The following is a 57,671-nucleotide window of genomic DNA, read 5'->3' as shown; positions in this document are numbered from 1 at the left end:
TCGTTTCTTGTCGCCCCTTTAGGCAGTGTTGCTTATACCTTTGGTGAGAAGCTAAATCACCAGGTTTACACAGGTACAGCACGTGATGACGTAGCTACGGGTACTGTTGTGCTGGAGGTTGGCTATAAATATCAACTAGAGTCTGGAATGGTGATCGACGCTTCACTGCTTCCAACCATTATGTCGGGTGAAACTTGGGCCGATCCATACAACACCACATCAGCTCGCACCAAGACCGATGAAACTGGCAATGCGTTTCGTTTGAAGCTAAGCAACATTGCGGGGTCAGCTTTCTCGCTAGACATGGCCTACGCTACCAAAGATGTGGAAGATGATCGCGTTGAAGAAGCACTAAAACGCGACGCCGATACCTTCTACCTGAAAGGTCAATACCGCGTTCCACTCAACCGTACCATGATGTTAGTACCATCATTGATTTACCAATCAAGCTCTGCAGATGGCAAGGCTGCCTCTTATGAACAGTTTGGCGGTGAGGTAAGTCTATTTGGCGGCATGGGTCGTCACCAATACGCGTTGACTGCGGGTTACAACCAACGCTCTTATGATGCAAGCAGCATGACTTTCCAAAAGAAACGCAGCGACGACAACATCAATCTATTCGCCGCGTATGAATATGATCAGTTCATGGAATGGGAAAACTGGTCGTTTGTTGCTCTTGCCGGTTACGGTACTAGCGAATCAAACATTACCTTCTACGATGAGTCACAGTACATCGCTTCAGTTGGCTTGAACTACAAGTTCTAACCTTAGCGAATATGAACTGCAATCCAACGAAAGCCTGCATGATTGCAGGCTTTTTTCCGCTTGCTCACTACACTGCCTGAGCCGTGAGTTGTTTCAACAACCGATCCATTGCTCGATAGCCAAGCGCTTCCGATAGATGTTTCTTTTCGATCTGCTCGTTACCGTCAAGGTCGGCAATGGTTCGTGCCACCTTAATAATTCGATGATAAGCACGAATCGATAAACCCAAACGATGTAGTGCTGTCTCGAGAAACTCTGCATCTTCGCGTCGCAGTGGGCAATACTTTTCAATTTCTCGACTGCCGAGTAAAGCATTCGATTTATGGTTGCGAGATAACATGGTTTGACGAGCCTGTTTGACCCTTTGCCTTACCACCTGGGTGGTTTCACCACGCTCACCGCCTTCTGCGAGCATGCCTTTGGGAAGCAATGGGATCTCTAACGACATATCGAATCTATCCAATAACGGTCCTGATAGTCGATTGAGGTAACGCAGTATGATCTGCGGGTTGGCGCGCGCCTGATTACCTTCATAGTAACCTGTAGGGCTTGGGTTAAGTGCACCGACTAATTGAAAGCGAGCAGGAAAACGAGTCTTTCCCGCAGCACGGGAGATAATAATCTCGCCCGACTCTAGTGGCTCACGTAATGAATCGAGCACCTTACGCTCAAACTCAGGCATCTCATCAAGAAACAGTAATCCGTTATGAGCCAAAGAAATCTCTCCGGGACGAGGGACTGAACCCCCACCCACTAAGGCCGCCATCGAACTCGAATGGTGAGGCGATCGAAATGGCCTCTGCTTCCAGTTGTATTGATTAACCTCTTGCTGTGTTAACGAAGCGACCGATGCAGTTTCCATCGCCTCGTCATCACTCATTTCAGGTAACAAATCACGCAGACGAGACGCCAACATAGTCTTGCCTGTTCCGGGAGGGCCAAGAAACAGTAAGTTATGGTTGCCAGCTGCGGCTATTTCCAGCGCTCTCTTACCTTGCTGCTGGCCAATAATATCTTGCAAGTCGCGATGCTCCGACACATCAACTTGATGTTGCTCTGTTCGATACAAACCAAGCGGAGCCTGACCACACATGTCTGCGCAAACTTCTAACAGGGTTTGTGCTGACTTATGCGCCCCTTTTCCGACTAACGCTGCCTGATCACCGTTGTAATGCGGCACCACCAAGCAACGTTCGACGTTATCAGCGGCGAGTGTTGCTGGCAGTACCCCTTTCACAGAGCGCAGCTCTCCAGACAGTGCCAATTCACCGATGAATTCATGTTGAGCAATTTTAGATGTGGGTAGCTGATCGGATGCCACCAAGATCCCTAGTGCGATTGGCAGGTCAAAACGGCCTCCCTCTTTGGGTAAATCAGCAGGTGCGAGATTGACGGTGATCCTTTTCGAGGGAAATTCAAAGCGAGAGTTGATGATGGCACTTCTTACTCTGTCTTTGGATTCCTTGACCGTCGTTTCAGGCAAACCCACCAGCGTAAAACCGGGCATTCCGTTGCTTATATGGACCTCTACGGTCACTTCTGGCGCCTCTACACCCACACTTGCTCGGCTATGAATTATTGCGAGTCCCATAACTTTCCTTTGTCTTTGATTTAAAAGTATTCGCTCTGGATATTCATTGCTCACCAAAGCGATAAGGTTGTTATATAGCTTGGTGGAATGGTGTTTTAATGTGAAAAAAGAATGACATTTTCCTTGTCAGGCAACAGATTTGTGTGATAACACTAGAGATGTAGACATTTACTGAACAGAATAAACGAGAAAACTCGAATTATATGAACTTTAACGCTCGCATTTACGCACTGATTAACCTGATTATCGTGGTCATTATTAAGACTGCGCGGGGGCGAGTGGGAAAAAAGTAACCACGAATTAGAAAAAACCCCCGCACTGACAAGTCCGGGGGTTTTTTCTAATTTGAATAATCGATTTTTATATTTTTGAGCATTTTCGGCTTTGCCGATTTACAGGAAGAATGGGAGCACACGATGTGCAGAGACAAAGGAAACAGTTACCAAAACACAGGTAATACGGGAGAATTCCGATGAAAGGCGCAGAACTAGTCGTATCCGCACTCAAGCAACAAGGAATTGAGACCGTATTTGGTTACCCAGGTGGTGCCATCATGCCAATCTACGATGCACTTTATGACGGAGGGGTTGAGCATATCCTATGCCGTCATGAGCAAGGCGCTGCAATGGCCGCGATCGGTATGGCTCGTGCAACGCAAGATGTCGCTGTTTGTATGGCAACCTCAGGGCCAGGTGCAACTAACCTAGTCACTGGCCTTGCCGATGCCTTTATGGATTCAATCCCATTAGTTGCTATCACTGGTCAGGTTGCAAGTTCCCACATTGGCACCGATGCATTCCAAGAGATGGATGTGATTGGTATGTCTCTGTCATGTACCAAGCACAGTTACCTAGTGACCGACATTGAAGAATTGGCTCCAACCTTAGCTGAAGCCTTTGTAGTCGCGAAGTCAGGCCGCCCAGGTCCTGTTATCGTCGATATCGCTAAAGATGTTCAACTAGCAGAAGCTCCTGTTAAAACTCTCCCAGAATTTACTCCACCAGCGATTCCTGTTTCGACAGCCGATGCCATTGAGCAGGCACAGTACTTTTTGTCTCAAGCGACCCGCCCTGTTTTATACGTAGGTGGTGGTGTTCAACTCGCTAAAGCGACCGATGCTGTTCGTGAGTTCTTGCGCTTAAATCCAATGCCTGCGGTAAGCACACTGAAAGGCTTAGGTACTATAGAACGTGACGACCCACACTACCTTGGCATGCTAGGTATGCACGGCACCAAAGCCGCTAACCTAGTGGTTCAAGAGAGCGACCTGCTGATTGTTGTTGGCGCGCGTTTCGATGACCGAGTCACCGGCAAGCTTGATACCTTTGCACCACACGCAAAGGTTATCCATATCGATATCGATGCCGCTGAGTTCAGCAAATTGCGTCTTGCTAATGCGCCAATTCGTGGTGACATCAACAAGATCATGCCTCAATTAGAGCTAAGCCAAGACATCTCATCTTGGGTTCACCACTCTGAAGGTCTTCGTAGCTCATTCAAATGGCGCTACGACCACCCAGGTGAACTGATCTTTGCTCCGCTGCTGTTGAAGCAACTGTCAGACATGATGCCAGCAAGCTCTATTGTTTCGACTGATGTTGGCCAGCACCAAATGTGGGCAGCTCAACACATTCAGCCTCGCGATCCACAGAACTTCATCACCTCTGCCGGTTTGGGCACCATGGGCTTTGGTTTACCAGCTGCTATGGGTGCTTCGGTTGGACGTCCTGATGACCAATCTATTCTAATCTCTGGTGATGGCTCGTTCATGATGAACGTGCAAGAGCTTGGCACACTGAAACGCCGCCAAATCCCAGTGAAGATGGTGCTTCTAAACAACTCTCGTTTAGGCATGGTTCGCCAATGGCAATCACTGTTCTTTGATGGTCGCCACAGTGAAACCATCCTAGATGACAACCCAGACTTCGTGATGCTAGCGAAAGCCTTCGATATCCCGGGTAAAACCATCACGCGCAAAGAAGAAGTAGAGCCAGCACTGAAAGAGATGCTAGAGAGCAAAACCGCTTACCTACTTCATGTTCTTATCGATGAAGAAGAGAACGTATGGCCACTAGTACCGCCAGGTGCTTCAAACAGTGAGATGTTGGAGAACACATAACATGAAAAGATACCTATTAGACATCAAAGCCGATGATAAGCCTGTACTACTAGAGCGTGTTCTTCGTGTTATCCGCCACCGTGGCTTTATTGTTAAGCAAGTCGCAGGCACTCAAAACCACGAAAGCAAAGTGGCGAGTGTTGAGATCATTGTAGACAGTGACCGTCCGATCTCTTTCTTGGTCAATCAAATCGAAAAGCTCTGGGATGTGCGTACCGTTGACGTTATCTCTATCAGCCGTAATGAATTGCCAAACAATAACTTACAACAAAAGATAAACGCATAAGGAACCGCAAACATGACAGCTAAAACGGCAGGCTATATTTGGTTTAACGGTGAGATGGTTCCTTGGGCTGAGGCGAACGTTCACGTCCTGACTCACGCAATGCACTACGGTACTTCTGTGTTTGAAGGTGTTCGTTGCTACAACACACCAAAGGGGCCGGTTATTTTCCGTCATCCTGAGCACGCTAAGCGCCTAAAAGATTCAGCAAAAATCTACCGCTTCCCGATTCCTTACACTGAGGAAGAAATTATGGAAGCGACTCGCGAAACGCTACGTCAAAATAAGCTAGAGTCAGCGTACATCCGCCCTCTCGGCTTTGTTGGTAACGTAGGTTTGGGCGTATGCCCTCCAGAAAACACTGAGATGGAGCTGATCATCGCAGCTTTCCCTTGGGGCTCTTACCTAGGTGAAGAAGCGCTAGAGAATGGCGTGGACGCGATGATCTCAAGCTGGAACCGTGCAGCACCAAACACCATCCCAACCGCTGCTAAAGCCGGTGGTAACTACCTATCCTCACTATTGGTTGGTGGTGAAGCTCGTCGTCATGGTTACGATGAAGGTATCGCGCTAAGTGTCGATGGTTATCTTTCTGAGGGCGCCGGTGAAAACATCTTTGTGGTACGTAACGGCGTGCTATCGACACCACCAGCGACCAGTGCAATTCTACCGGGTATCACTCGTGATTCGATCATGACACTAGCAAAAGACATGGGTTATGAAATCCGTGAAGAGAACATTGCTCGTGAAGCGCTATACCTTGCCGACGAAGTCTTCATGACAGGTACAGCAGCGGAAATTGTTCCGGTTCGCAGCGTAGACAAAATTACAGTAGGTGAAGGCAAACGCGGTCCTATCACTGAAAAAGTTCAAGCGGCTTACTTTGGTCTCTTCAATGGTACCACTGAAGATAAGTGGGGCTGGCTAGACTATGTTTACCCAGAAAACCAAACTTCAGACAATCAGTAAGCAACAGCCAAATATTTTATAAGGATTTAAGCAATGCCAATCTATCGTTCAGCAACGACTACCCACGGACGCAACATGGCTGGTGCGCGCGCTTTATGGCGTGCAACTGGCGTTAAAGATGATGACTTCGGTAAGCCAATCATCGCAGTTGTAAACTCTTTCACTCAATTCGTACCAGGCCACGTTCACCTTAAAGATATGGGCCAATTGGTTGCAGGTGAAATCGAGAAAGCGGGCGGTATCGCTAAAGAATTCAACACCATCGCGGTTGATGATGGTATCGCTATGGGTCACGGCGGCATGCTGTACTCACTGCCATCACGTGAGCTTATCGCAGACTCAGTAGAGTACATGGTGAATGCGCACTGTGCAGATGCGATGGTGTGTATCTCTAACTGTGACAAAATCACTCCGGGAATGATGATGGCAGCAATGCGCCTTAACATCCCAGTGATCTTTGTTTCTGGCGGCCCAATGGAAGCAGGTAAAACCAAGCTTTCCGATCAAATCATCAAGCTAGACCTTGTTGATGCAATGATCCAAGGTGCCGATCCAACAATCTCAGATGAGCAAAGTGAGCAAGTAGAGCGCTCTGCGTGTCCAACATGTGGTTCATGTTCAGGCATGTTCACGGCTAACTCTATGAACTGTCTAACTGAAGCGCTTGGTCTATCTCAGCCTGGTAACGGCTCTATGCTAGCAACTCACGCTGACCGTGAAGAGCTGTTCATCAATGCCGGTAAGCGTATCGTTGACCTAACTAAGCGTTACTACGAGCAAGACGACGAATCAGCACTGCCTCGCAACATCGCAAACCGCGCAGCATTTGAAAACGCGATGGCACTGGATATCGCAATGGGCGGCTCTAGTAACACCGTTCTTCACCTATTGGCTTCTGCTCAAGAAGGTGAGATTGATTTTGATATGGGTGATATCGACGAGATGTCTCGCCGCGTTCCACACCTATGTAAGGTTGCACCTTCAACGCCTAAGTACCACATGGAAGACGTTCACCGCGCTGGTGGTGTAATGGCTATCCTAGGTGAACTAGATCGTGCAGGCCTACTGAACAACCAAACTCGCACCGTACTTGGTCTAAGCATGCAAGAGCAGCTAGCACAATACGACATCATGCAGACAGAAGACGAAGCAGTACTCAAGTTCTTCCGTGCTGGCCCTGCGGGCATTCGTACCACCAAAGCATTCTCGCAAGACTGCCGTTGGGATCGTCTTGATGACGACCGCAAAGAAGGTTGTATCCGCACCAAAGAGAACGCATTCAGCCAAGAAGGCGGTCTAGCGGTTCTTTCGGGCAACATCGCGGTTGATGGCTGTATCGTTAAGACGGCAGGCGTTGATGAAGAGAACCTGAAATTCCAAGGCCCTGCTATCGTATTTGAAAGCCAAGACAGTGCTGTTGATGGCATCTTAGGCGGCAAAGTGAAAGCGGGCGAAGTGGTTGTGATTCGTTACGAGGGCCCTAAAGGTGGTCCGGGCATGCAAGAAATGCTTTATCCAACCACTTACCTAAAATCGATGGGCCTAGGCAAGTCATGTGCACTCCTGACTGATGGTCGTTTCTCTGGTGGTACATCGGGTCTGTCTATCGGTCACGCTTCTCCAGAAGCAGCAAGTGGCGGTGTGATTGGTCTAGTGAATACTGGCGACATCATCACTATCGACATCCCTAGCCGTTCGATCACACTTGACGTGCCTGAAACTGAACTAGAAGCGCGTCGTGTTAAGCAAGACGCACTAGGCTGGAAACCAGAAAACCGTCAGCGTGAAGTTTCATTCGCACTGAAAGCTTACGCAAGCATGGCAACCAGTGCCGACAAAGGCGCCGTGCGTGATAAGTCTAAGCTAGAGGGCTAGTCTATGAGTGATGACACGGTCAGTCCCGTAAAACAAACTGGCGCAGATTACCTGCGCCAGATCCTGAGAGCACCAGTTTACGAAGCAGCAATAGTAACACCTCTGCAAGAGATGCCTCGCTTAAGTGCTCGTATTGGTAATCAGGTTCAGCTAAAGCGTGAAGACCGCCAGCCGGTCCACTCGTTCAAGCTACGTGGTGCCTACAACATGGTATCAAGCCTTTCAGAGCAACAGAAAGCTGCCGGTGTGATTGCTGCATCGGCGGGTAACCACGCTCAAGGTATGGCACTGTCCGGTTCTAAACTTGGTATTCAAACCACGATTGTGATGCCAAAAACCACTCCTGACATCAAGGTCGATGCAGTGCGTGGCTTTGGCGGTAACGTGGTTCTGCACGGCAGCAACTTTGATGAAGCTAAAGCAGAGGCTGAACGTCTTTCTGTTGAACACGGCTATACCTTTGTGCCTCCATTCGATCACCCATTGGTGATCGCTGGGCAAGGCACCATGGGTATGGAGATGCTTCAGCAGAATGGTCACATGGATTACATCTTTGTGCCTGTTGGTGGTGGTGGCTTAGCTGCTGGTGTTGCTGTGCTGGTTAAACAGCTGATGCCAGAAATTAAAGTCATCGCGGTTGAGCCAGAAGACTCGTCTTGCTTGAAAGCAGCACTGGATGCTGGTGAGCCTGTGGTTCTTGACCAAGTCAGTATGTTTGCTGATGGCGTTGCGGTTAAACGCATTGGTGAAGAGACATTCCGCCTATGTCAGCAGTACATCGATGGTCACGTTGCCGTGTCTAGTGATGAGATCTGCTCGGCGGTGAAAGACATCTTTGAAGACACTCGTGCGATTGCTGAACCTTCAGGAGCGCTTGCTCTGGCTGGCTTGAAAAAGTTTGCTGAGCAGAACCAACTGCAAGGCAAGCAACTGGCGACGGTACTGTCTGGTGCTAACACCAACTTCCACGGTCTGCGCTATGTGTCTGAACGTTGTGAGTTGGGTGAGAAGCGCGAAGGTTTGCTTGCGGTGACTATCCCTGAGCGACAAGGAGCGTTCCTAGAGTTCTGCAATATTATTGGCGGCCGAGCGGTGACGGAGTTTAACTACCGCCACAACGACGAAAGCCTAGCGAATATCTTCGTTGGTGTACGTCTACAAGGTGGTCAAGAAGAGCTCGAGCACATCATCAATGACCTACGTGAGGGCGGCTATCCAGTGGTCGACCTTTCTGATGATGAGATGGCAAAACTGCACATTCGCTACATGATTGGCGGCAAACCATCAAAACCATTGAAAGAACGCCTATACAGCTTTGAGTTTCCGGAATACCCAGGTGCCTTGATTAAGTTCCTTGATACCCTAGGTACCCACTGGAACATCAGCCTGTTCAACTATCGCAACCACGGTGCCGATTATGGTCGAGTATTGTGTGGCTTCGAACTTGGCGATGATGATCTAGCTCAGTTCTCAACACATTTACGAGAGCTTGGTTACCAGTGTAAAGATGAAACCGATAACCCTTCCTACAAGTTCTTCTTGTCTTAAGCGTTAAATTATCGAACCAAAAAGAGCGAGTTTTTACTCGCTCTTTTTATTGGTGCCTATTCAGACCAAGCATCCCAAAGATCCCTTTCAAATGGATCATTAGATCGCTTTGCGATGATCCAACCAATCTTGATGAAGTTGTTCACTTGATCCTAGGTACTTCACCATCCATTCGATCAATTTATGGTTGTCATCTTTTCGCCAAACTAAACAGCAATGACTCTGCGGGCTTGGCTCTGGCAAGATTTTCTCCACCAGCAAACCTTGTTCAATAATAGGAGCAGCAATATGCCTTGGCATGTAACCCACTCCAACACCATTCTTGAGGCACTCAATCGCACTGTACCAGTTAGGCAACAATAGACGCCTTTGGTTGYCATAGTGGCCAGTATGGCGTTTAGGTAGCACGCTAGAGGTATCATCCAAACAGATGGCAGGAAACTGACTCACGAACTCTTCATTGAGGTTTTGCTCTCGCACACACGGATGGCTTGGTGACATCACAAACGCCCAATCTAAGCGCCCCATGTCTTTCACCTCAAAGTCTCCACCGACTGGAATCGCAGAAGTTGCGCCAATCACGATGTCCGCCCTACCCTGAGCGATGGCTTCCCAAGAACCGTTAAACACCTCCATGTTGATCTGAAGCTCAGCAAACTCAAAAGTTTGATAGAACTCTTCAATCATCGGCTTCATCTTATCAAGCTTAACCACGTTATCGAGCGTTAGACGCAAGGTTTTCTTCCAACCACGCGCAGCTCGGCGAGTTTGCGCACTGAGTTCTTCCATCTGTCTCAGCAGTTGACGAGCCTCTTCAATAAACAACTCCCCAGCAGGCGTCAGCTCTACTTTTCTTGGTAAGCGTCTGAAAAGTAATACATCCAGCTCCTGTTCGACCTGCCTAACACCATAGCTGATTGCCGAGGGCACTTTGTGCAATTGTTCCGCAGCAGCAGTAAAGCTACCTAGGCGAGCAACCGTATCGAGCATTTCTAGAGAGGATTTAGAGAACATAAGCCTTCAAATTTTTTGATTGATAACCACATATTTTAGCGTTTTATTTTATCAGGTCTGAAAAATAGAATGTCAGCATAAATAAACAGGGGCTTTAACTTCTGTCTATCAAACAATTTTTTTGATGATAAATACATCACTACTTTTAGCTTAATGGCATCTTATGAATATTTCTAAATTTCAATTGGTCTACCTTGCTGTACTTTCAATGCTTGGTTTTATTGCGACCGATATGTACCTTCCTGCATTTAAGGCGATGGAGATCGATTTCGCAACCGGTCCAGAGCAAATCGCGCTGTCTCTAACAGTGTTCCTTGGTGGTATGGCTATGGGTCAGCTTCTTTGGGGCCTGGCGAGTGACAAATTCGGTCACCGCAATACGCTAGCGGTTGGTCTTGTTATCTTTACGGCAGCTTCATTCGGCTTGGCATTCAGCACCGAGGTATGGCACCTATTGACACTACGCTTCATTCAAGCGATCGGTGTATGTGCTCCTGCGGTAATTTGGCAAGCAATGGTGATTAAGCGTTACTCTCAGAGCAGCAGCCAACAAATTTTTGCAACCATCATGCCTTTGGTTGCCCTATCTCCAGCATTAGCACCTCAACTTGGTGTACTACTGGCAGACAACTTCGGCTGGCACAGTATCTTCATCACGTTAACGCTGATGGGTGCACTGCTGGTAGCAACAACGATGGCTCAACCGAAGGAAGCGCCAGAAGTAAAACAAACATCTATCAAAACAGATATTAAGGCACTTCTTAAATCAAAGCCTTACATGGGCAATGTATTGATGTTTGCATCGGCTTCAGCAGCGTTCTTTGCTTACCTAACGGGTATGCCTGAGATCATGGCTCAGCTAGGTTATGAAGCAAAAGACATCGGCTTAAGCTTTATCCCACAAACGATCGCCTTCATGGCGGGTGGTTACTTCGGTAAGCAAGCAGTGAAAAAGTATGGTGATGGCGTTGTACTAAGAAACCTTATCGGTTTGTTCAGCGTAGCTGCGATGCTTATCTTCATCGCATCACAATGGAAACTGACGTCAATCTGGCCTCTACTTGCACCTTTCTGTTTGATTGCAGTAGCGAATGGCGCACTTTACCCAATCGTAGTAAACCGTGCCCTATCAAGTGCGAAACAAAGTCCAGCAACAGCGGCAGGTCTACAGAACAGCCTGCAAATCAGCATCAGTGGCCTATCAAGTGCCTTGGTAGCTGCAATGGCGAGCCAAGCACTAAGTGCAACAGGCATCGCGGTTGTGATTTGTTTAGGCGCATTGTGGGTTGGCTACATTATTTCGAACAAAGAGCTGTCTGAACACTTCGTGACACCAGATAACTCTCGAGTAGTGGCAGACGAAAAACAAGACTAGTTTCTCGTTTAATGAAAACAAAAAAGAGCGAGATTACTCGCTCTTTTTATTTCAACATCGCTAAGAAAAAGCCAGTAACAATGCTACTGGCTCTCTTTAATTCAAACAATAATTGTGAGGCTACTTTTTCTTAACTGGGCGCTGCCAGTTAGCAATCTTGCGCTCTTTCGCACGGCTGATAACCAGTTCATTGTCAGAAACATCGCGTGTTACCGTAGAGCCAGCACCAACAGTCGCGCCGTTGCCAATGGTAACAGGAGCGATTAATTGGCTATCTGAACCAACAAATACGTCATCGCCAATGATAGTCTTAAATTTGTTTGCACCGTCGTAGTTACAAGTAATCGCACCCGCACCTACGTTTACGCGCTGACCAATTTCAGCATCACCGAGGTATGTTAGGTGGTTCGCTTTAGAACCCTCACCAAGACGAGTATTCTTCACTTCTACGAAGTTGCCGACGTGTGAATTGTTACGCATATCCGCACCCGGACGTAGACGAGTGAAAGGACCAACAGTACAGTCTTCACCAACCGTAGCACCTTCAATGACGCTGTATGGACGAACAATGGTGTTGTCATCAATCTCACAGTCTTTCAATACACAGCCTGTGCCAATAACCACGTTATCGCCAATACTTACGCTACCTTCGATGATAACGTTGGTATCAATCTCAACATCCATACCACACTGAAGTTCACCGCGTAAGTCAAAGCGACTTGGATCGCGTAGCATAACGCCCTGCTTCAATAACTTGTCTGCTTGCTCAGCTTGGTAAGCACGCTCTAAACGAGCCAGTTGAGAACGGTCGTTAACGCCTTCAACCTCAATTGGACTTACAGGGTGTACAGCCTCTACCGCACGACCTTCGTCGTGAGCGGCTGCAATAACGTCAGTCAGGTAGTATTCACCTTGCGCGTTGTCATTGCTTAGACCTGATAACCAACGCTTAAGATCGCCACCCGTCGCTACCATAACACCAGTGTTGATCTCTTTGATAAGCTTCTGCTCATCCGTTGCATCTTTTTGTTCAACGATCGCCACTACTGGACCATTACGACGAATAATACGGCCGTAGCCCATTGGGTTGTCCAGTACAACGGTAAGTAGTGCAATACCACCGTTTGGTTGAGCGTCTAATAGGTTTTCAATAGTTTCAGGCGAAATAAGAGGAACATCACCGTAAAGCACCAGTACTTTCTCATCATCAGCAAAGTGCGCTGATGCCTGATCAACCGCGTGACCGGTGCCTAGCTGCTCAGCTTGCAGAGCCCAATTTACCGATTCCTCAGCCAAAGTAGCCTTCATCTGATCACCACCATGGCCGTAAACCAAGTGGATATTTTGAGCGCCTAGACCATTACAGGTATCGATCACATGCTTCACCATTGGTTTACCTGCAAGAGTATGCAGAACTTTTGGTGTGTTTGAGTACATGCGAGTACCTTTGCCCGCTGCAAGAATTACCGCGCTAAACTTCATTGTAAACCTATCCGACGTAATTTTTATTAAGCTGATATTGTAACCGTTTTGAGGCAAAAACTTAAATCGTAATAACCATTTAATCGGTAGCGATACGTAAACGAACAATTATGAGAATGCAAAAAAACAAAAAGGCGACCCAAGGGTCGCCTTTAGATCAGAACCAATAATCTTATAAAAGATTAGCGGCGCTGTTTTGTCAGTTCGATAACTCGTAACTGAGCAATGGCTTTAGCCAGTTCACCGGCCGCTTGTGCGAAGTCTATGTCGCCATGCTGATTTTGGATATTCTCCACAGCCTTGCGCTTAGCTTCTTCCGCCTTTGCTGCGTCTAGTTCTTCACCACGGATAGCTGTATCAGCCAGTACAGTCGCTGTACCAGGCTGAACTTCTACCATACCACCAGAAACATAAATGATTTCTTCGTGGCCGTGCTGCTTAACAATACGCACCATACCAGGCTTGATAGCGGTCAGCAGTGGAGTATGACCATGGAAAATACCAAGCTCACCCTCACTACCGGTCACCTGAAACGTCTCAACAAGACCAGAGAAAAGCTTTTTCTCTGCACTTACTACGTCTAGGTGAAAGGTTATTGCTGCCATATCGCCTCCTAGTTAGCCTTATAGCTTCTTAGCATTCTCAATAGCTTCGTCGATAGTACCGCAGTACATGAACGCTTGCTCTGGAATGTCATCGTATTCACCAGATAGTAGACCTTGGAAGCCACGTAGAGTCTCTTTTAGAGGTACGTAAACACCTGGGTCACCAGTAAATACTTCCGCTACGTGGTAAGGCTGAGTAAGGAACTTCTCAATCTTACGAGCACGAGATACTACTTGCTTATCTTCTTCAGATAGCTCGTCCATACCTAGGATAGCAATGATATCTTTCAGCTCTTTATAGCGCTGAAGTGTAGACTGAACGCCACGAGCGATGTCGTAGTGCTCTTGTCCAACTACCAATGGATCCAGTTGGCGAGATGTAGAATCTAGCGGGTCGATCGCTGGGTATAGACCCATAGCTGCGATGTTACGGTTAAGTACAACCGTTGCATCCAAGTGCGCGAACGTTGTTGCTGGAGACGGGTCAGTCAAGTCATCCGCAGGTACGTATACCGCCTGTACAGACGTGATAGAACCTTGCTTAGTTGACGTGATACGCTCTTGTAGAACACCCATTTCTTCTGCAAGAGTAGGTTGGTAACCTACCGCAGAAGGCATACGGCCTAGAAGTGCTGATACCTCAGTACCTGCAAGCGTGTAACGGTAGATGTTATCTACGAATAGTAGAACGTCACGACCTTCGTCACGGAAACGCTCAGCCATTGTTAGACCAGTCAGTGCAACACGTAGACGGTTACCTGGTGGCTCGTTCATCTGACCGTAAACCATCGCTACTTTAGATTCTTCAGGGTTTTCAACGTTTACAACGCCTGCTTCCTGCATTTCAAAGTAGAAATCGTTACCTTCACGAGTACGCTCACCTACACCTGCAAATACAGATAGGCCAGAGTGTTGAAGTGCGATGTTGTTGATAAGTTCCATCATGTTAACGGTCTTACCTACACCTGCACCACCGAATAGACCGATTTTACCACCCTTAGCGAATGGACAAACCAAGTCGATTACCTTAACACCCGTCTCTAGAAGAGCTGTCTCGTTAGACTGTTCTTCGTAGCTTGGAGCTTCACGGTGAATTGCGTAGTGCTCTTCTGCACCGATTTCACCACACTCATCAATCGCGTCACCTAGAACGTTCATGATACGACCTAAGGTCTTAGTACCTACTGGTACTGAGATTGGAGCGCCAGTATTTTCAACTGTCAAACCACGACGTAAACCATCAGAGCTACCCATTACGATTGCGCGAACTACGCCACCGCCAAGTTGTTGCTGAACTTCAAGAACTAGACGCTCTTTCACTTCATTAACATTCAGAGCATCGTATACACGAGGTACTTCGCCCTGTGGGAACTCTACGTCGACTACCGCACCGATGATCTGTACGATCTTACCTGTAGCCATCGTTAATCCTCTAACTATTTAGTTTTACCTAAGCTTAAAACGAATAAGCGATTAAACCGCTGCTGCGCCTGAAACGATTTCAGAAAGTTCTTGTGTAATAGCCGCTTGACGCGCCTTGTTGTACACAAGCTCTAAATCATCGATTAGGTCGCTAGCGTTGTCGGTTGCAGCTTTCATTGCAATCATTCGAGCCGCTTGCTCACAAGCAAGGTTCTCTACCACACCTTGGTACACTTGAGATTCGACGTAACGAACCAATAGTGCATCTAGTAGTGGTTTTGGCTCAGGCTCATAAATGTAGTCCCAAGCATGATCGCGTTTCATGTCTTCGCTATCTGATTTAGGCAAAGGAAGTAATTGATCGATCGTTGGTTCTTGTACCATAGTGTTTTCAAACTTGTTGAACACTACGAACAGGCGATCCAATTCACCTTCATCATATTTCTTTAGCATTACGCTTACAGAGCCGATTAAGTCTTCAAGACTAGGGCTATCGCCTAGGCCAGAAACTTGAGCTGCTACTTTCGCGCCGCTGTTGTTGAAAAATGCTGTTGCTTTTGAACCGATAATTGCCAGTTCAACGTCAGCACCTTTCTCAGACCAATCTTTCATGTCGTTCATGGCTTTCTTGAACAAGTTAATGTTCAAACCACCACAAAGACCACGGTCTGTAGAAACGATGATGTAACCAACACGTTTGGCTTCACGTTCCTCAAGATAAGGATGCTTATACTCAAGGCTACCGTTAGCCAAATGACCGATCACTTTACGCATTGTTTCTGCATATGGACGAGTAGCTTCCATTGCGTCTTGAGAACGACGCATTTTTGAAGCTGCTACCATTTCCATTGCTTTCGTAATCTTCTGTGTGCTTTTAACACTACCGATTTTATTACGTATCTCTTTTGCGCCGGCCATCGTTACTCTCCGTTAATGGTATGAGGTGACCCGAAGGCCACCCACCAATTACCAGGTCTGGGTTGCTTTGAAATCGTCAACAAGCTTCTTCAGCTCAGCTTCGATATCATTGTTGTAAGCACCCGTTGTGTCGATCTGTGTAGCTAGATCGCCATATTGACCGCGAGCAAACGACAGTAAAGCAGCTTCAAAGTCTAGAAGCTTAGCAAGCTCTACGTCTTGAAGGTAACCACGCTCTGCAGCGAAGATTACAAGTGCTTGGTCAAATACAGACATAGGAGCGTATTGCTTCTGCTTCATTAGCTCTGTAACTTTTTGACCATGGTCTAGCTGCTTCTTAGTCGCTTCATCAAGGTCAGACGAGAACTGTGCGAATGCCGCAAGTTCACGGTACTGTGCTAGAGCTGTACGGATACCGCCAGATAGCTTCTTGATGATTTTAGTCTGCGCTGAACCACCTACACGAGATACTGAGATACCTGGGTCAACAGCTGGACGTACGCCCGCGTTGAATAGCTCAGTTTGTAGGAAGATCTGACCATCGGTAATCGAGATTACGTTCGTCGGTACGAATGCAGATACGTCACCAGCTTGCGTTTCGATGATAGGAAGAGCAGTTAAAGAACCAGTCTTGCCTTTCACTTCACCGTTAGTGAATGTTTCTACGTAGTGTTCGCTTACACGAGCAGCACGCTCTAGTAGACGAGAGTGAAGGTAGAAAACATCACCAGGGAACGCTTCACGACCAGGTGGACGCTTAAGTAGTAGCGAGATCTGACGGTAAGCTACAGCTTGCTTAGATAGATCATCATAAACAATCAGTGCATCTTCACCGCGATCACGGAAGTATTCACCCATCGCACAACCTGCGTATGGCGCTAGGTATTGTAGCGCTGCAGATTCAGAAGCTGATGCAACAACAACGATAGTGTTAGCTAGCGCGCCGTGCTCTTCTAGTTTGCGAACTACGTTAGCGATAGTCGATGCTTTCTGACCGATTGCTACGTAGATAGAGAAAATACCTGAATCTTTTTGGTTAATAATCGCATCGATCGCCATCGCTGTTTTACCAGTTTGACGGTCACCGATTACTAGTTCACGTTGACCACGACCGATTGGGATCATTGAGTCAACAGACTTGTAACCAGTTTGTACAGGTTGGTCTACCGATTTACGGTCGATTACACCTGGTGCAATTACTTCTACAGGCGAAGTCAGTTTCGCTTCGATAGGACCTTTGCCATCAATTGGCTCACCTAGTGTGTTTACAACACGACCAAGTAGTTCTGGACCTACTGGCACTTCAAGAATGCGGCCAGTACCTGTAACTTTCATGCCTTCCTGTAGGTCAGCATATGGGCCCATTACAACAGCACCAACCGAATCACGGTTCAAGTTAAGTGCTAGCGCGTAACGGCCACCCGGTAGTTCAATCATTTCACCTTGCATCACGTCCGCTAGGCCGTGAATGCTAAGGATGCCATCGCTTACCGAAACGATAGTACCTTCATTGCGAGCTTCACTAACAACGTCGAATGATTCAATACGTTGTTTAATTAGATCGCTAATTTCAGTGGAATTAAGTTGCATGCTCCAATCCCCATTAAGACTGCAATGCATCGCTCAGGCGGTCTAAACGACTGCGCGCTGAGTTATCGATGACTAGGTCTCCGGCTCGAATAATAACTCCACTAAGTAGAGTCTCATCTATACTGCAATTCAGCTGAACTTTGCGCGCTAAGCGCTGTTCCAATTTGCTGCTGATATCTGCGCGTTGTTCTTCAGAAAGTTCAACTGCTGAAGTCACTTCAACGTCGATCTCTTTCTCATACTCTTTTTTGAGTATAAAGAACTCTTTGCAAACATCAGGAAAAGCCATTAAGCGGCCGTTCTCTGCCATCACTTTAATTAAGTTTTGGCCGAATTCATCAAATTGTTCGCCACAAATTACAATGAATACTTCAGCTAATTTTTCAGCAGTCATAGAACCGCTTAATAAATTATGAACATCATCATTTTGTGCCACTTCGGCAGCAAAAGTAAGCATCTGACCCCATTGGTCTAGCTCACCTTTATCTACCGCAAAGTCAAACGCTGCTTTAGCATAGGGGCGTGCGATTGTAGTCAAATCAGACATATACAGCCCCTTGCTTTAAAGTTTTGCAGTAATGTTGTTAAGAAGATCATCGTGTACATCTTTATCGATAGTACGTTCAAGGATTTTCTCAGCACCAGCTATAGCCAGAGTTGCGACTTGTTTGCGCAGGTCATCACGGGCACGTGTGCGCTCAGCTTCAATTTCTGCTTCAGCTTGCGCTAAGATCTTCTGGCGTTCTGCCTGAGCCTCTTCGCGAGCTTCATCAATAATTTGAGCTTTGCGTTTGTTTGCCTGTTCAATAACCTCAGTTGCAGTGCGCTTTGCTTCTTTCATTTGCTCAGAAGCGTTGGCTTGTGCCAGGTTCAAGTCTTTAGCAGCGCGTTCAGCGGCTACTAGACCGTCAGCAATTTTCTTCTGACGCTCTTCAATTGCTTGCATGATTGGTGGCCATACATATTTCATGCAGAACCAAACAAAAAGTGAAAAAGCAATTGCTTGACCTAACAGAGTTGCGTTCATATTCACAACAGCTACCCCTCGTTAAGAATCAACTACAAAAATTTAATTAACTATTGAGAGTTAATTAGCCTGCTAGTTGACCAACAAATGGGTTAGCAAACGTGAATAGTAGTGCGATTACGATACCGATCATTGGAACAGCATCCAGTAGACCAGCGATGATGAACATCTTAACTTGTAGCATAGGAGCCATTTCAGGTTGACGCGCAGCGCCCTCTAGGAATTTACCACCAAGAATAGCAAAACCAATTGCAGTACCTACGGCACAAAGACCAACAATAATAGCAACAGCGATTGCTGAAAAACTCAGTACAGTTTCCATTTACGTTCTCCGATTAACATTAATAGTAAGAATAAAGCTTAAAAAAATTTTAGTGATCGCCATCTTCATGGGCCATTGATAAGTAAACAATTGTTAACATCATGAAAACAAATGCTTGAATCAAAATAACCAAGATATGGAAGATAGCCCAAGGTAGTGAACCTACCCATTGTAAGTACCACGGTAACATTGCCGCACAAAGAATGAATACAACCTCACCTGCAAACATATTACCGAATAAACGCATACCAAGTGACAAAGGCTTCGCTAATAGCGAGACCACTTCAATCAGTAGATTAAACGGAATCATGATCGGGTGATTAAATGGATGTAAAGCAAGTTCTTTGGCAAACCCACCTAGACCTTTAACTTTGATGCTGTAGTAGATCATCAGAGCAAAAACGCCTAAGGCCATTGACATGGTTATATTTACATCAGCTGAAGGAACCACTTTCAAGTAAGGGATACCTAGCCAATGCTCTGCAGGATATGGTAAGAAATCGATTGGCACTAAGTCCATCAAGTTCATTAAAATAATCCAGCAAAATATAGTCAGTGCTAATGGAGCAATCAGAGGGTTACGTCCATGGAAAGTATCTTTAACGTTGCTGTCAACGAATTCAACGACCATTTCAACAAAACACTGAAGCTTACCAGGTACACCTACTGTTGCTTTCTTAGCGACGGAGCGAAAAACCCAAAGGAATAACACCCCGGTCAACACCGAAAAAAACAGACTGTCTATATGTACGTTCCAGAAACTTGTTTCCTCTACAAGACCAAACTTAGCTAAAGAAAGGTTTTGTAAATGGTGGTCAATGTATCCGGATGCTGTTGGCGCAGCCATAACTCATCCTATTTTTTATTGTTAATGAAAAGCACTGGCGCAAAGATATTAATACCTAGAACCAGTAAATAGGTCAGTTTGAGGGGAACTAATTCCACCTGCATATACATGTAGACAATAGAGAATAGTAGAACTGTGATAAGGATTTTTAGCGCTTCGCCTGCATAGAACGACGCCGCAACTAACTTAGTTGCGCGAGCTCCACAAAATAGGAAAGCACACACACAAAAAACTACATTCGCGATGACAAAAATACCGCCACCGATTAATGCAGCAAAACCCCAATCAGGATTAACAGCTAAACCTAACCCTATCGCCACTAATATAACCGCGCTAAGCTCGATCAATAACATTTGCTTTGCAAGCACTCGTCCTGGTCTTGCTAACGCCGCTACCATGTATTCGTTCCTCTTTTAAGCCTTCTTTACTACTCGCTTAAAAGCGTGCTGAGAAATTGGCGAAAATTATACGTTCAGCCAAATTGATTGCAATAACAATGCAGCAATCATTTACATTTTTGTATACAAACCTACAACTTTTGTACGAAATTACTTATTTATTACATAATTGACCTAAATCAATTATCTCATTTAGTACTCTAGTTTAGCAATAAGTTGCTCTAATTTGTGAGGCTCATCAAGAGTAATTGTCACTTTTGACTTACCGCTAACAGAACGAGTAACTGAAACGTTTGCTTGCAATTTTTCCGTGAGTCTTCGTGAAAGTTCGATAGCTTCTGTATCTTCAGGCTTCGATTCAGGTTCAACGTCTGGTTTTAAGCACTTTTTGACAAGTTGCTCAGTTTGACGCACGGTCATTTTTTTGGTTGCCGCTGTATTCGCAGCTTCAACCTGGATATCACCCTCTAGCGCAAGCAGTGCTCGAGCATGCCCCATTTCCAGTTGTTTATTAGAAACTAAACCTTTTACTTCATTTTCGAGCTGATTTAGACGTAATAAGTTACTAACCGTTGCTCTTGATTTACCGATCACATCAGCGACTTGTTGATGCGTCAGTTCAAATTCGTTCTGTAGACGCTCTAGCGCTTGTGATTCTTCGATAACATTCAGGTCTTCACGCTGAATATTCTCGATCAATGCCATCGCAATCGCGGCTTTGTCTTCCACTCGCTTGATCAGACATGGCACTTGTTTTAGGCCAGCTTGACGAGCCGCTCTCCAACGACGTTCACCAGCGATAATCTCAAACTGGTCGTGCGCTAAAGGGCGTACTACGATTGGCTGAATAATGCCTTGAGACTGGATTGAAGCGGCTAGTTCTTCTAGTGCTTCAGGCGCAATATCCTTACGCGGTTGATAAACACCTGGCTTTAAGCAACCAACAGCCAGTTCTGTTAGCTCTCCATCAGCAGACAACGCCTGACTATGAGAAGCAACTTGCTGTTTTTCACGAGCCAACGAGCTAGTTGCAAGCAATGCATCTAGCCCCTTTCCTAAACCACGCTTAGACATTGAGCGAATTCCTTTGGTTAGACCTATACTGGGACTTCTTCACGACGCAACATTTCGCCTGCCAGAGCAAGATATGCTTTAGCACCAGCGGAATATTTGTCGTAGTACATTGCTGGCTTGCCATGACTTGGCGCTTCTGCCAGACGCACATTTCTAGGGATCACAGTTCGGTAGACTTTGCTACCGAAGTGTTTTTTGAGTTGATCAGATACTTCGTTCGATAAGCGGTTTCGAGGATCATACATAGTACGCAGAAGACCTTCGATCTTCAGGTTCTCGTTAACAACCGCAGCGAGCTTACTGATGGTATCCATCAACGCAGTCAAACCTTCCAGAGCAAAGTATTCACATTGCATTGGAACTAACACGGAGTCGGCCGCAGCCATCGCGTTAATTGTAAGAAGATTTAGAGAAGGTGGGCAATCAATAAAGATGAAATCATAATTATCGCGAATGGATGCCAGTGCATTCTTAAGGCGAACTTCGCGAGCAAAGACCTCCATCAGCTTGATTTCTGCCGCAGTAACATCACCGTTAGCGGCGATGAGGTCGTAGTTGCCAGATGTACTTCGGCAAACTACCTCATCAAATGGGGTATCTTCAACCAACAAATCGTAAGCAGTTGCTTCAACTTGATATTTGTCGACACCGCTCGCCATAGTGGCATTACCTTGAGGATCGAGGTCAACAACCAATATCTTGCGTTTTGTTGCCGCCATTGATGCTGCTAAATTAATGCAAGTTGTTGTTTTTCCTACGCCGCCCTTCTGGTTGGCAATTGCTACAATTCTACCCACTATGGCCTCGCTGATTATCCCTGACGCGATAAAGTTACTAGATGACGCTCTCCATCAAGCTCTGGTACTTGCAAAGCTTTAATGTCTGTCACTGAACACCATTCAGGTAACAGGTCGATTTCGTCTCTAGGATGTTGTCCCTTAAGAGCCAAAAATACACCGGATTGCTCTTTAGGTAAATGGTGACACCACTCTACCATGTCTGTCATTGATGCAAATGCACGACTGAGCACTGCATCAAACTTTTCTTCAGGTTGAAACTCTTCAACACGACTTTGAACCGGCACAACGTTGTCAATACCCAGTTCATGAATCACCTGTTTGATAAAACGAATACGCTTACCCAAGCTATCTAGCAAGTAAAACTCGCAGTCAGGATTCATGATTGAGAGCGGAATCCCAGGAAGACCAGGGCCCGTGCCAACGTCAATAAAGCGCTTACCTTGTAAGTGAATGCTAACAATGATGCTATCTAAGATATGTTTCACCATCATTTCTAGCGGATCACGAACTGACGTTAGGTTATACGCCTTGTTCCACTTATTCAGTAACTCAACGTAGCCAACCAATTGGCCACGTTGTTTTTCAGATACTTCTAATTCAGTCTGGCCAATCAGGTGATCCAGTTTCTCGCGTAATGCGCTCATTATGCTTCCTCACCTTTTTTTAATAGGCCGTGCTTTTTCAGGTAAACCAACAAAATTGAGATTGCTGCAGGTGTGATACCTGAAATACGAGAAGCAATACCAATAGAGTCTGGTTTAGTGGTTGTCAGTTTTAGAACCACTTCGTTAGAAAGCCCTTTCACCTTGCTGTAATCGATATCAGCAGGCAGTTTGGTGTTTTCATGACGCAGTGATTTTTCGATTTCGTCTTGTTGGCGCTGAATGTAGCCTTCGTACTTCACTTGGATCTCAACTTGCTCAGACGCTTGTTGATCTTCCAATGCAGGGCTAAAACGATCCAATGCTGTGAGCTGTGAATAAGTCATTTCCGGACGACGAAGAAGATCTTCACCACTAGCTTCGCGAGACATTGGTGTTTTTAGGATCTGGTTTAATGCACCGATGTCTTCAGACTTTGGATTAATCCAAGTTTCTTTCAGACGTTGACGTTCCTTCTCCATGTTGTCCATTTTTTCGTTGAAACGAGCCCAGCGTGCATCGTCAACAAGGCCAAGTTCACGAGACTTCTCAGTCAATCGGATATCGGCGTTATCTTCGCGAAGCAACAAACGGTATTCCGCACGAGACGTAAACATACGGTAAGGTTCTTTAGTGCCCATCGTTGATAGGTCATCAATAAGAACGCCCATATAAGCTTGGTCACGACGTGGGCTCCAGCCTTCTTTGCCTTGCGTAAACAGACTCGCATTCAGGCCGGCCATTAAGCCTTGTGCTGCAGCTTCTTCGTAACCTGTTGTACCATTGATTTGGCCAGCAAAGAACAGACCCTTGATAAACTTGGTTTCGTAAGTCAGCTTTAGGTCACGAGGATCAAAGAAATCATACTCAATTGCGTAGCCAGGACGCACGATGTGAGCATTTTCGAACCCCTTCATTGAGCGAACAATTTGAACCTGTACATCAAACGGCAGACTGGTTGAGATACCGTTCGGGTATAGCTCATGTGTCGTTAGACCTTCAGGCTCAATAAAGATTTGGTGACTGTTCTTATCAGCAAAACGCATCACTTTATCTTCAATCGAAGGACAGTAACGAGGGCCAATGCCTTCAATCACACCCGCGTACATTGGGCTGCGATCTAGGTTGGCACGAATAACGTCGTGCGTATTTTCGTTGGTATGCGTGATGTAACACGGGATTTGACGAGGCTGTTGCGCTCGGCTACCCATGAACGAGAAAACAGGGGTTGGGTTATCACCGTGCTGAACTTCAAGCTCAGAAAAATCAACGCTACGAGCATCGATACGTGGCGGTGTACCTGTTTTCAGGCGATCAACTCGGAATGGAAGATCACGAAGACGGTCAGCCAGTGCGATCGATGGTGGATCACCCGCACGACCACCAGAAGAACTCTCCATACCAATATGGATCTTTCCGCCTAGGAATGTGCCTACAGTCAATACCACAGCATCTGCGCGGAACTTAAGGCCCATCTGTGTCACCACACCCACCACTTGATCCTGTTCAACGATCAAATCATCAACCGACTGTTGGAACAAAGTCAGGTTTGGTGTGTTTTCAAGAACGTTACGAACAAACGCTTTGTAAAGCGCGCGGTCAGCTTGTGCACGAGTAGCACGAACCGCAGGGCCTTTTGATGCGTTCAATGTTCTGAACTGAATACCTGCATGATCAATAGCTTGCGCCATTAATCCACCCATTGCATCGACCTCTTTTACCAAGTGGCCCTTACCGATCCCGCCAATGGCTGGGTTACAAGACATTTGTCCTAATGTATCGATATTATGAGTAAGTAATAACGTACTTTGACCAGTACGTGCAGATGCGAGTGCGGCTTCCGTTCCTGCATGGCCACCACCAACAACGATGACGTCAAATTTTTCGTGATAAAGCATGAACCGACCTCAGGTATTCAAACGTTTTCTAGACTGATAAAAAGGAGCGATATTCTACCTGTTTTCATAGCCTGAGAAAACGTTTTTGGAATTTTTCGAGAAAGCTGTTTTTAATTAATATAGATAAGATCTTTAAGGAGATCTTTTATTAGATCTATTATTAGGATCGATGTGGTCTGTGGATAAATCGAAAATGATCAACGAGATCATGGATCTTTTTTGGATCAAATGATGTGATCTAACTTTGATCAGGATGAGGATTAGCTGGGATCAAAATGGCTACTTATTCACAGGGGTAAATTGGCTTAAAACTTGTTATTTGGATAACTATAGGTTAATCACCGTATATGTATGATCTTATCCACAGAGAAAATCGAAAATAAATCGCTTATTTTCGATATTTTTGAAAAAAAGTTATTCACAATCACGATATTCGGAGTCAAAAAAAGCGGCATAAGCCGCTTCTGGGAAGAAAGGAGAGGTTAAAATTGGTCGCTATGATCGTTAAACCAGGCTTCTACAGCATCTTCAGGTACCGGAGTTTCCAATACATCGATGGTAAAACAAGCTGAAATCGGTTTTGCACCGAGGTTTTCCAGTTGGCTGTGGACGGATTTCCCGGCCAAACAGAAGGTATCGTAGCTTGAATCGCCAAGCGCCACGACAGCAAAGCGAACTTGGTTTAAGTCTGGAGAGTGTTGGGTTAATGCGTCAATAAAAGGCTTAATATTGTCTGGAAACTCACCCGCACCATGAGTTGAAGTCACCAATAACCAAAAGCCTTGTTGTGGAATATCATCGTACTCAGGCTGATTATGTAGGGTGATCTCATGACCTTGTTCTTCAAGAAGATCATTAAGGTGATCGCCAACGTATTCGGCGCCGCCTAAGGTGCTGCCTGTAATAATGTGGATCATTAAACTGTCCTTACTAAAGAAAAAGGCCAGCTAATGCTGGCCTTTAAAGGTTATTTACCGATACAGAAAGAAGAGAAGATGCGACCTAAAAGATCGTCAGAGCTGAACTCACCCGTGATCTCATTGAGGTGCTGTTGAGTAATACGAAGCTCTTCCGCTAAGATCTCACCAGCCATGTAGCCTTCAAGTTGTTGTTGGCCAATATCCAGGTGCTCAGAGGCGCGTTCTAGGGCGTCTAAGTGGCGACGACGTGCCATAAACCCACCTTCATGACCACCAGCAAAGCCCATGCAATCCTTAAGATGGCTGCGCAGTGCATCAACACCTTGGCCTGTTTTTGCCGATAGGCGGATTAGGGTTGGGTCGTTCACATGGCAAATGCCCAGCTCTTCACTGGTTTGATCCGCTTTATTACGAATCACCGTCATACCTATGTTATTTGGTAAACGATCAACGAAATCTGGCCAGATATCTTTCGGGTCGGTGGCGTCTGTGGTGGTGCCATCCACCATAAATAAAACTCGGTCTGCCTGAGCAATTTCTTCCCAAGCGCGTTCAATACCGATTTTTTCGACTTCGTCAGATGCATCACGTAGGCCTGCGGTATCGATAATGTGCAGTGGCATACCGTCAATATGGATGTGCTCACGCAGAACATCACGTGTAGTACCGGCAATATCGGTCACAATCGCTGACTCTTTGCCAGACAGTGCATTCAATAGGCTCGATTTACCCGCATTTGGACGACCAGCAATTACCACCTTCATACCTTCGCGCATGATGGCACCTTGGTTGGCTTCTTGGCGCACGGCTTCCAGGTTGTCGATGATAGCCTGTAAGTCAGCACTTACTTTACCGTCAGCTAGGAAATCAATTTCTTCTTCTGGGAAGTCGATAGCCGCTTCAACATAGATTCGTAGGTGAATCAGTGAATCGACCAACGTGTTAATGCGCTTAGAGAACTCACCCTGCAGTGACTGAAGCGCTGATTTTGCCGCTTCTTCTGAACTTGCATCAATCAAGTCAGCAATCGCTTCAGCTTGGGTTAAATCCATTTTGTCGTTCAAGAAGGCACGCTCTGAGAACTCGCCTGGACGCGCAGCACGTACACCGGAGATGGTTAGGATGCGCTTGATGAGCATGTCCATAACCACTGGGCCGCCGTGGCCTTGCAGCTCTAACACGTCTTCGCCAGTGAACGAATGTGGGTTAGGGAAGTAAAGCGCGATACCTTGGTCGAGCTCGATGCCATCGGCCGATTTAAAAGGCAGGTACTCAGCGTAGCGAGGCTTAAGTGTCTTTCCTGTTACTTCTAGGGCAACCTGAGTCGCCAATGGGCCGGAAACGCGGATAATACCGACGCCACCACGGCCGGGCGCGGTCGCTTGAGCAACAATCGTATCTGTAGTCATAGGTGTGCCTGCTAGCATGTGAAAGCCAAAAAGGGGCGTTCACGATTAATCAATTAGCTGAATTGTAATCAGCTAAAAACAAAAAGGCGACCTTTTGGTCGCCTTTCTTTATCTCTTTCTATTATCGAACTTACTTAGAATGTAAGCCTTTCTTTTCCAGCGCGCGGTAGATAAGCGTTTGCTGAATCAGAGTTACGATGTTCGATACTAGCCAGTATAGAACCAGACCTGAAGGGAAGAACAGGAAGAAGAATGTGAACATAACCGGCATAAAGGTCATGATCTTCTGCTGCATTGGATCCGTTACAGTTGTCGGGCTCATCTTCTGGATTAGGAACATTGAAGCACCCATCAGAAGTGGCAAGATGTAGTATGGGTCTTGTGCTGAAAGGTCAGTAATCCAACCGAAGAACGGTGAGTGACGCAGTTCAACAGACTCCATTAGTGCCCAGTATAGCGAAATGAAGATAGGCATTTGCAGAAGGATAGGTAAACAACCACCTAGTGGGTTTACTTTCTCTTTCTTGTAAAGCTCCATCATTTCTTGGCTCATGCGTTGACGGTCGTCGCCAATACGCTCACGCATTGCAGTCAGCTTAGGCTGAAGCATACGCATTTTCGCCATAGACGTGTACTGAGCTTTCGTTAGTGGGTACATAGCACCACGAACGATGAATGTTAGACAGATGATTGCTAGACCCCAGTTCACAACGATGCCTTGAATGAACGAAAGCAGAGTATGAAGTGGTTTAGCAATGAACCATAACCAACCGTAGTCAACTACTAGGTCTAGGTTAGGTGCAACTTCAGCCATCTGGTCTTGAAGTTTAGGACCAACCCAAAGCGTTGCTTTGAAGCTCGCTTCGTCACCGTTAGCGATGGTTTTGTTCGGCATACGAACACCGATGTCGCCAAGGTTACCGATTACACGAGTGTAAAGGTTGCTGCCCGCTTCGTCGCGTGGGATCCAAGCACTTGCAAAGTAGTGCTGAATCATCGCTGCCCAACCTTGACCATTTGCTAGGTTAAGAGACAGGTTGCGATCTTGCATGTCGTCGAAGCTGTATTTTTTGTAACGCGTATCTTCCGTAGAGTAAGCACCACCACGGTAAGTTGGCATTGTTAGGCTACCGCCGTCATCCATAACGTTTTGACGTAGGTGAGCGTACATGCCGAATGTCGCATTGTTACCAGAGTTGTTGATTACATCGTATTCAACGTCAATCGCGTAGCTGCCGCGTTTAAGTACGAATGTTTTTGTGTAATCAAGGCCGTTCGCTTGGTAAGTCATTGGGATGCGTAGTTCATCTTGACCTTCAGCTAGCTTGAAGCTGTCTGCTGAAACCGTGTAGCTAGGGCGGTTAGTGCTGCTTAAATCGATACCTTGAGGACCAACTAGACCGCTTTGAGCGATAAATTGGTGACCTGGTTCATTTTTAAGAAGAACAAACGTATCTTCAGAATCGAACTCAGCAGAGTAATCATTTAGGTTTGCTTTAACGACATCACCACCAACCGTATCAATTGACAGAGTCAGTACATCAGTGGTTACTGTGATAGTTTTTGCAGAAGCAACTTGACCAGGAGCCGGGTCTAGATCATCTGCATAAGATGGCGCTGGTAGGGTGCTGCCAGATTGTGCCTGCTCAACCGCTTGTGGTGCTGGGTTCTTAGCTACGTTCCATTGTTGGAAAAGTAGGAAAGAAACCAATGCCAATGCGATTAACAGGATATTACGTTGAGAATCCATCGTTATTTATCTCTGTCTTGTTTTTGGACTGGTGGAACGGGGTCAAAGCCCCCTTCGTTCAAAGGATGGCATTTTAATAGACGTTTGCCTGATAACCAACACCCTTTTACAAAACCGTGAGCTTTCAACGCTTCTATCGCATATAAAGAGCAGGTTGGAGTAAATCGGCAGCGTGGGCCGATGAGTGGACTAATAAACCATCTATAAAAATAGATGGGTATTAGCGCTATCCACGCGAAGGGCGAGACAGGCGAAGCCATAATTTGTCGAGTAGCTTGAACATTTCTTCATTGCTTAAATCTTGCGCGCTCTTCTTAGCGATTACAACAAAATCTTTGTTAGGAAGTTTGTGTTGAGTGTTACGAAAGCTTTCACGAGTAAGACGCTTGAATCGGTTACGACCAACTGCGGTTTTAATCTGCTTTTTCGGAACGGCTAATCCAAGGCGAGGATTTGAAAGAGAGTTATTTCGAGCAATGATGGTGAAATGAGGAGAGCCAGCTCGATGAGCTTGCTTGAAGACATTTTGATAATGTTCGGGAGTTAACAAGCGTAACTCCCGACCGAAGGCTAGCTTATTCAAAATAATCAAAGATTACTTAGAAAGACGCTTACGGCCTTTTGCACGACGTGCATTGATTGTTGCGCGACCGTTCTTAGTAGCCATGCGAGCACGGAAACCGTGAGTACGCTTACGCTTTAGAACTGTAGGTTGAAAAGTGCGTTTCATTTGTAATTACCTTACTGATCAGTAGTTTTAGGTTTTTGTTAAACCCGGCGTGGGCATTTTTTCTCTTCTTTATATAAGAAAGGAAAACCGACGCCTCTCAACAAAGAGGCGGAATTGTAATCACTGTCACAAAAAGTGTCAATGATTGGGTTAACTAAAATTCCGGTCGGGGGATTATACGTAGATTAACTAAAATCACAAGGATCCTTAGTCGATCCCAACCTTATTTAAGAATTTTTTTAATTTAGGATCCTGTGGATTACCAAAAATATCCTGTGGAGATCCCTGCTCGACAATATGACCGTCAGCCATGAAGATCACTCGGTCTGCGACCTCTCTAGCGAATTGCATTTCATGGGTAACCACCAGCATGGTTTGATGCTGATTTGCTAACTTTTTCATTAAGTTAAGCACTTCGCCAACCCATTCAGGATCAAGCGCTGAGGTCGGCTCATCAAACAACAAAAGCTCAGGTTGGAGTGCCATTGCTCGGCCAATACCAACACGTTGTTGTTGGCCACCAGAGAGCGCCGCTGGGTAGCTATCGGCTTTGTCACCTAAACCAATATCATCGAGTATTTGTTGTGCTTTTTCATGGGCTTGCTGCTTTTTCCAACCACGAACGGTAATCAAACCTTCTGCAATATTCTGTCTCGCGGTTTGATGAGCGAATAGGGCATAGTTCTGGAACACAAAACCAGTCTTACGACGCAGTGCAAGCACCTCTGCTTTGGTGTGTTTCTGAACATCGACATTAATATCATCAATCGAAATGGTGCCTTGATCGGCTTGCTCTAGAAAGTTCACACAACGCAGTAAGGTAGATTTACCCGTTCCACTTGAACCTATGATGACAATTATCTCACCTTGCTTGATTTCTAGGTCGATCCCTTTCAAAACTTCGGTGTCACCAAACTGCTTGTGAATATTTTGTAATTTGATCATCGTACATACGCCTTATTCAGTTTCACTTCGGCCCAAATTTGAATACGAGTGAGGATAACCACCACGCCCCAGTAAATCAGCGCGACTGCTAAGAAAGCCTCGAAGAAGCGGAAACTTGAAGAGGCTTCCATCTGAGCTTTAGCCATGATTTCTGCTACACCTAGGGTGAATGCAAGCGAAGTCGACTTAATCATGTCGATAAAGTAGTTCATCAATGATGGCAGTGCCACGCGAGTGGCTTGTGGCAAGATCACTCGGAGCATCGCTTGGCTGGTTGTCATACCTACCGAAAGGCTGGCTTCCATCTGGCTGCGATCAATACCAATAATCGCCGCACGAATACTTTCAGCCATGTACGCGGCAAAGTGCAAGGTTAAACCAATCACAGCAGCGCTGAAGGCGTCTAAGCCCACCATCCACGGGAATACTTGTGGTAAGCCATAATAAAGGAGGAATAGCTGTACCAGCAGTGGCGTGCCTCGGAAGAAGCTGATATACAATTGGCTTAGCTGGTCGAGTACTGGGATTTTGAATACACGAATGTTCGCCAGTATCAGAGACAAGATCAGAGCAAAGAACAAGCCCCAGATCGCCATCTCCATGGTGGTGCCCAGATACTTCAGCAGTATCGGCAACAGCTCTAGCATGTAATTAAAGTCAAATCCCATAATCTATCTCGTATTTTTATTGGAAGTGTTGTTATCTTTTGAAGTACGGTTATATCAGGCTTTTTAATCGGTTACACAAAAGCAAAAAGCCCACCGCTGTGTAAAGCAGTGGGCCTTCAATGGAGAAAGTGAGTAATTACTTCTGAGTAATGTCCGCACCAAACCATTTCTGAGAGATACTTTCTAGCGTACCATCTGCGCGCATTGCTGCTAATGCTTCATTTACTTCTGCTTGCAGTTTTTTACCGTTGTCGTTGTCAACGAAAGGCCAAGCGTTTTCAATTGTTTCGAATGGCTGACCTGCTAGTTGTAATGGTAGACCAGTCTTCTTGATAAGCTCTAATGCTGATAGGCGATCCATTACGAATGCATCTGCACGGCCCAGTGCGACATCATGTTCAATACCTGTATCGTAGGTCTTCACATTGATCTTGCCGTCTTTGTCGTAGCTGCGAAGCAGTTGTTCAAAGTTTGAACCCAGGTTTACCGCAACTGTCTTGCCATCTAGGTCTTCGATGCCTTTGATGCTGTCATTACCTTTACGAACGGTAATCTGTGCGCCGTCTACTACGTATGGGTCTGCGAATAGGTATTTCGCTTTACGTGCATCCGTCATTGTAATTTGGTTTGAAATGGTATCGATTCGACCCGTTTCAAGAAGACCGAACAGACCAGAGAAGTTTGCCGTTACGTATTCAACCTTGTAGTCGTTACGCTTACCGATCTCATCCCATAAATCCACTTCAAAACCTTGTAGCTGGTCTTGTTTAACGAAAGTAAACGGGAAGTAGCGACCAGACATGCCGACTTTAACTTCAGTCGCGGCTTGAACAGTAGCAGCAGAGAGTGCGATAGCCGCAATTGCAGCCTTAATCCAGTTATTCATTTGGTAACTCCTTATATTTATGGGATTGGATGTTACTGGGAAAATGCACAATAGAATAAATAACCAGATGTTATTAACCATAACCAGATCGCATTCCTGATTTGGGGATAACTAGCAAGGATCCGGGCATAAGTGGATCGTTATGTGAGTAAATTAGGGGCAAGATGTGTGGATCCACCGATTAATTACAAATTTATTGTGAATAACTTGGATCTTATTCACTGGATCTGTGATCAATTGCTGGTGATCTGACTTATCAACAGGTAAAATTAGCAGTCATTTCATATTACTTAAATAGAGTGGGGGCACCGTGTCATCTTCGCTTTGGTTGCAGTGTTTGCAACAGCTTCAAGAAGAGTTACCAGCTACAGAATTCAGTATGTGGGTTCGTCCGTTACAAGCGGAGCTCAATGACAATACTCTAACTCTATTTGCTCCGAACCGATTCGTACTCGATTGGGTTCGTGATAAGTACTTAAATAGCATCAACCGCTTGCTGCAAGAATATTGCGGCAACGATATCCCGCACCTGCATTTTGAAGTGGGAAGCAAGCGCGTGGTTGCACCAAAGCCAGCGACACCTGCACCGACTCGTACACGTACGGCAGCCGATGTGGCCGCTGAGTCATCTGCTCCGGCACAATTACAAGCTCGTAAGCCTGTTCATAATACATGGCGTGATGAAGAGCCTGTAGCCGTGGACATTAACCACCGTTCAAACGTGAACCCTAAGCATAAGTTCAATAACTTTGTTGAGGGTAAGTCGAACCAACTGGGTTTGGCTGCGGCACGTCAGGTGGCGGATAACCCAGGTGCGGCTTATAACCCTCTATTTCTATACGGTGGCACCGGTCTAGGTAAAACTCACTTGTTGCACGCCGTAGGTAACGCCATTGTTGATGGCAAGCCAAATGCGAAAGTGGTGTACATGCACTCTGAGCGTTTTGTTCAGGATATGGTAAAGGCACTGCAAAACAACGCGATCGAAGAGTTCAAACGTTACTACCGTAGTGTTGATGCATTGCTTATCGATGACATCCAATTCTTTGCTAATAAAGAGCGTTCTCAAGAAGAGTTCTTCCATACCTTTAATGCACTGCTTGAAGGCAACCAACAGATCATTCTAACTTCTGACCGTTATCCAAAAGAGATCAACGGCGTAGAAGATCGTCTTAAATCTCGCTTCGGTTGGGGTTTGACGGTTGCGATTGAGCCGCCAGAGCTTGAGACGCGTGTTGCGATCTTAATGAAGAAAGCAGAAGACCACCAAATTCACCTTGCGGATGAAGTGGCGTTCTTTATTGCTAAGCGACTACGATCTAATGTTCGTGAGCTTGAAGGCGCATTGAACCGTGTGATTGCGAATGCAAACTTCACCGGTCGCCCAATCACGATCGATTTCGTACGTGAAGCACTGCGTGACCTTCTTGCACTACAAGAGAAGCTGGTCACCATTGATAATATTCAAAAGACAGTGGCCGAGTACTACAAAATCAAAGTAGCCGATCTCCTGTCTAAACGTCGTTCTCGTTCTGTTGCTCGTCCACGTCAATTGGCGATGGCACTGGCGAAAGAGCTGACTAACCACAGCTTGCCTGAGATTGGTGATGCATTCGGTGGTCGTGACCATACGACCGTACTGCACGCTTGTCGTAAGATTGCGCAGCTGCGTGAAGAGAGCCACGACATTAAAGAAGATTATTCGAACTTGATTCGTACCCTTTCTTCTTAATACACAGTATTCTTAACCTTAATAAGCAGAATCTTGGCCATGCATTATGATGCGTGCCATTTAGACCGTAAGAGCAAGATATGAAATTTACCATTGAACGTAGTCATCTGATTAAGCCATTACAACAAGTGTCTGGCGCGCTAGGTGGCAGGCCAACGCTTCCAATTCTAGGAAACCTACTGATTAAAGTAGAAGATAACGTGTTGTCGATGACAGCAACGGATCTAGAAGTTGAACTGATCAGCCGTGTAACGCTTGAAGGTGATTTCGAAGCGGGCAGCATCACGGTGCCTTCTCGTAAATTCCTAGATATCTGTCGTGGTTTACCTGATAGCTCAGTGATCACTGTGGTATTGGATGGCGACCGTGTTCAAGTTCGCTCTGGTCGTAGCCGTTTCTCATTGGCAACCTTGCCTGCGGCCGATTTTCCAAATATTGAAGACTGGAGCAGTGAAGTTGAAGTGTCAGTGACACAAGCTGAACTACGCGGTCTTATCGAGAAAACTCAATTCTCAATGGCGAACCAAGACGTTCGTTACTACCTCAACGGTATGTTATTTGAGATTGAAGGCTCTATCCTGCGCAGCGTGGCGACCGATGGTCACCGTATGGCAGTATCTCAAGCACAGCTAGGTGCGGATTTTGCTCAGAAGCAGATCATCGTTCCTCGTAAGGGTGTTCAAGAGCTAGTGAAGCTATTGGATGCACCTGAACAGCCAGTAACGCTGCAAATTGGTAACTCAAACGTGCGTGCTGAAGTGAACAACTATGTCTTCACTTCTAAGCTAGTTGACGGTCGTTTCCCTGATTATCGTCGCGTAATGCCGCAAAATACCACCAAAACGCTAGAGGCGGGTTGTGACGAATTACGTTCTGCGTTCTCTCGAGCTGCGATTCTTTCGAATGAAAAATTCCGTGGTGTTCGCGTTAACCTTGCTGATAGCGAGATGCGCATTACCGCGAACAACCCAGAGCAAGAAGAAGCGGAAGAGATGCTAGACGTTACTTTCGACGGTGATGCACTAGAGATTGGCTTCAACGTAAGCTACGTATTGGATGTTCTGAACACTCTGCGTTGCGAACAAGTTCGTATCTCAATGTCAGACGCAAATGCGAGTGCTTTGATTGAAAACGCACAAGATGACAGCGCAATGTACGTTGTTATGCCAATTCGCTTATAAGCGTTGTGTGTGAATCAACCATGTTTACTGATCAACAACGTTTACCTACCGAGTCGTGATTGAAGATTAATATGAAGACGTTATGCCTTTATCGCGCTTAATCGTTAAGCAGTTTAGAAATATTGAAGCCTGTGACATTCAACCGTCATCAGGCTTTAACTTTCTTATAGGGGCTAACGGAAGCGGCAAAACCAGTGTCCTTGAAGCGGTGTATCTGCTTGGACACGGCCGCTCATTCAAGAGTTCGCTAACCGGTCGTATCATACAAAACGAATGTAGTGAGCTGTTTGTACATGGCCGTTTTATGACCTCGGATCAATTTGAGCTGCCAATTGGCATTAATAAGCAGCGCGATGGCACGACAGAGGTTAAAATAAGCGGTCAAACTGGGCAAAAGTTGGCTCAGTTAGCTCAAGTCTTACCTTTGCAGTTGATTCACCCGGAAGGGTTTGATTTACTGACAGATGGACCTAAGCATCGCCGAGCATTCATTGATTGGGGAGTCTTCCACAGTGAGTCGGGTTTTTATGATGCTTGGGGTAGGGTAAAGCGCCTCAATAAACAGCGAAACGCATTATTGAAAACGGCAACCCACTATCGAGAGCTGAGCTATTGGGATCAAGAACTGGCCCGTTTAGCAGAAAGCATCAGTCAGTGGCGTGCCACCTACGTTGATCAGCTTAAAGAAGTCGCCGAAGAAATCTGCGCGACCTTCCTACCTGAGTTTGAGATAAAGATTAACTACTATCGCGGCTGGGATAAAGACACCCCATACGCCGAGATATTAGAGAAGAATTTTGAAAGGGATCAGCAGCTTGGTTACACCTTTAGTGGGCCAAACAAAGCGGATCTAAAGATAAAAGTGAACGGCACTCCTGTGGAAGATGTCTTGTCACGAGGTCAATTGAAGTTGATGGTATGTGCATTGCGAGTAGCACAAGGGCAACACCTCACTCAAATGACAGGAAAGCAGTGTATCTATTTAATAGATGACTTCGCTTCCGAATTAGATAGCCAACGCCGCGCACGTCTTGCTGAGTGTTTAAAGGCGACCGAGGCTCAAGTTTTTGTAAGCTCTATTACCGCTGATCAGATTGCAGATATGCATGATGAAAATAGCAGGATGTTTCATGTGGAACATGGCAAAATAGAGCAAGGATAATTAGTCAGAGAGTAACTATGTCAGATAATTACGATTCATCGAGTATTAAAGTACTGAAGGGTCTGGATGCGGTTCGTAAGCGTCCTGGAATGTACATTGGCGACACGGATGATGGTACCGGTCTGCACCACATGGTCTTCGAGGTAGTAGATAACTCTATTGATGAAGCACTTGCTGGTCACTGTAATGACATCATTGTTACTATCCATGAAGACAATTCAGTATCGGTACGCGATGACGGCCGTGGTATTCCAACTGAACTACACCCAGAAGAGCAAGTGTCTGCTGCAGAAGTAATCATGACGGTTCTTCACGCTGGTGGTAAGTTCGATGATAACTCATACAAGGTATCAGGTGGCTTGCACGGTGTTGGTGTTTCAGTAGTAAACGCACTGTCTAAGCAGGTTACTCTTACTATCCACCGCGGTGGTAAAATCCATACTCAAACGTATCACCACGGTGAGCCGCAAGCTCCTCTTGCTGCTATCGGCGATACAGACAAAACGGGTACAGAGATTCGTTTCTGGCCAAGTGAAGATACATTCTCAAATGTACTTTTCCACTACGATATTCTTGCTAAGCGTTTACGTGAACTGTCGTTCCTAAACTCAGGCGTATCTATCAAGCTAATTGATGAGCGTGAAGAAGATAAATCGGATCACTTCATGTTTGAAGGTGGTATTCAGGCGTTCGTTGATCACCTAAACACCAACAAGACACCGATCATCCAAAAAATCTTCCACTTCGACCACGAACGTGAAGATGGCATCACTGTAGAAGTCGCGATGCAGTGGAATGATGGCTACCAAGAAAACATCTACTGTTTCACAAACAACATTCCTCAACGTGATGGTGGTACTCACCTTGCTGGTTTCCGTGCTGCGCTTACGCGTACTCTGAACAGCTTCATGGACAAGGAAGGCTTCTCCAAGAAAGCGAAGACAGCGACTTCAGGTGATGATGCTCGTGAAGGTCTAACGGCTGTAATCTCAGTGAAAGTGCCAGATCCTAAGTTCTCAAGCCAAACTAAAGACAAACTGGTTTCTTCTGAAGTGAAGTCTGCGGTTGAGCAAGCGATGGGCGAGAAGCTGTCTGAGTTCCTAATTGAGAACCCAGGTGAAGCTAAGATTGTTTGTTCTAAGATTATCGATGCAGCACGTGCTCGTGATGCAGCTCGTAAAGCGCGTGAAATGACTCGTCGCAAAGGCGCCTTAGACCTAGCTGGCCTACCAGGTAAGCTTGCTGACTGTCAGGAAAAAGATCCTGCACTGTCTGAACTATACATTGTGGAAGGGGACTCTGCTGGCGGATCAGCTAAGCAGGGGCGTAACCGTAAGAACCAAGCGATTCTTCCACTTAAAGGTAAGATCCTAAACGTAGAGAAAGCACGTTTCGACAAGATGCTTTCTTCACAAGAAGTTGCAACGCTAATCACAGCACTTGGTTGTGGTATCGGCCGCGACGAATACAACCCAGACAAACTGCGTTACCACAACATCATCATCATGACCGATGCCGATGTCGATGGTTCGCACATTCGTACGCTACTGTTGACCTTCTTCTACCGTCAAATGCCAGAGCTAATCGAACGTGGTTACATCTACATCGCTCAGCCACCACTTTACAAAGTGAAGAAAGGTAAGCAAGAGCAGTACATCAAAGATGAAGATGCAATGAACCAGTACCAAGTATCATTGGCACTAGATAACGCTGCACTACACGTTAACCCTGATGCACCAGCATTGGCAGGTGAAGCGCTAGAGAAGCTAGTTCAACAGTACAACTCTGGTATCAAACTGGTTGAGCGCATGAGCCGCCGTTACCCACATGCACTGATGCATGAAATGATCTACATGCCTCGTCTAACTGCAGAGCAGTGTCACGATGAGTCAGCAGTAGAAACTTGGGGTAAGCAGCTGGTTGAGCAACTAAACGCGAAAGAGGTTGGTGCAAGCCAGTATTCTCTAGAAGTTGAAAAACATGAAGAGCTAGGTCTAAGCCTACCTAAGATTGTGGTTCGTACTCACGGTGTGACACACGAACATGCGCTAAGCATTGAGCTATTCAACTCGAAAGAATACGGCAAGCTAGCAAGCCTAGCAGAAGCACTAGACGGTCTTATCGAAGAAGGCGCTTACATCAAACGTGGTGAGCGTACTCAAGCGGTAACGAACTTCGTTGAAGCTCTGAACTGGTTGGTTAAAGAGTCTCGTCGTGGTCTAAGCCTACAACGATACAAAGGTCTAGGTGAGATGAACCCAGATCAGCTTTGGGAAACTACAATGGATCCTGAAACTCGTCGTATGATGCAAGTAACGATCGAAGATGCGGTTGGCGCTGACCAACTGTTCACGACGCTAATGGGTGACCAAGTTGAGCCTCGTCGTAACTTCATCGAAGAGAACGCATTGAAGGTTGCCAACTTGGATGTGTAGATTGTCCCCAAAAGCAATCTAAATTCCGTAAAAGACTGCCAGAAATGGCGGTCTTTTTTGTTTTTAAGTGATTGAAAAATAATGGGCTAGAAAAATATTTAAAAATAATCCCTTGAAACTATTTTGTTCAATCCATATATCTATTTATGAAGAGGATGACTGTCTTGCTCTACAAGAGAAGAAACAGAGCCTTCATTACCGCTGACGAAGTATCGCTCAACAGAGGATAACTTTCGCAGCACACAACTTAAAAATTGATTCATTGTCATGTCCCAGTGTTGTCGCCAATAGAGGTGAAACCCGAGGAATGCGAATTGAATCTCTTAGCTGTTTACTGGGTCACACACAGGTTCGATCTAAGTAAAATTCACGGCTAAGACTATTGCTTACTAAAAGGATAGCATTATGAGAACTGTAGATTTCACTCCACTTTACCGCAACGCAATTGGCTTCGATCGTCTATTCAACATGATGGAAGCGAACACATCGAAGAACTCTTCTGGCGGTTACCCTCCATACAACATCGAGCAAAAAGACGAGAACAACTACCGTATTACTATGGCCGTTGCTGGTTTTGCTGATGACCAATTAGATCTGACTCAGAAAGAGAACATGCTAATTGTTAAAGGTGAGCGTAAAGCAGAAGCAGAGAAAACCTTCGTATACCAAGGTATCGCAGAACGCGATTTCGAGCGTAAATTCCAATTGGCAGACTACGTAAAAGTGATAGGCGCAAGCATGGAAAATGGTCTTCTTCACATCGACCTAGAACGCGAAATTCCAGAAGCGATGCAACCTCGTAAGATTGCTATCAACGGTAATAGCCTACTAGAAGGTTAATACCCGTCATACTTGAAGCTACAGCGTTGTTGACGTCGTAAATTCCCCCTAATCACATAGGTTCCCTATGCTCATAGGGCTGCATTTTCTAGTCGCCTAGCTGAACCCCCAATTATTTAGGGTATTCAAGTGACAAAAACTATCGGGAAGTAAAAGTGAAAGAGCACCTAATAAGGTGCTCTTTTTGTATTTGGTCTACGGTAAGCTAAAAGCCCTGATTACTGCTCTGAGTAAGCCTTTTTCACTTCTTCAGCAATGATTGCAATGCCTTTTTGCATTGCTTCGTCGTCTTGTACATAGTTCATACGCAAGCACTGGTGAGCATGATCCCACTCGTCTTCTTGGCCGATAAAGAAGTATTCACCCGGAACAATCAGAACGCCACGGGCTTTAAGGCGGTTGTACAGTTCCATGGTGGTAATCGGCAGTTCATCAAACCATAGCCATAAGAAGATAGCGCCTTCAGGTTTGTGGATACGAAAACGTGGGTCGTCGATAGCGTCTTGCAGCAGTTCAACAGCGCGCAAAGACTTCTCTTTATAGAAAGGCTTAATCACTTCGCTGCTTAAACGTAATAGATCACCGTTCTCAATCATGTGGTTGGCAATCGCAGGGCCAACACTACTTGGCGCTAAGCTGATGATGCCATTCATGTTGGTGAGCGCTTGGGTGATTTCTTCGCTCGCGATCACGATACCGCAACGCACACCTGGCAAACCAAGTTTAGATAGGCTCATACACAGAATCGTATTTTCATTCCAGAACGGTTCTACATCTTCAAAGATGATGTTTGGAAATGGTAGGCCGTAAGCGTTATCGATCAGTAGCGGGATGTTATTTTCACGTGCGAGTTTGTCCAACTTACGCACTTCCTCATCGGTCAGTACGTTACCCGTAGGGTTGGTTGGGCGAGACGCACAGATAGCGGCCACCGAGTCATCAACCTTGAGTTGTTCAAAATCGACGTGGTATTTGAACTGTCTGTTTTCAAGCAGCTCGATCTCTGGGTGGTAAGAAATAAAGATGTCGTCATCAATCCCTGCATCACCGTAGCCAATGTATTCAGGAGCGATCGGCAGCAAGATTTTCTTGTGTGAACCGTCTGGTTGTTGACCCGCTAATAGGTTGAATAGGTAAAAGAAGCCGCTCTGACTGCCGTTAGTCAGGCTGATGTTTTTTTCGCTGATGTCCCAGCCATAAGTCTCTTTTAGCATCGCAGCTAATGACTTAATGAAGCTGTCTTTACCCTGCGGACCGTCGTAGTTGGCGAGGGCGGCGATGAGTTCTCCACTGGCGAGCATGTCGGCACTGGCTTGGTTAAAGTAATCGAGCATAGCTGGGATAGCGGCTGGGTTGCCACCACCGAGCATGATAGCGCCTGGAGTGCGCAGGCCATCATTCAAATCATCCATTAAACGAGTGATTCCAGAGTATCGATTAAACTTTTCACCAAACTTAGAGAACTGCATTACTTATTTTACCTAATTCATTGTGATTGCTTGTTATGTGTCATTAAGGCAGACCTTATGCCTGCCATCAGTGTATTCCTTGAACATACCGCAATGTTTTTGCGACGCATAGCGCCAAATGCTCTAACACGAAAAAAACTTCTATAAAGTTTGGCTAATGAGTGACAGCTTGCTTATTGAACGCGCTTTTAGTGATCAAAAAAGGGAAGCCGAAGCTTCCCTTTAAATTTATGTTGTTTGACAACCGTGCGTGTTTACTTCGAACCTGTATACACAACCAACACCTTGTCATCTTGGTATTGGCGTTCGAAGGCGTAATAGCCTTTGTTGTTGCGGATGATGTGCTTACCTTGTGCGATGGCAGGGTGGCGTTGGCGGAATTGACCAAGCGCTTGCCAGTGTTCTAGCAATTCTGCACGTTCGTCGGTGATTTGATCCCATGGCATATCTGAGCGAGTGCCTTGCATTGGATCGGAACCTGTTGGGCCAAAGTCACGGGCGATTTCATCACCGTAATAGATCTGTACTGCGCCCGGAGCAAGCATTAATGCATTTGCTGCTTTGGTCTGTTTAGCAAAGTCACTGCCGTGCTGTGCCCAGAATAGCGAGGTGTCGTGAGACGATAGGTAACTCAACACGTTGAACTCGCTGTCATTGTTGATCTTCTCTGCGTAGCGAAGGTAATCAGCATCAAGATCAGATAGGCACTTAAGCGCCTTAGGGGCGATGTCGCTCTGGAATTCAAAGTTGATGATCGAATCAAAACCGTTAGCGAAGTAATCTGACTTCACCACGCTGTGCGCCCATACTTCGCCTGTCATCCAGAAGGGTAAGTCATCCAAGGCTTTATCTGGGTTGTTTTGCTTCCATTCTGCAAGCGCTTGATTGGTGCTCTCCTTCAATTCAGCCCAAGCGTCCAGTTCAACGTGCTTGGCGGTATCAACCCTAAAGCCATCCACACCGTATTCGCGCACCCAATCTGATAGCCAAGTGATCAGATGTTCACGAGGCGTTTTAAGTTCATCGGTCGCGCTGGTGGGTTTATTGAGATAGAAGTTCGGTAGCCCAGTGGTTTCTGTCGACTCTGTTTTGAAATCGGGCAGGTGCGCCAAAGACATGGTCAGGTTGTTGTAACCTGGAGAGTCATAAGCGCCGATATCGCTGCGTAGCCAAGCTTTCCCCCACCATTTCTCCCACGCTTCTTTATCGCTATATGAGATGTAGTTATTGAAGTAGTGCCAGTTTTGGCCTTTAGCGGGTTGCCAGTCTGTCCAGTTTTCGCCAAGTATTTTTGTTGCTTCTTCATCGGTGAGGTTGAGTTTACCAAAGTCGAACTCTTGCATATCAGCAAGTGTGGCGTAGCCAGTGTGGTTCATTACCACATCCCACACCACGCGAATACCTTTGCTGTGTGCGGTATCGATGAAGGTTTTCAGCTCGTCTTCGGTACCCATGTTGTCATCAAGCTTGGTCCAGTCTTGGTGGTAGTAACCATGGTAGCCATAATGTTTGAAGTCACCGCGATCACCACCGCCAACCCAGCCGTGGATTTGCTCTAACGGAGACGTTATCCAGATTGCGTTAGCGCCGAGTGATTCAATGTAATCGAGCTTCTCTGTTAAGCCTGCTAGGTCACCGCCATGGAAGGTGCCGATTTCTTCTTGTCCGTCTTGGCTGCGACCGTAACTGTTGTCGTTGTCAGGGTTGCCGTTGTGGAAGCGGTCGGTCATCACGAAGTAAACCGTGGCGTTATCCCAATTAAATTCAGCTTTGGTTTCGGGTTCAACCTTTTCTAGCAACAAGACACCTTGGCTATTTTCTGCTGGCTGCATGGTGACGCTGCCATTAGTTACTGTGACTTGTTTGCCTGAAAGAGCGTCTCTTACCACGGTGCCATCATCAAAGGTTTGAGCAACGTCGATGATGGTTGGTTCGTCACTAGGAACCGGACAAGCAAAGCTTTGTACTTGTTGTTGCTTCGGCTTTATCTGAACCGTCAGCTCATTGGTTTGTGGGTTGAGCGTAAACTGATAGGTGTTAGCGCGAAAGACTTTGATATCTAATTCAGACTTCTCGGCGCAGTCGTCTAGGCGAAGGGGTTTATTGAATTTAATGCGGTTTTCTTCAGCCAGCGCATAGTTGGTGCCACAGGTATTTTGAGTATTGCTGATAGAGAAGGTATAGCTACCTTTAGCGAGTTCCTGTTCAGCGATAACAGTGCCTTTTCCTGTCGATTCAAATACGACAGTGTTGTTATCGATCGTCAGCAATAAGCTGTCATCACTGGTTTGGCTGCATGCGCTGAGTGCGAGTATTGAAAGCGCGAGTACTGTTTTTTTCATTGTTCCCTTCCCCTGAATAAACAGGTCAGTTATAGCAAACAATGCCCTCTACAGTCTGAGCGCTGATTCATTCAGATAATCAATAATACCTCTACAAACAAATGCTTGGTTCACAAAAACAAAAAGGGAAGCTTTCGCTTCCCTTTGGGTGTTTACCTTTGGTTACTCTGAGTTGGACTTAGAGCAACTGTCTCACTCGTGCTTATTTTTGCAGTAGAGAGATGTCAGCAATCTGTAGGAACAGGTTACGTAGGTTGTTCAGTAGCGTTAGACGGTTCTTCTTAAGCGCTTCGTCATCTGCCATAACCATTACGTTATCGAAGAATGCATCTACCGGTTCACGTAGATCAGCAAGCTTGCTTAGGGCTTCTTGGTAGTTGCCTGTCGCGAATGCTGGTTCTAGTGCTTCCGTCATTACTTCAACGTTTTCAGCCAGTGCTTTCTCAGCATCTTCTTGAAGAAGCGTTAGGTCGATTTCAGCTGGTAGCTGGCCATCGAATTTCGCAAGGATGTTACCTACACGCTTGTTCGCTGCTGCTAGTGCTTCTGCTGCTTCCAGTTCACGGAAGTGAGAAACTGCTTTAACACGTTGGTCAAAGTCAGCTGGCTTAGTTGGACGACGTGCTAGTACCGCTTGGATGATATCAACGCTGAAACCTGCATCTTGGTACCATGCGCGGAAACGACCTAGCATGAAGTCGATAACGTCAGCTTCTACGTTGTCGTTGGTTAGCTTGTCGCCTAGTAGTTCTTTCGCTTTACCGATCAGATCCGTTAGGTCTAGGTTGTAGCCGTTTTCAACGATAATACGTAGTACACCTAGTGACGCACGACGAAGTGCAAATGGGTCAGAACCTTTTGGTGCTTGGCCAATACCGAAGATACCTACGATAGTGTCTAGCTTGTCTGCCATTGCTACTGCAGAAGAGATACCCGTGCTTGGTAGGTCATCACCTGCGAAACGAGGCATGTACTGCTCGTAAAGTGCTAGTGCAACTTGCTCATCTTCACCATCGTGAGTCGCGTAGTGCATGCCCATTACACCTTGAGTATCCGTGAATTCGAATACCATAGAGGTCATTAGGTCACATTTAGCCAGTAGGCCCGCGCGCTTCGACTTCTCAACGTCAGCATCGATTTGCTCAGCGATGTAGCCAGCAAGTTCTGTGATGCGGTCTGTTTTGTCTTTGATAGTACCAAGTTGCTTCTGGAAGATGGCTTGGTCTAGTTCTGGAAGACGGTCGATCAGAGGACGCTTACGGTCTGTGTTGAAGAAGAATTCAGCATCAGCAAGACGTGGGCGTACAACTTTCTCGTTACCTTCGATAACGTGACGAGGTTCTTTAGACTCGATGTTTGATACGAAGATAAAGTTAGGAAGTAGCTTCTTGTTTTCGTCGCCTTCTCCATATGAATAGACGGGGAAGTACTTTTGGTCACCTTTCATGGTGTAAACCAAAGCTTCAGAAGGTACTTTTAGGAACTCTTCTTCAAACTTCGCTGTAAGTACTACAGGCCATTCAACCAGAGACGTTACTTCTTCAACAAGGTCATCTTCTAGGTCAGCTTTACCGCCAACTGCTGCTGCCGCTTTTTGAGAGTCAGCAAGGATGATTGCTTTACGTGCTTCGTAATCTGCCATTACTTTACCGCGCTCTTCTAGGATCGCAGGATATTGGTCAGCAGAATCGATGGTGAACTCTTGTTCGCCCATGAAGCGGTGTCCACGGATAGTACGAGCAGATGCTACGCCTAGGATTTCACCTTCAACAAGCTCATCACCTAGTAGTACTGTCAGTGTTTTTACTGGACGGATAAATTGAATGTCTGAGTTACCCCAGCGCATTGCTTTAGGGATTGGTAGGCCAGCGAGTGCTTTCGCAGCGATGTCCATCACCAATTCTTGAACCGGTTTGCCAGCTACTTCTTGTTTGAAAAGAAGCCACTCGCCTTTGTCTGTTTTCAGACGGTCAGCTTGCTCAACAGTAATACCGTTACCACGAGCCCAACCTTGTGCTGCTTTAGTCGCGTTGCCTTCTGCATCGAATGCTACAGAAACAGCAGGACCACGTTTTTCAACGACTTTGTCCGCTTGGCCTTCAGCCAGTGCTGTTACTTTAAGTGCTAGACGACGAGGTGCTGCGTACCACTTGATGCCTTCGTGAGAAAGCTCAGCCGTTTTAAGACCTGCTTCAAAGTTAGAAGCAAATGCTTCTGCTAGAGAACGAAGTGCTGTTGGTGGAAGCTCTTCCGTACCCAGTTCAATTAGAAAATTCTTCGCCATGATTATTTGTCCTCGTTCTTTGCTACAGATCGGCACATTGGGAAGCCAAGCGCTTCACGCGATGCGTAGTATGCTTCTGCAACTGCTTTCGTCAGGTTGCGGATACGAAGGATGTAACGTTGACGCTCTGTTACAGAGATTGCTTTGCGCGCATCAAGGATGTTGAATGCGTGACCTGCTTTTAGAATGCGCTCGTAAGCTGGAAGCGGAAGTGGCTTCTCAAGCTCAAGTAGCTCTTTACACTCTTTTTCGCATTGGTCGAAGAAAGTGAATAGGAAATCTACGTCTGCGTGCTCGAAGTTGTATGTTGATTGCTCAACTTCGTTTTGGTGGAAGATGTCACCGTAAGTCACGTTAGAACCGTCTGGTGCAACGTTCCATACTAGGTCGTAAACAGAATCTACTTCCTGGATGTACATTGCTAGACGCTCGATACCGTAAGTGATCTCGCCAGTTACTGGCTTACACTCAAGGCCGCCAACCTGTTGGAAGTATGTAAACTGAGTTACTTCCATGCCGTTTAGCCATACTTCCCAACCAAGGCCCCATGCGCCTAGTGTTGGGTTTTCCCAGTTATCTTCAACGAAGCGAATGTCGTGAACAAGTGGGTCAACACCAAGAACCTCTAGTGAGCCTAGGTACAACTCTTGGATATTGTCTGGCGATGGTTTTAGCGCTACTTGGAATTGGTAGTAGTGCTGCAGACGGTTAGGGTTTTCACCGTAACGGCCATCAGTAGGACGACGTGAAGGTTGTACGTAAGCTGTAGACATTGGCTCTGGGCCAAGTGCTCGTAGACATGTCATTGGGTGAGAGGTGCCTGCACCTACTTCCATATCTAGAGGTTGAACAATGGTACAACCGTTTTGAGCCCAGTAATCCTGCAGCGCGAGGATCATTCCCTGGAAGGTTTTGATATCGTATTTTTGCATAGTCAGGTTCGCGCGATTCTTTTAAATGAATGAGAAAATAACTTCTGAGTATACCGAGATATTCGTAAAGCGAGTAGGGGTAATCTTGTTTAATTAGTGGTCTAAAATGTCGTTTAGTGGATTTTTTTGCCTTTAATGTTTGTTTTTCGGCACAAGTGGATATTTTGATAAGTTTGACACTTGTGTTTGACTACGTGAGTGATTAGAATCTCGCGGTCTTTGGGGAGTAGCTTACTTGTTCATATCCTAGTGAATGAGTTCGTTCGTCAACATAATTGATGCAAAATCATCATGGCGTTCGAGGCAACCACCACCTTGGTGGCGCTTAGCAAGACCTTAGACAAGCATCGTGAACCGGGATGGGGCGCGAGGTTTGTCTTTGGTTAAATATAATAATCTCCATCCCAAATGAGTATGTCGTGAGCGTTTTAGCAATTTCAATTACAACTGTCGCCTTAGCCGAGATCGGTGATAAGACCCAGTTGCTATCCCTTTTATTAGCCAGTCGATATCGAAAACCGATACCTATCATTGCAGCCATCTTCTTTGCTACCATAGCCAATCATGCCCTTGCAGCATGGCTCGGTGTGGTCGTCGCCGATTACTTATCGCCAGAAGTTCTAAAATGGGTGCTGGTGGTTAGCTTTATTGCAATGGCGGGCTGGATTCTGATTCCCGATAAGCTCGATGATGACGAACAAATTTCAAACCGTGGTCCTTTTGTCGCCAGCTTCATTGCGTTTTTTATCGCTGAAATTGGTGATAAGACCCAGATTGCGACTTCTATTCTAGGGGCACAATACGCCGATGCTTTGGCGTGGGTAATTCTGGGTACAACCATAGGCATGTTGTTAGCGAACGTACCTGTGGTGATCATTGGTAAGCTATCGGCAGACAAGATGCCTCTCGATCTGATTCGTAAGATTACGGCCTTGTTATTCGTCGGTTTGGCTATCGCTGCTGCGTTTTACTCATGAGTGTTTTGAGTCTTATTATACTCAACCAGTGGAGTAATGTGTTGTAGGTCATACTCTTACAGAATTGTGGGGTTTATCGAGCGAATGGACATATAACTGTCATACTTGTCATGATATTTTAATCTTGTGAGTTAAGAACACGAGGGCATGATTATGTTGACGCGTTATATGGGTATTACTCCACAAAGCCAAAGCTATCTATTTACCTTTGGTCTGGCACTTACACTATTAGGCATGGTGCTGACGGACATGTGGCTACCAATGGTCGCCGGCGCTATGATCATGACAGGACTTGCGGTAGAGGCTTGGATTCGAGTCGCGCATATTATTCCGATGCGTAAAGACATTCGAGCGTTACAACAACAGCTTGATTATCTGCAAACCAAGTCTAGAGATGAATAAACAAAAAGCCGCTGGTACTCTGAGTTCTGCTTGAGAACATAAGGTACGAGCGGCTTTTTTGATGTTTGATTCTCGGTGGGGCGTTAAGCCTCCAATCCCTTTTTGATCAAATACTGGTATGGCAGCGTTTCTGTCTCTTGGCCTACCAACTGGTGATCCATGAATCGACAAAAGCTCGGGATATCTCGAGTGGTCGACGGATCGTCAGCTTTTACCAGTAACACATCGCCATCCTGCATGTTTCTAATTGTCTTCCTGACCATCATTACTGGCTCTGGGCAACGCAGGCCTTCAGCTTCTAAAGTATGGGTTGCCAGTTCAGGTTTGAATGTCATGGTTTGTATCTCTATATCTATCTAACGTGTGAATAATACGTCTGCAGAAAAAATATGCAATAAGTGCTTGGCAAACAGAATCATTTCCTATAACTTAGTTAACAAGTTGATAACAACTTGAAACAAAGGCAACTAGCTAAGGAGTGGCGATGTTGACAGGATTAGATAGATTAACAATTTATTCGGTTCTCTGTTTTATCTCTTTTTGTGCGTTAGTTTTACGCTCATCGACAGAGACCTCACTGATGCCTATTTTTGGCATAGTAGCAACGATTATTGGTATTTGGGTTGAGATGCGCCGTTGGCAGGGTGTAGCCGAAGAGCAAGAGCACTAACCTAAATACAGCAAACAAATTCCGATACGACATTCCGACACTATCCCCAAATTTTCTTGGGCTTCCCCGCGTAATTGCGGGATTTTTTTTATCTAAAGCATGCTATAAACAACTTAGTGAACAATGATCATTGTATTCAGCTAGGTAAGTGGCGTGGAATTAGAAGACATCTATCGTAGAGACCTTAATTTATTGGTCGCTTTAAAGGTATTGATTGAAGAGGGCAGCGTTAGCCAGGCCGCGCTTCGTCTTAATTTGAGTCAGTCGGCAACCAGCCGAGTGCTCGGGCGCTTAAGAGACCTACTCAACGATCCTCTTTTTACTCGTCAGGGCCAACATCTTATTCCGACCAAAAAAGCGCTCGAGATCAGTCAGCGAATTGATCAGCCTTTAGAATCATTCCGCCAACTGCTTAGCCCGAGTGATTTCGACCCTTACTATTGCAGCGAACGCTTTCTAATTGCGACCACTGATTACGCGATGCAAACCATCTTGCCTTATGCATTGCCGAAGATTTATGAGCAAGCACCAAATATCTCTTTGGAATTTGCCCCGCTGCAGCATGAGCATTTGTTTAAGCAGCTTAGTACCGAGCGTGTTGATATGGCGATTTGCCGCCCAAGTGGTAGCGTCGCACCACTACATCAAGAAGTGCTGGGGCCGGTGGGTGTGTCGTGTTTGTTATCTAAGAATCATCCTTTGGCTGACAGTTCGCTGAGCCTTGAGGACTATGTCTCCCTGCCTCACGCGATGATCGCGATCAGTGATGGCGTTAAGGCTTTATTGGACAACGCTTTAGCCAATCAACAACCTCGTAAAATGGTGCTGCGTGCGTACCACCTTGAAGCCGCATTGGCGATTGTCGATAGAATGCCGCTCGTGATTACTGTGCCTGCCGATCTAGCTTACTTGGTTGCAGAGCGATATGACTTGGTCGTTAAACCGCTTCCGTTCGAGTTTATGCCGTTTGATTACTCGCTGATTTGGCACTCACGCTGCGATTCTTCCGCCTCACAACAATGGTTGAGAAGAGTGGTCAAAGAAGAGTGTGGTGAGCTAATTCAAAAGCGAATTGCCGATGTCGGCTTAGGTTAGGCTCAATAGTAGGTAGCAGATAGCAAAAAGGGCTGATCATGATCAGCCCTTTTGTTTTATTGCGTGTTGCTTTTAGAGTGTTAGCGATTACAGCTTGATAACTACACGACCAGTGATTTGACCATTAGTGATGTCTTCTGCTGCTTGAATCGCGCCATCTAGAGACACTTCTTTAGTTGCTTGAGCGTAGAAAGACTCTGGTAGTAGTTCAGCCAGTTGTTCCCACGCTTTAATGCGTTTTTCACGAGGGCACATTACAGAGTCCACACCTTGCAGGCGAACGTTACGCAGAATGAATGGCATTACCGTTGTTGGTAAATCAAAGCCGCCAGCTAGGCCACACATTGCTACCGCACCGTTGTAATCAATTTGCGCCAATACTTTCGCAAGTACTTTGCTGCCTACCGTATCGATAGCACCAGCCCACAGTTGTTTCTCAAGTGGTTTAGCTGGCTCTTCTAGTTCAGCACGTTCAACAATGCGTGTCGCACCTAGTGATTTTAAAAGCTCGCCATTTTCTGAAGCACGGCCAGTAACCGCTGCCACTTTGTAACCCAGTTGGTTTAGTAGAGTGATAGACACGCTGCCTACACCGCCACTTGCGCCTGTTACTAGGATTTCACCGTCTTCAGGTTTAATACCAGCATCTACGATAGCTTGCACACAAAGCATCGCAGTGAAACCAGCTGTACCAATCGCCATTACTTTCTTAGCGTCTAGGTCTGCAGGCATAGGCACTAACCAGTCACCGTTTAGGCTTGCTTTCTCAGCCATACCGCCCCAGTGACCTTCACCAACACCCCAGCCAGTTAGAACAACTTCGTCGCCCGCTTTGTAACGAGGGTCATCAGATTGTGAAACCACACCAGAAAGGTCGATACCAGGAACCATAGGGAAGTTGCGAACAATGCGCCCTTTACCTGTAATCGCCAAACCATCTTTGTAGTTCAAAGAAGAGTAGCTCACATCGATCTTCACGTTACCTTCTGGTAATTGCGACTCTTCAATCTGAGAAACTGATGCGATAGTTTTTTTGTCTTCTTGGTTTAGTACAAGTGCTTTAAACATGATCTGCTCCGTAGGAGGAATATTAGGAAACTGAAGTAACTTTAGTTGAATCATCCGAGAAAAAATAATGAAACATCAACATTGAATCTATGCGTTCTATGCATACATGTCATTGGGTGCTTTTCTCTGACTAGACTTGCTGAACGAATCTGTACATGACTTGATAGTCAGATATAAAAAGTGCAGCTATATAAAGATAGCTGCACATAAGATTACCCGACAAGTTTTACAACCAAAGAGCGCTAAGGGCGTTCAAATACTGTTGCAATACCTTGGCCTAAACCAATACACATGGTCGCTAAGCCGTATTTCACGTCTTGTGCTTCCATTAGGTTGATTAGGGTTGTAGAGATACGAGAACCAGAACAACCCAGTGGGTGACCCAGTGCAATTGCACCGCCATTAAGGTTTACTTTCTCGTCAACCACATCCAGTAGACCTAGGTCTTTAGCACATGGTAGAGATTGAGCAGCGAACGCTTCATTTAACTCAACCACACCCATGTCTTCAATCGTTAGACCTGCACGCTTAAGTGCTTTCTTGGTTGCCGGAACGGGGCCGTAACCCATGATTGAAGGATCGCAGCCAGCAATAGCCATAGATTTCACTCGAGCACGAATCTTAAGGCCAAGCGCATTGGCTTTCTCTTCACTCATGATCAGCATTGCCGATGCACCATCAGACAGAGCCGATGATGTACCTGCTGTTACTGTGCCGTTGGCTGGGTCAAATACAGGACGCAGCTGCGACAGGCCTTCGACCGTGGTTTCTGGGCGAATCACTTCATCGTAATCCAGAGTGAACAGTGAACCGTCTGCAGCGTGACCTTCTGTTGGTAGAATTTCGTTTTTGAAACGACCTTCAACCGTTGCAGCTTGTGCACGAGCGTGTGAGCGTGCAGCAAATGCATCTTGGTCTTCACGGCTAATACCATGCAGCTTGCCAAGCATTTCTGCTGTTAGGCCCATCATACCTGCCGCTTTTGCTACGTTCTTAGACATGCCTGGGTGGAAATCTACACCGTGTGTCATTGGTACGTGACCCATGTGTTCCACACCACCAATTAGGCAGATTTCCGCATCACCAACCATGATTGAGCGAGTTGCATCATGCAGAGCTTGCATAGATGAACCACATAAACGGTTAACCGTTACCGCACCGATCTCAATCGGTAGGCCAGCCAGTAGCGCGGCGTTACGTGCAACGTTGAAGCCTTGCTCTAGGGTTTGTTGTACACAGCCCCAGTAGATATCTTCAATCTCTGAAGGGTTAACTTCTGGGTTACGCTCTAAAATGCCTTTCATCAAATGTGCAGACAGATCTTCAGCACGAGTGTGACGGTAAGCTCCACCTTTGGAACGTCCCATTGGGGTGCGAAGGCAATCAACAACAACTACATTATTCATTTTGCTATTCCTTTTCCAAATGTGGGTTACAGAGAACTGGCTTGTTGAGCGTCGTAAAAGCTTTCGCCTTTCGCAGCCATATCAAGCAATAGTTGAGGAACTTGGTACATTGCACCCAAGTCTTGGTAGCCCTTCGCCATTTCTACGAAGTTACCAATACCCACACTGTCTAAGTAGCGGAATACGCCGCCTCGGAATGGAGGGAAGCCTAAACCGTAAACCAGTGCCATATCTGCTTCTTGCGGTGTCGCGATGATGCCTTCTTCTAAACAAAGCACCACTTCGTTGATCATTGGAATCATCACACGTTGGATAATTGTCTGGTCATCAAAGTCTTGTGGCTGTTCGCATACGTCAGCCAAGATAGGAAGAATGTCTTCAGAGAAGGTCTTCTTAGGACGACCGCGTTTGTCTACGCTGTATGTATAGAAACCGCTGCCGTTCTTCTGACCGTATTTTTCAGCAACGTAAAGTGCATCAATCGCATCACGACCTTCTTTACCCATACGCTCAGGGAAACCTTGCGCCATTACAGCTTGTGCGTGGTGTGCAGTGTCTAGGCCAACTACGTCTAGTAAGTAAGCTGGGCCCATTGGCCAACCGAACTTACGCTCCATGACTTTATCGATCTTAGTGAAATCAGCGCCGTCACGTAGCAACATGCTGAAACCGCCAAAGTAAGGGAAAAGTACACGGTTAACGAAGAAGCCTGGGCAGTCGTTAACAACGATTGGGGACTTGCCCATCTTCGCAGCGTAAGCGACCACGCGGTTGATTGTCTCTTCTGAAGTATGCTCACCACGGATGATCTCAACCAAAGGCATGCGATGCACTGGGTTAAAGAAGTGCATGCCACAGAAGTTTTCTGGACGCTTCAGTGACTTCGCTAACAGGTTGATAGGAATCGTAGAGGTATTCGATGTTAGAACGGTATCTTCACCAACCAAACCTTCCACTTCGCTAAGTACTGCTGCCTTTACTTTCGGGTTTTCTACTACCGCTTCAACAATCACATCTGACTGTTCTACACCTGCGTAATGTAGGCTTGGAGTAATCGAAGACAGAATACCTGCCATCTTGAATCCATCTAGGCGACCGCGTGATAAGCGTTTATTCAACAGCTTAGATGCTTCGTTCATACCTAGATCAAGCGATGCTTGTGCGATGTCTTTCATAATCACTGGCACGCCTTTCAACGCTGATTGGTAAGCAATACCGCCGCCCATGATACCTGCGCCAAGTACGGCTGCACGCTCAGTTGCTTTGTTTGCTGACTTACCCGCTTGTTTCGCTAAGCCTTTGATGTACTGGTCATTCAGGAATAAGCCAACTAATGCTTTTGCTTCTTCCGATTTCGCTAGCTTAACGAAGTGCTTACGTTCGATGTCGAGTGCTGCATCGCGATCGCTACGTGCTGCTTCTTCAATCGCAATCACAGAAGTTATTGGCGCTGGGTAATGAGGTCCTGCTTTTTGAGCGACTAGGCCTTTAGCCATGGTAAAGCTCATCATCGCTTCTAGTTTGCTTAGTGAAAGCGCTGATGTTTTTTGTTTACGGCGTAGCTGCCAATCGAGTTTTTCATTAGCTGCCAGAGAAACGGTGTTGATCGCCGATTCTAATAATTGGTCTGTATTTACAATGGCATCTAGCAAGCCAACCTTAAGCGCTTCATCAGCACGGCATGCTTTGCCTTGAGTGATAATTTCCATTGCGCTGTCAGCACCGATAACACGAGGCAGGCGCACACAACCACCAAAGCCAGGCATGATGCCAAGTTTAGTTTCAGGTAGGCCAATGCTGGTGGTCTTGTCACCGATACGGAAATCGGTAGCCAGTACACATTCACAGCCGCCGCCAAGGGCATGGCCACGCATCATTGAAAGAGTTGGGACAGGAAGGTCTTCGAGCTTACTGAAGATTGAATTCGCGAATCTTAACCATTCATCAAGTTCTGCTTCTGGCTTAGCGAATAGGCCTAGAAATTCAGTGATGTCTGCGCCTACAATGAACGCGTCTTTGTTTGAAGTTAAGATTAAACCACGTAATCCTGCGTGAGCATTAAGAGCGTCTAACGCTTTGTCTAGTGATTCTAAAGTAGCAAGGTCGAGTTTGTTTACAGAGGCCGGAGCGCAGAAGCTTAATTCCGCAATACCATCTTGTAATTCCTTTACCTGTAGGGTGTTAGCTTGGTAAATCATTGTCTATCTCCATGACATACAATCCACGATTGTTTGAGAGAATCTTGTTATCTTTCTATTATTGTAGAATACCTGGTAAGACCAGTTGTCTTAGTCTGTACCTCTGCTTGGTGAATTTCAATACATTTTTTAAACAATTGTTTAACATTGTGCGATAGCACAGATCCTCTAACCCTTATTATTCACGCGTGATACACTTCGCCGCTCTTATTAATTAAGTTAACGATATGAATGAACAGCCCTATTTAATACCGTCTGCGTCGGCTCTGTTTGAAGAAGAGATAAAAAAGAGCGTCTTTATTACTCATCTTGCTCATACTCCAAGTGTAGAAGCTGCCAAACAGTTCGTAGAGCAGGTAAAGAAAGAGCATTCTTCAGCGCGACATAATTGTTGGGGTTTTGTGGCTGGGCGACCTGAAGATTCAATGCTTTGGGGTTTTAGCGATGATGGTGAACCCTCAGGTACTGCGGGTAAGCCGATCTTGGCGCAACTGTCTGGTTCAGGTGTGGGTGAGTTAACGGCTGTGGTGACTCGTTATTCAGGTGGAATTAAGCTTGGAACGGGTGGTTTGGTTAAAGCCTATGGCGGAGGAGTGCAACAAGCTCTCAAGCTGCTTCAAACAATCGAGAAAAAAATAACCACAAAATTACGGCTAGAGTTAGACTATGGCTTTGTGCCAATTGCGCAATCCATCATGGCTCAGCATCAAGCTGTTGAGGTCCAAGCGGATTATGGTGTTCAAGTTGAGCTTATTATTGAAATAGAGCTCCTGCAGGTAGATTCGTTTACCCAAACCATGATCAATAAAAGCGGTGCTAAGGCACTGGTAACGAAAGTCAAAGACAACTAGGAAGTGTGAAGCATTTCGCTTCGTTCAATAGCTCATGCAATTTCGCTCAATTATTCGAATCGTCGGATTATTATTAGCACTTTTTAGTGTATCAATGCTCGCACCTGCGCTAGTCGCACTTATCTATCGAGATGGTGCGGGTGTGCCATTTGTGACGACTTTTTTCGTTCTATTATTTTGCGGAGCAACTTGCTGGTTTCCAAATCGCCGCTATAAACATGAATTGAAAGCGCGTGATGGTTTTTTGATTGTTGTTTTGTTCTGGACGGTAATCGGCAGTGCGGGTGCGTTACCGTTTTTGATCGCTGATAATCCGAGTGTTTCGGTAACCGATGCCTTCTTCGAATCCTTTTCTGCATTAACTACCACAGGGGCGACGGTTATTGTCGGCCTTGATGATCTGCCTAAGGCTATTTTGTTTTATCGCCAATTCCTGCAGTGGTTCGGTGGTATGGGTATCATCGTATTGGCGGTAGCTATTCTACCGGTTCTTGGTATCGGTGGTATGCAGTTGTATCGTGCTGAAATTCCAGGCCCTGTAAAAGACAGTAAGATGACCCCGCGTATCGCTGAAACGGCAAAAGCACTGTGGTACATCTATCTCAGCTTAACTATTGCTTGTGCGGTGGCGTTTTGGCTTGCAGGTATGAGCTTTTTTGATGCCATCAGTCATAGTTTCTCTACTATTGCTATCGGTGGCTTCTCAACACACGATGCAAGCATGGGCTATTTCAACAGCCCTGCTATTAACATGATTACGGTTGTGTTCCTTCTTATATCTGCGTGTAACTACTCACTTCACTTCGCTGCTTTTGCTTCAGGTGGTGTGCATCCTAAGTATTATTGGAAAGATCCTGAATTCCGCGCTTTTATCTTTATTCAAGCAGTGCTGTTTTTGGTTTGTTTCTTATTATTACTGAATCACCACTCTTATGACTCGTATTACGACGCTTTCGATCAAGCCTTGTTCCAAACGGTGTCTATATCTACAACTGCTGGCTTCACTACGACTGGTTTTTCAGAGTGGCCACTGTTCTTACCCGTACTGCTTTTGTTCTCTTCTTTTATAGGGGGATGTGCAGGTTCTACGGGTGGTGGTATGAAAGTGATTCGAATCTTACTGCTTACTCTTCAAGGTGCTCGTGAAATGAAGCGTCTTGTTCACCCGCGCGCTGTCTATACCATCAAGGTTGGTGGTTCTGCACTACCACAACGTGTCGTGGATGCGGTTTGGGGCTTCTTCTCTGCATACGCATTGGTTTTTGTGGTTTGTATGCTTGCTCTCATTGCAACCGGTATGGATGAGTTGAGTGCGTTCTCTGCGGTAGCGGCGACATTAAATAACCTTGGCCCGGGCCTTGGCGAAGTAGCGGTGCACTTCGGCGATGTGAACGACAAAGCAAAATGGGTACTTATCGTATCTATGCTGTTTGGCCGACTAGAAATCTTCACCTTATTAATCTTATTGACCCCTACGTTTTGGCGTAGCTAAGGACAACATTGTGGCAAAAGCTCTATTTTTGTATTCAAGCCGTGAAGGCCAGACCAAGAAAATCTTGAACTATATAAAAGAAGAAATGAGTGAGTTCGAATGTGAGCTTCAAGATCTGCACACAATTGGTAATGTCGACTTTGCTCAATATGATCGAGTATTGATTGGTGCATCGATTCGTTACGGTCACCTTAATAAGAAGTTATATCAATTTATTGATGCGAATCTTAGTCAGCTGCAATCAAACAAGGTTGCTTTCTTCTGCGTGAACTTAACAGCGCGTAAAGAAGACCAAGGCAAAGATACACCAGAAGGGAGTGCTTACATTAAGAAGTTTCTTATAAAGTCTCCGTGGCAGCCGAAGTTAATCGGTGTATTTGCTGGTGCCCTCTATTACCCACGTTACAGCTGGTTCGACAAAACCATGATTCGCTTCATTATGAATATGACAGGTGGCGAAACGGATACAACCAAGGAAGTTGAGTACACAAATTGGGAAAAAGTCTCTTTGTTCACTGAAAAACTAAAGAATATGTAAGAGAAAAGCCTACTTTTGAGGCGTTTTGAGTTCTTTTTAATCGAACGAATAAAAAAACGAGAAAAACTTCAAAAAGGGCTTGCCAGTGTGATCGAAATCTCTATAATCCCACCTCGCTGACACGGGATGGCTTCTTAGGAAACCAAAACGAATCAGCAGGTCAAATTAGCCAAGCTAAGCGCTTGAAAAAAGTTTTGAAAATAGTGGTTGACACTAAAACTTAAATCGCTAAAATGGCCGTCCGATTTGAGCGAAGCTCAAAAAGGAAAAGCTCTTTAACAATTTAAACCTATCAATCTGTGTGGGCACTCGTTGATGAATATCAAAACGTTTTATCGTTAGATAAAACAGATTCTTCGGAATCAAAATGATTTCAATGAACTGAGTGACCAATCGATAATTTATTATCGGCACAGTCAATTCATTATCTTTCTGTTGGAAAGATAATAGCTTTAGAATTACATGTTTACTTCGGTAAATATTAGTTTTGAAGTCAGTATTCGTTGAGTCGGCAAAATCTTAAATTGAAGAGTTTGATCATGGCTCAGATTGAACGCTGGCGGCAGGCCTAACACATGCAAGTCGAGCGGAAACGACACTAACAATCCTTCGGGTGCGTTAATGGGCGTCGAGCGGCGGACGGGTGAGTAATGCCTAGGAAATTGCCTTGATGTGGGGGATAACCATTGGAAACGATGGCTAATACCGCATAATGCCTACGGGCCA

Annotated in this window: 52 protein-coding genes and 1 rRNA gene (1 of these 53 running past the window's edge); 20 read left to right on the top strand and 33 right to left on the bottom strand. The window is 45.9% G+C overall.

Translation table 11 applies throughout. The annotated features are described in order from the left end of the window. Positions 1 to 765, top strand: the 3' portion of a protein-coding gene (locus L1D22_RS18775) for a DUF2860 domain-containing protein (protein WP_239830836.1). The gene continues 189 nt to the left of window position 1, outside the view; the window shows 765 of its 954 coding nt (coding positions 190–954); the start codon falls outside the window, past its left edge; it ends in the stop codon at positions 763 to 765. A 67-nt stretch (positions 766 to 832) separates the two neighbouring features. On the opposite strand, the gene L1D22_RS18770 is transcribed toward L1D22_RS18775, so the two are convergent. Beyond that, on the bottom strand, positions 833 to 2,356 hold the full coding sequence (locus L1D22_RS18770) for a YifB family Mg chelatase-like AAA ATPase (protein ID WP_239830835.1): 1,524 nt from the start codon (positions 2,354 to 2,356) through the stop codon (positions 833 to 835). A gap of 472 nt (positions 2,357 to 2,828) precedes the next feature. On the opposite strand from L1D22_RS18770, the gene ilvG reads away from it, so the two are divergent. From ilvG to ilvA, 5 genes are read left to right on the top strand one after another with little or no spacing between them, the layout of a single operon-like run. Beyond that, the gene (gene ilvG, locus L1D22_RS18765) at positions 2,829 to 4,475 is read left to right on the top strand and encodes an acetolactate synthase 2 catalytic subunit (protein WP_239830834.1); all 1,647 of its coding nucleotides are present in this window, start codon (positions 2,829 to 2,831) and stop codon (positions 4,473 to 4,475) included. 1 nt (position 4,476) lies between these two features. Continuing rightward, positions 4,477 to 4,761, top strand: coding sequence for an acetolactate synthase 2 small subunit (gene ilvM / locus L1D22_RS18760; protein WP_017055442.1), 285 nt, complete (start codon positions 4,477 to 4,479; stop codon positions 4,759 to 4,761). Between the two features lie 12 nt (positions 4,762 to 4,773). Beyond that, complete coding sequence (locus L1D22_RS18755; protein ID WP_239830833.1) at positions 4,774 to 5,727, top strand: branched-chain amino acid transaminase; 954 nt, start codon at positions 4,774 to 4,776, stop codon at positions 5,725 to 5,727. A gap of 33 nt (positions 5,728 to 5,760) precedes the next feature. Continuing rightward, complete coding sequence (ilvD, locus tag L1D22_RS18750; RefSeq protein ID WP_239830832.1) at positions 5,761 to 7,602, top strand: dihydroxy-acid dehydratase; 1,842 nt, start codon at positions 5,761 to 5,763, stop codon at positions 7,600 to 7,602. Positions 7,603 to 7,605: 3 nt separating this feature from the next. Beyond that, positions 7,606 to 9,150, top strand: coding sequence for a threonine ammonia-lyase, biosynthetic (gene ilvA / locus L1D22_RS18745; RefSeq protein WP_239830831.1), 1,545 nt, complete (start codon positions 7,606 to 7,608; stop codon positions 9,148 to 9,150). 99 nt (positions 9,151 to 9,249) lie between these two features. Here the strand turns inward: ilvA and punR are convergent, their stop codons facing one another. Further along, positions 9,250 to 10,164, bottom strand: a complete 915-nt coding sequence (gene punR, locus L1D22_RS18740; RefSeq protein ID WP_239830830.1) for a DNA-binding transcriptional activator PunR — start codon at positions 10,162 to 10,164, stop codon at positions 9,250 to 9,252. A gap of 163 nt (positions 10,165 to 10,327) precedes the next feature. Here punR and punC point away from each other — a divergent pair, with 163 nt between their 5' ends. Beyond that, a complete protein-coding gene (gene punC / locus L1D22_RS18735) occupies positions 10,328 to 11,539 on the top strand; it encodes a purine nucleoside transporter PunC (RefSeq protein ID WP_239830829.1) in 1,212 nt (403 codons plus the stop codon). Between the two features lie 120 nt (positions 11,540 to 11,659). On the opposite strand, the gene glmU is transcribed toward punC, so the two are convergent. The 23 genes from glmU to L1D22_RS18620 all read right to left on the bottom strand — a co-directional run bounded on the left by glmU (position 11,660) and on the right by L1D22_RS18620 (position 31,871). Next, positions 11,660 to 13,021: a bifunctional UDP-N-acetylglucosamine diphosphorylase/glucosamine-1-phosphate N-acetyltransferase GlmU gene (glmU, locus tag L1D22_RS18730; RefSeq protein ID WP_239830828.1), complete on the bottom strand. Its 1,362-nt coding sequence runs from the start codon at positions 13,019 to 13,021 to the stop codon at positions 11,660 to 11,662. A gap of 182 nt (positions 13,022 to 13,203) precedes the next feature. Beyond that, positions 13,204 to 13,626, bottom strand: coding sequence for a F0F1 ATP synthase subunit epsilon (locus L1D22_RS18725; RefSeq protein ID WP_004739296.1), 423 nt, complete (start codon positions 13,624 to 13,626; stop codon positions 13,204 to 13,206). A gap of 18 nt (positions 13,627 to 13,644) precedes the next feature. After that, the gene (atpD, locus tag L1D22_RS18720) at positions 13,645 to 15,048 is read right to left on the bottom strand and encodes a F0F1 ATP synthase subunit beta (protein ID WP_008221380.1); all 1,404 of its coding nucleotides are present in this window, start codon (positions 15,046 to 15,048) and stop codon (positions 13,645 to 13,647) included. Between the two features lie 51 nt (positions 15,049 to 15,099). After that, positions 15,100 to 15,966 (bottom strand): F0F1 ATP synthase subunit gamma, encoded by an 867-nt coding sequence (gene atpG, locus L1D22_RS18715; RefSeq protein WP_239830827.1) that lies wholly within the window; start codon positions 15,964 to 15,966, stop codon positions 15,100 to 15,102. Positions 15,967 to 16,014: 48 nt separating this feature from the next. Beyond that, positions 16,015 to 17,556, bottom strand: a complete 1,542-nt coding sequence (atpA, locus tag L1D22_RS18710; RefSeq protein WP_008221384.1) for a F0F1 ATP synthase subunit alpha — start codon at positions 17,554 to 17,556, stop codon at positions 16,015 to 16,017. A 13-nt stretch (positions 17,557 to 17,569) separates the two neighbouring features. Beyond that, complete coding sequence (gene atpH, locus L1D22_RS18705) at positions 17,570 to 18,103, bottom strand: F0F1 ATP synthase subunit delta (protein WP_017632648.1); 534 nt, start codon at positions 18,101 to 18,103, stop codon at positions 17,570 to 17,572. A 15-nt stretch (positions 18,104 to 18,118) separates the two neighbouring features. Then, positions 18,119 to 18,589, bottom strand: coding sequence for a F0F1 ATP synthase subunit B (gene atpF / locus L1D22_RS18700; protein ID WP_128644429.1), 471 nt, complete (start codon positions 18,587 to 18,589; stop codon positions 18,119 to 18,121). A gap of 58 nt (positions 18,590 to 18,647) precedes the next feature. Continuing rightward, a complete protein-coding gene (gene atpE / locus L1D22_RS18695) occupies positions 18,648 to 18,905 on the bottom strand; it encodes a F0F1 ATP synthase subunit C (RefSeq protein ID WP_004411110.1) in 258 nt (85 codons plus the stop codon). Between the two features lie 49 nt (positions 18,906 to 18,954). Then, positions 18,955 to 19,752: a F0F1 ATP synthase subunit A gene (gene atpB, locus L1D22_RS18690; RefSeq protein ID WP_239830826.1), complete on the bottom strand. Its 798-nt coding sequence runs from the start codon at positions 19,750 to 19,752 to the stop codon at positions 18,955 to 18,957. Between the two features lie 8 nt (positions 19,753 to 19,760). Beyond that, positions 19,761 to 20,150: a F0F1 ATP synthase subunit I gene (locus L1D22_RS18685; RefSeq protein WP_017632651.1), complete on the bottom strand. Its 390-nt coding sequence runs from the start codon at positions 20,148 to 20,150 to the stop codon at positions 19,761 to 19,763. Between the two features lie 192 nt (positions 20,151 to 20,342). Beyond that, positions 20,343 to 21,224, bottom strand: coding sequence for a ParB/RepB/Spo0J family partition protein (locus tag L1D22_RS18680; protein ID WP_239830825.1), 882 nt, complete (start codon positions 21,222 to 21,224; stop codon positions 20,343 to 20,345). Between the two features lie 23 nt (positions 21,225 to 21,247). Beyond that, positions 21,248 to 22,021, bottom strand: a complete 774-nt coding sequence (locus L1D22_RS18675; protein WP_026084427.1) for a ParA family protein — start codon at positions 22,019 to 22,021, stop codon at positions 21,248 to 21,250. A gap of 14 nt (positions 22,022 to 22,035) precedes the next feature. Continuing rightward, the gene (gene rsmG, locus L1D22_RS18670; RefSeq protein WP_239830824.1) at positions 22,036 to 22,668 is read right to left on the bottom strand and encodes a 16S rRNA (guanine(527)-N(7))-methyltransferase RsmG; all 633 of its coding nucleotides are present in this window, start codon (positions 22,666 to 22,668) and stop codon (positions 22,036 to 22,038) included. After that, positions 22,668 to 24,563, bottom strand: coding sequence for a tRNA uridine-5-carboxymethylaminomethyl(34) synthesis enzyme MnmG (gene mnmG, locus L1D22_RS18665; protein WP_239830823.1), 1,896 nt, complete (start codon positions 24,561 to 24,563; stop codon positions 22,668 to 22,670). Before mnmG ends, rsmG begins: the two co-directional genes overlap by 1 nt. A gap of 482 nt (positions 24,564 to 25,045) precedes the next feature. Continuing rightward, on the bottom strand, positions 25,046 to 25,480 hold the full coding sequence (gene mioC / locus L1D22_RS18660; protein WP_239830822.1) for an FMN-binding protein MioC: 435 nt from the start codon (positions 25,478 to 25,480) through the stop codon (positions 25,046 to 25,048). Positions 25,481 to 25,530: 50 nt separating this feature from the next. Next, the gene (gene mnmE, locus L1D22_RS18655; protein ID WP_176680652.1) at positions 25,531 to 26,892 is read right to left on the bottom strand and encodes a tRNA uridine-5-carboxymethylaminomethyl(34) synthesis GTPase MnmE; all 1,362 of its coding nucleotides are present in this window, start codon (positions 26,890 to 26,892) and stop codon (positions 25,531 to 25,533) included. 130 nt (positions 26,893 to 27,022) lie between these two features. Further along, the gene (gene yidC / locus L1D22_RS18650) at positions 27,023 to 28,642 is read right to left on the bottom strand and encodes a membrane protein insertase YidC (protein WP_239830821.1); all 1,620 of its coding nucleotides are present in this window, start codon (positions 28,640 to 28,642) and stop codon (positions 27,023 to 27,025) included. Positions 28,643 to 28,644: 2 nt separating this feature from the next. Continuing rightward, positions 28,645 to 28,902, bottom strand: a complete 258-nt coding sequence (gene yidD, locus L1D22_RS18645) for a membrane protein insertion efficiency factor YidD (RefSeq protein WP_004735802.1) — start codon at positions 28,900 to 28,902, stop codon at positions 28,645 to 28,647. Then, positions 28,869 to 29,192 carry a ribonuclease P protein component gene (rnpA, locus tag L1D22_RS18640; RefSeq protein ID WP_017055478.1) on the bottom strand — a complete coding sequence of 108 codons (324 nt, stop codon included), beginning with the start codon at positions 29,190 to 29,192 and terminating at the stop codon, positions 28,869 to 28,871. Before rnpA ends, yidD begins: the two co-directional genes overlap by 34 nt. Before the next feature lie 45 nt (positions 29,193 to 29,237). Further along, positions 29,238 to 29,372 (bottom strand): 50S ribosomal protein L34, encoded by a 135-nt coding sequence (gene rpmH / locus L1D22_RS18635; RefSeq protein ID WP_004735800.1) that lies wholly within the window; start codon positions 29,370 to 29,372, stop codon positions 29,238 to 29,240. A gap of 207 nt (positions 29,373 to 29,579) precedes the next feature. Next, a complete protein-coding gene (locus L1D22_RS18630; RefSeq protein ID WP_239830820.1) occupies positions 29,580 to 30,317 on the bottom strand; it encodes an amino acid ABC transporter ATP-binding protein in 738 nt (245 codons plus the stop codon). Next, on the bottom strand, positions 30,314 to 30,985 hold the full coding sequence (locus tag L1D22_RS18625; protein WP_239830819.1) for an amino acid ABC transporter permease: 672 nt from the start codon (positions 30,983 to 30,985) through the stop codon (positions 30,314 to 30,316). The genes L1D22_RS18630 and L1D22_RS18625 overlap by 4 nt, the downstream gene beginning before the upstream one ends. Before the next feature lie 136 nt (positions 30,986 to 31,121). Further along, entirely contained in the window at positions 31,122 to 31,871 is a 750-nt protein-coding gene (locus tag L1D22_RS18620) for an amino acid ABC transporter substrate-binding protein (protein WP_009848135.1), read from the bottom strand. 310 nt (positions 31,872 to 32,181) lie between these two features. Between L1D22_RS18620 and dnaA the strand changes: the two genes are divergently transcribed. From dnaA to L1D22_RS18595, 5 genes are all read left to right on the top strand, one after another. After that, complete coding sequence (gene dnaA, locus L1D22_RS18615; RefSeq protein WP_017632661.1) at positions 32,182 to 33,603, top strand: chromosomal replication initiator protein DnaA; 1,422 nt, start codon at positions 32,182 to 32,184, stop codon at positions 33,601 to 33,603. Positions 33,604 to 33,683: 80 nt separating this feature from the next. Continuing rightward, positions 33,684 to 34,784, top strand: coding sequence for a DNA polymerase III subunit beta (gene dnaN, locus L1D22_RS18610; protein ID WP_017632662.1), 1,101 nt, complete (start codon positions 33,684 to 33,686; stop codon positions 34,782 to 34,784). Between the two features lie 82 nt (positions 34,785 to 34,866). Next, a complete protein-coding gene (gene recF / locus L1D22_RS18605; protein ID WP_017632663.1) occupies positions 34,867 to 35,946 on the top strand; it encodes a DNA replication/repair protein RecF in 1,080 nt (359 codons plus the stop codon). Between the two features lie 17 nt (positions 35,947 to 35,963). Next, positions 35,964 to 38,381, top strand: a complete 2,418-nt coding sequence (gyrB, locus tag L1D22_RS18600; RefSeq protein WP_017632664.1) for a DNA topoisomerase (ATP-hydrolyzing) subunit B — start codon at positions 35,964 to 35,966, stop codon at positions 38,379 to 38,381. 405 nt (positions 38,382 to 38,786) lie between these two features. Then, a complete protein-coding gene (locus L1D22_RS18595; protein ID WP_239830818.1) occupies positions 38,787 to 39,221 on the top strand; it encodes an Hsp20 family protein in 435 nt (144 codons plus the stop codon). A 218-nt stretch (positions 39,222 to 39,439) separates the two neighbouring features. Here L1D22_RS18595 and L1D22_RS18590 read toward each other — a convergent pair whose 3' ends face one another. The 4 genes from L1D22_RS18590 to glyQ form a co-directional block, all read right to left on the bottom strand. Then, the gene (locus L1D22_RS18590) at positions 39,440 to 40,690 is read right to left on the bottom strand and encodes a valine--pyruvate transaminase (protein WP_239830817.1); all 1,251 of its coding nucleotides are present in this window, start codon (positions 40,688 to 40,690) and stop codon (positions 39,440 to 39,442) included. 254 nt (positions 40,691 to 40,944) lie between these two features. Then, positions 40,945 to 43,032, bottom strand: coding sequence for an alpha-amylase (locus L1D22_RS18585; protein WP_239830816.1), 2,088 nt, complete (start codon positions 43,030 to 43,032; stop codon positions 40,945 to 40,947). A gap of 202 nt (positions 43,033 to 43,234) precedes the next feature. After that, positions 43,235 to 45,316: a glycine--tRNA ligase subunit beta gene (gene glyS, locus L1D22_RS18580; protein ID WP_239830815.1), complete on the bottom strand. Its 2,082-nt coding sequence runs from the start codon at positions 45,314 to 45,316 to the stop codon at positions 43,235 to 43,237. A 2-nt stretch (positions 45,317 to 45,318) separates the two neighbouring features. Next, positions 45,319 to 46,248 carry a glycine--tRNA ligase subunit alpha gene (gene glyQ / locus L1D22_RS18575; protein ID WP_239830814.1) on the bottom strand — a complete coding sequence of 310 codons (930 nt, stop codon included), beginning with the start codon at positions 46,246 to 46,248 and terminating at the stop codon, positions 45,319 to 45,321. A 419-nt stretch (positions 46,249 to 46,667) separates the two neighbouring features. On the opposite strand from glyQ, the gene L1D22_RS18570 reads away from it, so the two are divergent. Together L1D22_RS18570 and L1D22_RS18565 are read left to right on the top strand one after the other, a co-directional pair. Further along, a complete protein-coding gene (locus L1D22_RS18570; RefSeq protein WP_004739245.1) occupies positions 46,668 to 47,225 on the top strand; it encodes a TMEM165/GDT1 family protein in 558 nt (185 codons plus the stop codon). Positions 47,226 to 47,372: 147 nt separating this feature from the next. After that, positions 47,373 to 47,627: a hypothetical protein gene (locus L1D22_RS18565; protein ID WP_008223224.1), complete on the top strand. Its 255-nt coding sequence runs from the start codon at positions 47,373 to 47,375 to the stop codon at positions 47,625 to 47,627. 83 nt (positions 47,628 to 47,710) lie between these two features. On the opposite strand, the gene tusA is transcribed toward L1D22_RS18565, so the two are convergent. After that, on the bottom strand, positions 47,711 to 47,962 hold the full coding sequence (gene tusA / locus L1D22_RS18560) for a sulfurtransferase TusA (RefSeq protein WP_004739242.1): 252 nt from the start codon (positions 47,960 to 47,962) through the stop codon (positions 47,711 to 47,713). A gap of 149 nt (positions 47,963 to 48,111) precedes the next feature. On the opposite strand from tusA, the gene L1D22_RS18555 reads away from it, so the two are divergent. Further along, positions 48,112 to 48,297, top strand: coding sequence for a hypothetical protein (locus L1D22_RS18555; protein ID WP_004739241.1), 186 nt, complete (start codon positions 48,112 to 48,114; stop codon positions 48,295 to 48,297). A 153-nt stretch (positions 48,298 to 48,450) separates the two neighbouring features. After that, positions 48,451 to 49,392 (top strand): LysR family transcriptional regulator, encoded by a 942-nt coding sequence (locus L1D22_RS18550; RefSeq protein WP_008223218.1) that lies wholly within the window; start codon positions 48,451 to 48,453, stop codon positions 49,390 to 49,392. A gap of 87 nt (positions 49,393 to 49,479) precedes the next feature. Here the strand turns inward: L1D22_RS18550 and L1D22_RS18545 are convergent, their stop codons facing one another. The 3 genes from L1D22_RS18545 to fadB all read right to left on the bottom strand — a co-directional run bounded on the left by L1D22_RS18545 (position 49,480) and on the right by fadB (position 54,064). Next, the gene (locus tag L1D22_RS18545; RefSeq protein WP_239830813.1) at positions 49,480 to 50,460 is read right to left on the bottom strand and encodes an MDR family oxidoreductase; all 981 of its coding nucleotides are present in this window, start codon (positions 50,458 to 50,460) and stop codon (positions 49,480 to 49,482) included. Between the two features lie 242 nt (positions 50,461 to 50,702). Beyond that, a complete protein-coding gene (fadA, locus tag L1D22_RS18540) occupies positions 50,703 to 51,866 on the bottom strand; it encodes an acetyl-CoA C-acyltransferase FadA (protein WP_017632674.1) in 1,164 nt (387 codons plus the stop codon). 26 nt (positions 51,867 to 51,892) lie between these two features. Further along, positions 51,893 to 54,064, bottom strand: a complete 2,172-nt coding sequence (gene fadB / locus L1D22_RS18535) for a fatty acid oxidation complex subunit alpha FadB (RefSeq protein ID WP_239830812.1) — start codon at positions 54,062 to 54,064, stop codon at positions 51,893 to 51,895. A gap of 227 nt (positions 54,065 to 54,291) precedes the next feature. Here fadB and L1D22_RS18530 point away from each other — a divergent pair, with 227 nt between their 5' ends. The 4 genes from L1D22_RS18530 to L1D22_RS18515 all read left to right on the top strand — a co-directional run. Continuing rightward, positions 54,292 to 54,915, top strand: a complete 624-nt coding sequence (locus tag L1D22_RS18530) for a YigZ family protein (RefSeq protein ID WP_017058823.1) — start codon at positions 54,292 to 54,294, stop codon at positions 54,913 to 54,915. Positions 54,916 to 54,949: 34 nt separating this feature from the next. Further along, on the top strand, positions 54,950 to 56,407 hold the full coding sequence (locus tag L1D22_RS18525) for a TrkH family potassium uptake protein (protein WP_171349890.1): 1,458 nt from the start codon (positions 54,950 to 54,952) through the stop codon (positions 56,405 to 56,407). 10 nt (positions 56,408 to 56,417) lie between these two features. Next, positions 56,418 to 56,945: a menaquinone-dependent protoporphyrinogen IX dehydrogenase gene (gene hemG / locus L1D22_RS18520; RefSeq protein WP_239830811.1), complete on the top strand. Its 528-nt coding sequence runs from the start codon at positions 56,418 to 56,420 to the stop codon at positions 56,943 to 56,945. A 521-nt stretch (positions 56,946 to 57,466) separates the two neighbouring features. Then, positions 57,467 to 57,671 (top strand): 16S ribosomal RNA (locus L1D22_RS18515); the annotation flags it as partial.

Origin of the sequence: Vibrio sp. Isolate34, from assembly GCF_022397915.1 — a bacterium.
Classification (GTDB): Bacteria; Pseudomonadota; Gammaproteobacteria; order Enterobacterales; family Vibrionaceae; genus Vibrio.
This window is presented reverse-complemented; position numbering and strand designations above follow the sequence as displayed.

Bases quoted from the DNA above. Each gene is read 5' to 3' on its own strand.
- atpD (WP_008221380.1), bottom strand. From the start codon at position 15,048: ATGGCTACAGGTAAGATCGTACAGATCATCGGTGCGGTAGTCGACGTA.
- tusA (WP_004739242.1), bottom strand. From the start codon at position 47,962: ATGACATTCAAACCTGAACTGGCAACCCATACTTTAGAAGCTGAAGGC.
- ilvG (WP_239830834.1), top strand. From the start codon at position 2,829: ATGAAAGGCGCAGAACTAGTCGTATCCGCACTCAAGCAACAAGGAATT.
- L1D22_RS18630 (WP_239830820.1), bottom strand. From the start codon at position 30,317: ATGATCAAATTACAAAATATTCACAAGCAGTTTGGTGACACCGAAGTT.
- punC (WP_239830829.1), top strand. From the start codon at position 10,328: ATGAATATTTCTAAATTTCAATTGGTCTACCTTGCTGTACTTTCAATG.
- gyrB (WP_017632664.1), top strand. From the start codon at position 35,964: ATGTCAGATAATTACGATTCATCGAGTATTAAAGTACTGAAGGGTCTG.
- yidC (WP_239830821.1), bottom strand. From the start codon at position 28,642: ATGGATTCTCAACGTAATATCCTGTTAATCGCATTGGCATTGGTTTCT.
- L1D22_RS18755 (WP_239830833.1), top strand. From the start codon at position 4,774: ATGACAGCTAAAACGGCAGGCTATATTTGGTTTAACGGTGAGATGGTT.
- glyS (WP_239830815.1), bottom strand. From the start codon at position 45,316: ATGGCGAAGAATTTTCTAATTGAACTGGGTACGGAAGAGCTTCCACCA.
- atpG (WP_239830827.1), bottom strand. From the start codon at position 15,966: ATGGCCGGCGCAAAAGAGATACGTAATAAAATCGGTAGTGTTAAAAGC.
- L1D22_RS18555 (WP_004739241.1), top strand. From the start codon at position 48,112: ATGTTGACAGGATTAGATAGATTAACAATTTATTCGGTTCTCTGTTTT.
- fadA (WP_017632674.1), bottom strand. From the start codon at position 51,866: ATGAATAATGTAGTTGTTGTTGATTGCCTTCGCACCCCAATGGGACGT.
- L1D22_RS18770 (WP_239830835.1), bottom strand. From the start codon at position 2,356: ATGGGACTCGCAATAATTCATAGCCGAGCAAGTGTGGGTGTAGAGGCG.
- L1D22_RS18680 (WP_239830825.1), bottom strand. From the start codon at position 21,224: ATGTCTAAGCGTGGTTTAGGAAAGGGGCTAGATGCATTGCTTGCAACT.
- L1D22_RS18525 (WP_171349890.1), top strand. From the start codon at position 54,950: ATGCAATTTCGCTCAATTATTCGAATCGTCGGATTATTATTAGCACTT.
- rpmH (WP_004735800.1), bottom strand. From the start codon at position 29,372: ATGAAACGCACTTTTCAACCTACAGTTCTAAAGCGTAAGCGTACTCAC.
- mnmG (WP_239830823.1), bottom strand. From the start codon at position 24,563: ATGCTTTATCACGAAAAATTTGACGTCATCGTTGTTGGTGGTGGCCAT.
- glmU (WP_239830828.1), bottom strand. From the start codon at position 13,021: ATGAAGTTTAGCGCGGTAATTCTTGCAGCGGGCAAAGGTACTCGCATG.
- atpH (WP_017632648.1), bottom strand. From the start codon at position 18,103: ATGTCTGATTTGACTACAATCGCACGCCCCTATGCTAAAGCAGCGTTT.
- L1D22_RS18545 (WP_239830813.1), bottom strand. From the start codon at position 50,460: ATGTTTAAAGCACTTGTACTAAACCAAGAAGACAAAAAAACTATCGCA.
- atpE (WP_004411110.1), bottom strand. From the start codon at position 18,905: ATGGAAACTGTACTGAGTTTTTCAGCAATCGCTGTTGCTATTATTGTT.
- mnmE (WP_176680652.1), bottom strand. From the start codon at position 26,892: ATGACTACAGATACGATTGTTGCTCAAGCGACCGCGCCCGGCCGTGGT.
- L1D22_RS18565 (WP_008223224.1), top strand. From the start codon at position 47,373: ATGATTATGTTGACGCGTTATATGGGTATTACTCCACAAAGCCAAAGC.
- atpA (WP_008221384.1), bottom strand. From the start codon at position 17,556: ATGCAACTTAATTCCACTGAAATTAGCGATCTAATTAAACAACGTATT.
- ilvM (WP_017055442.1), top strand. From the start codon at position 4,477: ATGAAAAGATACCTATTAGACATCAAAGCCGATGATAAGCCTGTACTA.
- L1D22_RS18685 (WP_017632651.1), bottom strand. From the start codon at position 20,150: ATGGTAGCGGCGTTAGCAAGACCAGGACGAGTGCTTGCAAAGCAAATG.
- rsmG (WP_239830824.1), bottom strand. From the start codon at position 22,668: ATGAGCGCATTACGCGAGAAACTGGATCACCTGATTGGCCAGACTGAA.
- mioC (WP_239830822.1), bottom strand. From the start codon at position 25,480: ATGATCCACATTATTACAGGCAGCACCTTAGGCGGCGCCGAATACGTT.
- L1D22_RS18530 (WP_017058823.1), top strand. From the start codon at position 54,292: ATGAATGAACAGCCCTATTTAATACCGTCTGCGTCGGCTCTGTTTGAA.
- L1D22_RS18620 (WP_009848135.1), bottom strand. From the start codon at position 31,871: ATGAATAACTGGATTAAGGCTGCAATTGCGGCTATCGCACTCTCTGCT.
- recF (WP_017632663.1), top strand. From the start codon at position 34,867: ATGCCTTTATCGCGCTTAATCGTTAAGCAGTTTAGAAATATTGAAGCC.
- atpB (WP_239830826.1), bottom strand. From the start codon at position 19,752: ATGGCTGCGCCAACAGCATCCGGATACATTGACCACCATTTACAAAAC.
- ilvD (WP_239830832.1), top strand. From the start codon at position 5,761: ATGCCAATCTATCGTTCAGCAACGACTACCCACGGACGCAACATGGCT.
- yidD (WP_004735802.1), bottom strand. From the start codon at position 28,902: ATGGCTTCGCCTGTCTCGCCCTTCGCGTGGATAGCGCTAATACCCATC.
- L1D22_RS18595 (WP_239830818.1), top strand. From the start codon at position 38,787: ATGAGAACTGTAGATTTCACTCCACTTTACCGCAACGCAATTGGCTTC.
- L1D22_RS18725 (WP_004739296.1), bottom strand. From the start codon at position 13,626: ATGGCAGCAATAACCTTTCACCTAGACGTAGTAAGTGCAGAGAAAAAG.
- glyQ (WP_239830814.1), bottom strand. From the start codon at position 46,248: ATGCAAAAATACGATATCAAAACCTTCCAGGGAATGATCCTCGCGCTG.
- L1D22_RS18590 (WP_239830817.1), bottom strand. From the start codon at position 40,690: ATGCAGTTCTCTAAGTTTGGTGAAAAGTTTAATCGATACTCTGGAATC.
- fadB (WP_239830812.1), bottom strand. From the start codon at position 54,064: ATGATTTACCAAGCTAACACCCTACAGGTAAAGGAATTACAAGATGGT.
- L1D22_RS18625 (WP_239830819.1), bottom strand. From the start codon at position 30,985: ATGGGATTTGACTTTAATTACATGCTAGAGCTGTTGCCGATACTGCTG.
- dnaN (WP_017632662.1), top strand. From the start codon at position 33,684: ATGAAATTTACCATTGAACGTAGTCATCTGATTAAGCCATTACAACAA.
- ilvA (WP_239830831.1), top strand. From the start codon at position 7,606: ATGAGTGATGACACGGTCAGTCCCGTAAAACAAACTGGCGCAGATTAC.
- L1D22_RS18585 (WP_239830816.1), bottom strand. From the start codon at position 43,032: ATGAAAAAAACAGTACTCGCGCTTTCAATACTCGCACTCAGCGCATGC.